Raw genomic sequence first — 54784 nt, 5'->3', positions numbered from 1 at the left:
GTTCAGGTAACCCTCCATGATCACTTGCCCGGCAATGGTGCCGGTAAAGGTCGAACTCTGGCCCGAAGCCAACAAGGCGATACCGAAAAGGATGCTGGCGAAAGCACCGCCGACCAAGGGGTCGAGCAGGTGATAGGCGTCCTGGATTTCCACCACATCGGTATGGCCGGTCTTGTAGAAAGCAGCTGCGGCCAGCACCAGAATCGCGGCGTTGACCAACAGCGCCAAGGCCAGGGAGCCGATGGTGTCGATACGCGCCAGCTTGACCGCGTCCTGCTTGCTCGCCAGGTCCTTGCCGATCAGGCGGGTCTGCACGATAGAGGTGTGCAGGTAGAGGTTATGGGGCATGACCGTAGCGCCGAGGATGCCGATGGCCAGGTACAACGGCGCCGCATCGCTGATGGCCGACAGTGACGGGGTAAACCCGCTGAGCACGTCGGGCCAGTAGGGTTTGATCAGCACCAGTTCGATGAAAAAGCACACGCCGATGGTGGAGACCAGCGCCAGCATGATCGCTTCAAGGCGGCGAAAACCACGATTTTGCAGGGCCAGGATCAACAGCGTGTCGAATGCCGTGATGACAATGCCGGTGGTCAGCGACACGCCGAGCAACAGGTGAAACGCCAGGGCGCAGCCGAGCACTTCGGCAAGGTCGGTGGCGATGATGGAGATTTCCGCCAACACCCACTGGGTGCGAGCAGAGCGCTGGCTGTAGCGCTCACGGCACAGTTGCGCCAGGTCCTTGCCAGTGGCGATGCCCAGCCGCGAACACAGGCACTGCACCGCCATCCCCGCCAGGCTGGCCAGCAGCACCACAAACAGCAGGCTGTAGCCGTAGCGTGAACCGGCTTCGATGGCCGTTGCCCAGTTGCCGGGGTCCATGTAGCCGATGGAGATCAACAGGCCGGGGCCAGCGAACATCAACACCCGTTTAAAAAACGAGGCCTTGGGATCAACAGCGACAGAGCCGGCCACTTCCGGCGGGCAAAACGGAGCGGTAGCGATTTTTGGCAGGCTGAATTTCACGCGGTATTCCAGGCAAATACACAAGACTTGGGCAGCAGCTTATCAGTCGGTGGCGACCGTGCGCATCACCGTCTCCCGTGGCAGGTCAAACGCTTCCACCACTTGCACCACCAGATCCAGCTCCTGGTTAAGCGCCTCGCGCTCCATGCGCTGACGAATCACGCCGATCACCAATACCGCCAAGGTGGTGATCGAATATGCCGGGCCGGAAAACGCCCGAACACCGCTGACCAGCAACATCGCCGCAGCCAGCGCCTGGCCCACCACCGGAATCGCCGTCGCCGCACCGCGCCGCAGGATAAACCCAGTGAGCCCGGCCAACGCCGTGCCGCTCAAAGCTGCGGTAGCCGAACGGCCCACATCCAAGCGGTTGAACAACCCCTGCTCTTTTTGTGCAGCGGCCTGGAGCTCGGCCTCGAACGCCTGACGATCAGCGCGGCTGAGTTTGTCCTTGTACTGCTCGATCAGTGTTTCTGCGACCTGCCCTTCGATCTCTGCCAGCGCCACATGCTCAAGTGGTTGGTCGAACTTGATGCCCAGGCGTTGCGCCACGTCTTCGGCAATCTGGCGATAGCCCACGCCATGGCCACGGGCCAGGTTCATGAAGCTGTCGCCGCCCATGCGCTGCAACTCAATGGCCAGTTTCAACGGTTCGCGCACACTGGCATCAATCGCGGCACTGCGCTTTTGCGCCATCAGTTCGGCAAGAAACTTCAGCTCCTCCGGCCGCGCTTGCACCAATGCCGGGTACAGGTCCACGTCTGCTTCGGCAAACCGCACGTCACTGCTGCGCGAGTCCACACGAATCATGCCACGCCGCTCCTGCAGCAAATCGGTGTACTGCACCACCGTCTTCAACTGCGGCCAATAGGCGGCATGATCGAAGCTGGCCAGGTGCACATTGGTCACCTTGGCCTTGAGCGCGGGCGTTACATCAATCGCATAGCGGCCAATGCAACGCTCGGTATCGGGCTTCATGGCCAGCGCCCAGTCCTTGCTCGAATGGCAATTGATCAACCGCCCCTTGAGCGGCGCCGACACCTTGTCCCAGGGGCTCGAGGTACAGATCGCGCCGCCCATCAACAACAGGTTATTCAACGGCAGTTCGCGAGCGATCTCGGGGCTGGCCAGCAGGCTCTTGACCAGAATGCGCGCGCCCAGGGAATGGCCGATCAGGTTGATGCGCCGTACCGGCAGCGACTGGTCGTGCAGGTAGCCGGCCAATTCTGGCAACAAGGTCTTGGCCACTTCATCCACCCGCGCCTCGACGCTTTTGTAATGGTCAAGAAAATAGGCAATGGCCTTGCCCACGCCCACCGTCGCCGCGCCCAGGCCGCCACCGCCGAGCAATGAGGCGAGCACGTCCTTGAACGGTGCAAACAGGTTTTCCAGAAAATGCCCTGCCGGCCAGAACAGCATCAGGTTGGTCGAGCCTTCGATACCCGCCAACTGCTGCTTGAAATTGCCCAGTTGCTGGCGGTTGAAGAACGCCGAGTAACCGTGAACATAGAGATTGAGCACATCCCCCTGGGGCTCGCCACACAGGATGAACGTGGGCTGGCGGGTGCGGTGCATTTCATCCCACTGGTGTTGCATAGAGCGGCGACTCCGGGTGACGGGCTGGCGATAGTAACAAACAGAGGCGATCAGAAAGGTGAATCCTGACCGACGTTTGCAGAAGGGCCTGGCCAAAACAGTATTCAACCAAGACCAAACACTGCGCGACTGCTTAAACTGACTGGCGGGACATGGTAAAACAGGGCCCAGCCCCTTCACCGGAGACCGCCACCATGACAGGCAAACTTGAACAACCCGAGCAATTGAGCGTGGTCATGGGCGCAAGCTTCTGCACCTTGAGCCAAATTGAGCAACTGACCAGCGCATGACCGCACTCTCCCCGCTTGGCCAACCCCGCACTCTGGTGTTCCTGACCTACCCGCACATGGGCCTGCTCGACCTGACCGGCGCGCAAACGGTGTTCTGGGCCGCGACCAAGGCCATGGCCGAGCGCGGTTTGCAAGGTTATGTGCTGCACAACGCCAGCCTGGCGGGCGGGCTGATGCCAACCGCCGAAGGCTTGAGCGTCGACACTGTGGCTTTGGCGCAGTTGGACCCAGCCGCCATCGACACTCTTGTGGTACCCGGCGCGCCCGCCATTGAGCAAGCCATGCTAGACAATACTGCGCTGGTGGACTGGCTGCGCAACGCCTCCGGTCAGGCGCGACGTACCGCCTCGGTGTGCAGCGGCACTTTTTTGCTGGCGCTGGCGGGCTTGCTGGAGGGGCGCCGCGCGGCAACGCATTGGGCCATGTGCGAGCTGCTCAAGCAACGCTTCCCGAGCATCGAGGTGGACGTGGACGCGATCTTCGTGCAGCAGGGCCAGGTGTGGACCTCGGCGGGCGTCAGTGCCGGGATCGACCTGGCGCTCGCGCTGGTGGAGGCCGACTGCGGGCGCGAAGTGGCGCTGCAAGTGGCACGCGAACTGGTGGTGTTCCTCAAGCGCCCCGGTGGCCAGGCGCAGTTCAGCCAGGTGCTGCAAGCGCAAACCGCCGACAGCGCCAGCTTTGATGCGCTGCATGCGTGGATCAGCGACAACCTGCGCGACAGCGACCTCAGCGTCGAGCGCCTGGCCGCGCAGAGCCATATGAGCCCACGCAACTTTGCCCGGGTCTATAAGCAAAAAACCGGTCGCACCCCGGCCAAGGCCATCGAACTGTTTCGCATGGAAGCGGCGCGCCGCATGCTCGAAGACTCCCAGCGCAGCATCGACCAGATCGCCGGGCTTTGCGGGTTTGGCGATGAGGAACGCATGCGCTGCACCTTCCACCGCCACCTGGCCATCTCACCCCGCGACTACCGCGAGCGCTTTTCCCGCTAGGCCGGCAGAGGTGGCAGTCATCCAGGGTTATATGTCCTTTCGGACAGGCCCTGCTGCTTTTACAGTGATCCGGCAATGCCTTGCGGCTTATCTGGTCTCTGGAGCAACCCCATGAAACAACATATTCTGATCATTGGCGCCGGGTTCGGTGGCGTGTGGAGCGCCTTGAGCGCGGCTCGGCTACTGGATAAACACGACCGCAACGATGTGCGCATCAGCCTGCTCGCACCCCAAGCGGAGCTGCGTATCCGCCCGCGGTTCTACGAGCCCGATGTACATACCATGCTGGCCCCGCTTGATGCGCTGTTCGACGCTGTGGGCGTGACCTTTGTGCAAGGCGCCGCCGACAGCATCGACACCCCTAATAAGCAAGTGACCTATCGCAACGCGGCCGGCATCCCGGCCACCCTCGCCTACGACCGCCTGGTAGTGGCTGCCGGCAGCCGCTTGAACCGCCCAGACATGGACGGCATCGCGCATGTGTTCGATGTGGATCAGATCGAAGACGCCGCGCGCCTTGAGGCCCATATCAAGGCCCTCAAAAATCTGCCCGACAGCCCGGCCCGCAATACCGTGGTGGTGGCCGGCGGCGGCTTTACCGGTATCGAGACCGCCACCGAAATGCCGGCGCGCCTGCGGGAGGCGCTGGGTGAAACGGCCAACATCCGTGTGATCGTGGTAGACCGCGGGCCACAGATTGCCGCGTCGATGGGCGATGGCATACGCCCCTCGATCATCGAAGCCAGCCGCGAGCTGGGGATTGAATGGGTACTGAACACCTCGGTCGCCTCGGTGGACGCCGGTGGCGTGACCCTGGCGGATGGGCAGCGGATTGAATCAAGCACCGTGATCTGGACCATCGGCTTTCGTGCCAACCCGCTGACCGAACAGGTGAGTGCCACCCGCGATCCCCAGGGCCGCCTGCACGTGGACGCCACCCTCAAGGTCAAGGGCCAGGCCGCCATCTTTGCCGCCGGCGACGTGGCCTACGCCGCCACAGACGAGCTGGGCAACTTCGCTGCCATGTCCTGCCAGCACGCCATCGCCTTGGGCCGCTACGCCGGCAACAACGTCGCCGCCGATCTGATCGGCGTAGCCCCCATGGCCTACAGCCAACCCAAATACGTGACCTGCCTCGACCTCGGCGCCTGGGGCGCGGTGTACACCGAAGGCTGGGACCGTCAGCTTAAGCTGGTGGGCCAGGAAGCCAAGGACCTCAAACAGCAGATCAATAGCGTGTGGATCTACCCACCGGCGGCGGATAGAAAGGTGGCGTTGGCGGCGGCGGATCCGTTGATCCCGGTGGCGTAGAACTTCGCGTTGCTCACTACAATGACAGGATGTGAACGATCCAATTTTTTGATGTCATCCACTTCCCGGTTGCGATGGAGCATCGCGCAGGCTACTCTTTCAACTCGCAGCAAGTGCTGCGATTGGACTTGGCGGTCCGACCAGATATAGGCGCAACGGCGCCCCCAACACGATTGCAGGCGCTTTTTTTGCGCCCGTGATTTCGTGCAATGGCGGGTTGCGCAGGGACTTCTTCGGAAGTGCCGGGTCCTATATCCCCGGTCCGCCAACCTTGCGTAATCCGCCACCCTAATTCTGCTTGGCGGCAGAAGGTGACGGCTCACTTAGATATAGGAGCAAGAACCATGACCTCATCTGATCGGTATATGCCCATAACGGGCCCCGATTGCACCATACCTACACTGCTAATCGATACTCAGGCGCCGCTTGATGCTTTGCATGACGCAGCAGTTTTTCGTATTCGGGCAGTCACTCAAGTTCTGGAAAACCTGGCACTTCGCGATGAAATCAGCAGCGATACCGTAGTGCTGCAGGACTTCGCGTTGCTGTTGAGTATTCCATTGCGGGACGGCTGCGATTTACTGGATGTGATCGGGCGTAGGCTAAGGGCAAGGATGTCGTAACCGAAAACAGGCGACCTTACGGTCGCCCTCTATAAACTCAGCAAATCAGCAAAGCCGCATTTATTCAGCGTACCTTGTGATAGTTGGCCAAAGCATTCATATAGGCTGCTTTAACTGTCAGGCCTACAGTATCCAATACCTGCGCGTTAAGGGCAGCAAGCTTGTCACCTATCAAGCTTTGCCCCGCCTGCTTCAACTTGAGCCGGGAATGCCCGGCATATTTCGTGCCGGCGATATCCACCGTCAGGCTAACCTCACAGGCGTAATAGTCAGGAGAGTTCCAAGTCTTGACGAAGACTCTGTCGATCTCGACGCTGGTTTTGAGTGCCGAAGAGGGAGAAACGCCCACCGCACGTTTGGTGAACTCGGTCCAGTCATCAACAGGAACGTTGGCGAACCCCTCGTAAAGGCCGACATTGTAATTAGCAGCATGCCAAACAAGCTTGCTCGACTCCTTGCAGCGCGTACACTTTTCAGCGCCAGTCACTTGCACGATGTCGGCCTGTACAACACTACTTTTGATTGCCGCCAACTCGGCCTCCGTCGAGTACGCCGCGAAGTGCAACTGGTTGGTAACGCAACCACTGAGCCCTAACAGAACACATGCAACGATCAAGTACTTCATCAATCACCAATCCCTGTGAAATTCATTTGTTAAGCGGCACACCCTGCCCAAACCGCCGAATCGCCAGGCAATACCCCACCAACGCCATCCCCGCCAGCAAACCGCCCGCCGCGCCGATCCAGGCGAAGCCGAAGTGGCTGCCCACCCAACTGCCCATCAACGCGCCACCGCCGATGCCGATGTTGTAGATCCCGGAAAACATCGCCATGGCCACATCGGTGGCGTCCGGTGCCAGCACCAGCACCTTGGACTGCATGGCCAGGCCAAAGCCCATGATCGCCATGCCCCAGAAAATGCTCAGCCCCACCAGGTAAGACTCGGCGCCGCTCAACGGCAGCATCAGCGCCAGGCACGCGGCCAGGATAGACACCGCGCCGATCACAAACAGGTGGGGGTTGAAGCGATGCACCAGGCTGAACAGCAACGAGCCGATGATGCCAGCACCACCGAACACCAGCAGGATCAGGGTCACAGCACTGCCGCCCAGGCCGGCGACGCCTTCGACGAAGGGTTCGATGTAGCTGTAGGCGGTGAATTGGGCAGTGACGGTCATCGCCGTCAGCACGTAGAGCGCCACCAGCGCCGGACGCTTGAACAACAGCGGCAGGCTGCGCAGGGAGCCGGAGTTCTGGCTGGGCAGCAGCGGCAAGGTGCGCGCCAGCCAGAACACCAGCGCGGCGGCGAACGCGGCGATCACCAAAAAGGTAGTGCGCCAACCCATGGCCTCGCCCAACAGGCGGCCCAAGGGAATGCCCAGCACCATCGCCAGGGATGTGCCGGTGGCCAGCAAGCCAAGGGCCTGCACCTGCTTGCCCTCTGGCGCCAGGCGTACAGCCAGGGAAGCCGTGATCGACCAGAACAACGCATGGGCCAGGGCGATGCCGACCCGACTGACCATCAGCAAGCCGAAACTGGTGGCGACGCTGGAGAGGATATGGCTGGCGATAAACAGACCGAACAGCACGATCAGCAATTTGCGCCGTTCGACGTTGCGGGTCAGCAGCATCACTGGCAGCGAGGTCAGCGACACGATCCACGCATAAATGGTGAGCATCAGGCCGACGCTGGCCACGGGCATGTCAAAGCTGGCGCCGATGGCGCTGAGCAGCCCGACGGGGACGAATTCGGTGGTATTGAACACAAACGCGGCCAGCGCGAGGGCGATGACCGGTTGCCAGTTGGCTTGGGGGGTTGCGGCTGAAAGGCTCATTGACGGGCGCGGTACTCTGACGATGATCAAGCGGCCACCCAGGACAAGCGCCGCCGCCGAGCATTCTATAGGTTTCTCGCACCGCTGTTGCTGCGGATCGTCGCCCGAAGGCCTACGGCGAAGTCATGGTAATGATGTAGTTGCCTGACTGGATGAGCTTGCCGGCGCGGTCTACCAACACGTAACGCTGATCGTAATAGCGCCCCTCGCCGCTGTCCGCCACCAGCCGCACATGGGGTGCGTCGACACTGACCACCGGCGCGACACTGCGCACCTCGATGCGGCTACCACGAGTGGATTGGGCACAGCCGCGCAGTTCCATCACCGAACCGCTGCGCGCATTTGTCGCACACCCTGACTCGACAATGGCGCCGCTGAACCTGATGGTGCCCTGCCCCACGGTTTGTGCGGCGCCGCAGGTACTTGCCCACAGCCCCAGAAGGCCAGTCATTACCGCTACACGATGAACGTTCATGCCGACACTCCTTCTTGGGTTAGTTAAGAAGTAAGTCGTCGGCACGCCGGTTAACTTGAGCTTATTTACCCGCGAATGAGAGGTGCGTCACGGATCCACCTGCCCCATCAACTCAGGAATGCTCTCCGGCCGCTGGGCATAGCGTTGGGCCAACGCCGCGCAGACCATCAACTGGATCTGGTGAAACAGCATCAACGGCAAAATCAACACGCCCATGCTCGCCCCGGCAAACAGCACCTGTGCCATCGGCACGCCGGTTGCCAGGCTTTTCTTCGAACCACAGAACAAGATGGTGATGCGGTCCTCCTGATTAAAGCCAAACGCCTTGCCCAGCACCGTGGATGCCACCAGCACCAGTGCCAGCAACACGCAGCAGGCCACCACCAACCCGCCCAATTCCCACAGCGGGATCTGGTGCCAGATACCTTCGTTGACCGCCTCGCTGAAAGCCCCGTAGACCACCAGCAGAATCGAACCTTGATCGACGAATTTGAGCCAGGCTTTGTTACGTCCGACCCAGCCACCGATCCAGCGGCTGGCGATCTGCCCGGCAATGAACGGCAACAACAACTGCACGCTGATTTTGACAATCGCATCCACTGTGGAGCCGCCATCTCCGTGCACGTTGAGCAGCAGCGCTACCAGCAGCGGCGTCAGGAAGATACCGAACAGGCTGGACGCCGCCGCGCTGCAGATAGCCGCAGGGATATTGCCGCGGGCCAGGGACGTAAAGGCAATCGCCGATTGCACGGTGGCCGGCAAGGCGCAGAGGTAGAGCATGCCCATGTACAGCTCGTTGCCGATCAACGGCGACAGCAGCGGCTTGAGCGCCAGGCCCAGCAGCGGGAACAGCACGAAGGTCAGGCTGAACACCAGCAAATGCAGGCGCCAGTGGCCGGCACCGGCGACGATGGCTTTGCGCGACAGCTTGGCGCCATGCAGGAAAAACAGCAGCGCGATGGCCAGGTTGGTGACCCAGCCGAACGCCACGGCAGTCTGGCCGCTGGCGGGCAGCAGTGAGGCGAGGATCACGGTGGCGATCAGGGTGAGGGTGAAGTTGTCGGGCAGAAACCGGGGCCGGGTCATAAGCAATTCTTCCAGGGGTTGCCAAGAGCGTCGCGACGACTCTAACGTAACCACCTGTTACCGACTAACGCCAATGAGCCAGTAAATGCCGCCTAAAGGACATGAAAAAGCCGTTCGCCGCAGTGTCCCTGGGCTTTCCAGCCTGCCTAGGCCGGTGTACGGACGCACTGAATCCTTGCCCAATCGGGCGCTGACGCGACGCCACAGCCACCCATGGGTGCAGTTGTCCTACGCGATTTCCGGGGTATTGGAGATCCAGACCAGCGTCGGACGTTTCGTCGCACCACCCCAGCGCGCGGTGTGGATCCCGGCCGGCATGCCCCATCGGGTGTTCAGTTCGCCCCATACGGAAATGCGCAGCTTGTACCTCGATTGCAGCGTCACCGCCTGGGCCGCCGAGCGTTGCCAAGTGCTGGAGGTGAGCAGTTTGTTGCGCGAGTTGATCCGCAACTTCAGCCAACTGCCGGTCGAATATACCGAGGACGGGCCAGACGGACGCCTGGCCCAGGTACTGCTCGATCAACTCGCCGCCGCGCCCCAGGTGGATTTGATGTTGCCGCTGCCTCACGACCCGCGGCTGCGGCAGATCTACCGCAGCCTGAACCTGCACCCCGAGCAACAGACCACGTTGGGCGAGTGGAGCCGCAAGCTGGGAGTCAGCGAAAAAACCCTCAGTCGGGTGTTCCTGAGTGACACCGGGCTGACGTTCCGCGCGTGGCGCCAGCGCCTGCGCCTGTTAAGCGCCCTGCCCGCCCTGGAACAAGGCGAGCGGGTGACGGATGTGGCATTGGGCTGTGGCTATGAATCGACCTCAGCCTTTATCAATGCGTTTCGTCAGCAGTTTGACTCCACCCCCGGTGAATTCTTCCGCTGACCCTTTCCCACGATGCAAATAATCCCCAAACCCACGCTCGGCTGGTATTGTGCCGCGCTTTGAAACACAGCAACCGACTGCGAGGAAATGGACGTTGAACACTGACGAAAAAATGACCGGGGACCTGTTCGAGGTTGATAAGCGCCTGTCACTCAAGCCCGTGGTGGACTTCAACGCCTACCTGCGCAGCGCCTTCGGCGACGGCCCTTGCACCTGCGTGCGCTGCACGGCCAGCGGTGGTGATGAAAGCGGCTATGGGTTCCAACACACCTTCACCTTCGAGGGTAAGCCCGTGCACCGCCGCTTCGCTTCGACGGCGGGCAGTGATGTACTGATGGCGTTGAAAAAGGCCTGGTTGTCGTACACCAAGGCCGAGCTGCCGCTCAGTGGTGTGTTGGCGCTGGATACGGTGAAGGAATTCGTCGAGCCGCAGTTGCACAAACGCCTGGCGCCGTTGTTTGTGGCCAGTGGGCTGGTCAAGGATGTGGACGGCGAACTGCGCATCCAGCCGCAGGCCATGGCCTGACACAGGCTAAGGTCAGGGGAACACAACTTTCGAAGCAAAGAAGATCCAATGTGGGAGCTGGCTTGCCTGCGATAGCGGTAGCGCAGTAACAGATGCAGTGACTGCCACACCGCCATCGCAACATAAAACTCTACGGGCTGTAGGCGCAGTCGGTAACCACGATGCGAAGCGAGCCGCTCTTGATCTTGCTTTTGATCTTAGGCGCCCCGTCAAACCACGCTGGCCGTAATTCGACAGGGATTTGGGGGGTAAACCGGCAGGGATGCCGGTTTAGCCGCCCCGCGCCATGGATGGCGCGTGGCGGCGGCCCCCCAAATCACTGGCGGATTACGGGCACACCGAGCCTAAGCGAGGTGCCGAGTGGTGGGGCAAGAGCGTTTTGCTTACTTTTGCGCTGTTCAAAAGTGAGCCGCCGTCAGGGCGGAACCCTAGGGAAACTCTGAAAAAGACTTTCTGATTTGGCAAAATACCGCGACCCCACCCACCGAGTTTCCCGATGAAGCAGATGACCTTCGCCGACGCCGAGTACGCTGGCAAGCGCAAGCAAACCCGCAAGGAGTTGTTCCTGATCGAGATGGATCGGGTGGTGCCGTGGAAGGGCTTGATTGCTTTGATCGAGCCACATTATCCGAAAGGTGAAGGTGGCCGTCCGGCCTACCCGTTGATGGCGATGCTGCGTGTGCATCTGCTGCAGAACTGGTTCGGCTACAGCGATCCAGCGATGGAGGAAGCGCTGTACGAAACCACGATCCTGCGCCAGTTTGCCGGGCTGAACCTGGAGCGCATCCCCGACGAAACCACCATTCTCAACTTCCGCCGCTTGCTGGAGAAACACGAGCTGGCGGCCGGCATCCTCGCTGTCATCAATGGCTATCTGGGCGACCGCGGCCTGTCGCTGCGCCAGGGCACCATCGTCGATGCAACGCTGATCAATGCGCCCAGTTCGACCAAGACAAGGACGGCAAGCGCGACCCGGAAATGCACCAGACCAAGAAGGGAAACCAGTATTATTTTGGCATGAAGGCCCACATCGGCGCCGATGACGAATCGGGTCTGGTGCACAGCGTAGTGGGCACGGCGGCCAATGTGGCGGATGTCACCCAGGTGGACAAATTGCTGCATGGCGACGAAAACGTGGTCTGCGCCGATGCAGGCTACACCGGTGTCGAAAAGCGGCCCGAGCATGAAGGACGTGAAGTTATCTGGCAGGTGGCGGCACGCCGCAGCACCTACAAAAAACTCGATAAGCGCAGCGTGCTGTACAAAGCCAAGCGCAAGATTGAAAAGGCCAAGGCTCAGGTGCGCGCCAAGGTCGAGCATCCGTTCCGGGTAATCAAGCGCCAGTTCGGTTACACCAAGGTGCGCTTTCGCGGCTTGGCCAAAAACACGGCGCAACTGGTGACACTGTTCGCTCTGTCGAACCTGTGGATGGCGCGCCGACATTTACTGACGAATGCAGGAGAGGTGCGCCTGTAATGCGGGAAATGGCCACCGGAGTGGGGTCCGGGTGGCGAAAACGTAAGAAATACTCGTCGAATTGATTGTTTTTTGATCATTTGGCGAGTTTAAAAGTTGCGCTAGGTGGTATGCCGGGGAAATACATGGCTACTTCAGACCATCCCTAGGTGGCCGTTACCGCAGGAATGGATATGTACACAATCCAACTGTGTTGGCTGTCAGGCCGTCTTCGCAGGCAAGCCAGCTCCCACAGTTTGATTGCTGGGTGTCAGGTAGATTGGCGCCGGCTGTCAGGCCGCCATCGCAGGCAAGCCAGCTCCCACAGTTTGATTGCTGGGTGTCAGGTAGATTGGCGCCGGCTGTCAGGCCGCCATCGCAGGCAAGCCAGCTCCCACATTGGTCAGGTATTGCCCACAGAATCAGCGCCTGGCACAGATCTCCTGTGGGAGCGGGCTTGCCCGCGAAGGCGGCGTGTCAGTCACTGAATATTCAACTGAACCACCGCTATCGCAGGCAAGCTCCCATATTTTCCCGGGTATTGGCCTAGAAACCAGGAACGCCTTGTACGCGCAACTCAGGCGTCAGTTCGTCCAGCGGTTCGGTCAGCGGCCGCTCGTTCCCACCCGGCAGCAGGATCACCTTGCGGCATTCCTCCTCGGCTTTATCAAACAGCTCATACCCCCGCGCCGCCTGCTCCAAGGGCAGCCTGTGAGTGATGATCGCCTCCGGGTGCAGATGCCCCAGCTCGATATGCTCCAACAACTCCGGTAAGAACCGCTGCACATGGGTCTGGCCCATCTTGAAGGTCAGGCCCTTGTCGAAAGCATCGCCAAACATAAAGCCATGGATAAACCCGGCATACACCCCTGCGACGCTGACCACGCCACCGCGGCGTACAGCGGCGATGCACTGGCGCAGGGCCTTGCCGCTGCTGCCCTCGATCTTGAGGGCCGTAAGCAGAGTTTCCGTGGTGCTGCCCTTGGCCTCGAAACCCACCGCGTCCACCACGCCATCGACGCCGCGCATGCCGGCGGTCTGGCGGATGATGGTGTCAGCTGGGTCCTCGTCTTCTTCGAAATTGATCGGGATCACACCGTACATTTTCTGCGCATAGGCCAAACGGTACGGATGGTCGTCGACCATGAAGATCTGCTCGGCGCCCAGCATCTGCGCGCACGCCGCACTGAGCAGGCCCACCGGCCCGGCGCCATAAATCGCCACGCTGGACCCTTTGCCAATGCCCGCATTGGTCACTGCCTGCCAAGCGGTAGGCAGGATATCGGAAAGGAACAGCACCTTCTCATCCGCCAAAGTGCCAGACACCTTGAACGGCCCGGTGTTGGCCTTGGGCACCCGCACCCACTCCGCCTGGCCGCCGGGAATGCCGCCATACAGACGGCTGTAGCCGAACAGCGCGGCCCCCGGTGGAATGGCTTTTTTATTCAGTATCGCACCGCGCCCATCGTTGGTGGTTTCGCAGGCAGCAAATTGCTGGAGCTGGCAGAAAAAGCAATCGCCACAGGCAATCACGAACGGAATCACCACACGGTCGCCAGCTTGCACAGCGGTGACGGCCGGGCCGGTTTCTTCGACGATGCCCATGAACTCATGGCCGAAGATATCGCCGTGCTCCACGGTCGGGATCTTGCCGCGATACAGGTGCAGGTCCGAGCCACAGATCGCGGTGGCGGTGACCCGCAGAATAATGTCGTCGGGTTGTTCAATGATCGGATCGGGCACGGTATCCACCTGCACCTTGTGTGCGCCCTGGTAAGTCATCGCTCGCATGCTCTGCGCTCCTGCCGTTGAGGGGTTACTAATTAAGGACAGAGCAGCCCCTCAGTGTTCCTTCGACGTAGAGCGACACCCGATCAATGGTCGCCGCGCGTCTGGGCCAACAGCAGGTCGACTACCTGGCGCAAGCTACCAAGCGCCTCGGCGCCGCTGGCCTGGGCCTGGGCGTGCCAACGCAACTGTTCGGTCGCGCTGTTGCCGCGTTGCAGCAAGGCATCCAAGGTATCGAACAACAGCGGCTCGCCGATGGCCTCTGCGGTGGCGGCAAAGGTCTGTCGGGCGTATTGCAGCCATTGCTCAGCGCTGCCCAGGGTGCCGGTGTCGTCCAACGCAAAGGTGCCAGCAGTCCCATACCGCTTGGCCTGCCAGCGATTCTCCTTGAGCAGCCAGCTCGCTTCGGTATTGAACCTGGCGCCAGGGCGCTGCATCGCGCAGGCGTGGGTGACCATCACCCGAAACAGCGTGGCGAGGGCCAAGGCGTCCGTCAGCCGTGGGCAGGCGTCGGTCATGCGCAGTTCCAGGGTGGGGTAACGCGCCGCGGGGCGGATGCCCCACCAGCCATTGCCATCGGCCTTGATCGCGCCAATGCGCTGCAACAGGGCCAGGTAGCGCAGGTACTCGGCCCAGTCGCTAAAGTGCTCCGGCACGCCCATGCGGGGCCACTCGTCGCACGCGGCCTGGCGGTAGCTCATAAAGCCGCTGGGCGCGCCGTCCCAGAAAGGCGACGAGCAACTGAGCAGCAGCAACAACGGCAACCACGGCGACACCTGGTTCATCACCGCGATGCGGTCCAACGCCTGCGGCACCTGCACATGCACATGCAGCCCGCACAACACACTGCGCCGCGCTACGTATTGAATATCGTCGAACAGTTGCCGGAAATGCGCCTGATCGGTCGGCCGTTGCCCACGCCAATCGGCCAGCGGGTGGCTGCCGGCGCACACCACACCGAGACCGAACTCAGCCAGGGATTGCGCCAGGTTGCCGCGCACAGTCGAGAAATAATCCGCCGCTTCGGCGCTGGAGGTAAACACCGGCGAGGCCGCCTCGATCTGACCTTGGAACATCTCAAAGGAGAAGCCCGCGCCAATCGCTTCGCGGCAGGCCGCCAGCACCGCCGCAGACGGCTCGCCGACCATCTGACGGCTGTGCAGGTCGGTGATGAAGTATTCCTCTTCAATACCAAAGGTGAGCATCGGCATTCAGCGCAATCGGGTGACAGTCAGCGCGACCACGGCGATGCGCTCCACCTGCTCATAGCCTGGCTTTTCCAGTTCCTCACCAAAAACGTCCGGGTCCAGTTCGCGGTAGGTCCAGCCGTAGGCGTCGCTGCCCAACAGTGGCTTGACCGCCTCCAGGAAAGGGTCGCTGCCGGCCACCATCGCCACCCCGGTATACAGCAGCAGGCTCCCGCCCAGGGCCAGCCGCCCGATGGACTCACTGACGATGCGCAGCGACAACTGCTCCCCCAGGGCGCCACCACCATGGCGATAGGCGCGCTGGCGGTCATCTTTCATGTATGGCGGGTTGGCGACAATCAGGTCGAATTCGCCCTCCACACTGGCCAGCACGTCACTGTGGTAAACGCTGAGGTTATTCAGCTCGGCGAGTTCGGCATTCACTGCCGTCATGCGCAGGGCACGGGGGTTGATATCCACCGCCAGCACCTGGGCGTCATGCCGGGCTTTGGCAATCACCAGCGCGCCGACACCGGCGCCACAGCCGATGTCCACGGCGCGTTTGAGCGGCTCGAAACGCTGCTGCAGGTAGGCTTCGATCACCTGGGCAAAACGGTAGCTGTCGGGGCCGAAAAACACCGCGTCCGCTTGGTCGGTGGGATAAGGCGAATGAGCGAACAACAGACCGTCGAGACTCGACCAGCGCACCGTGCTGCGCCATAGCGCGCCATGTTTTTCGATCACATCCGCTTGCTGCAACTCCTCACGCAAGGCCTCGGGCAACAGGCCTTGATCGAACGGCATAGACCACCCGAACACATCGCGCAGCGTCATTGCCAGGGGCGTCGCCAGCCGCCGATAGACACGCTCATGGGTCAAGGGTGTTGGCGTGATAAAGCGATAACCGCCCTCCTTCAACCCGCGGCCCAAATTCAACAAGGCACGATCAGCCAGTTGTTGCGCAGACATAGGCACATTCCTTAGCGCAGGCGCGCACGCAGTTGGATAAAACGGCGAGTGGCATACAGCCCGGCAGGCGTGCAATGACGGCGTGCCGACAGCCATGGGATCAGCGCATTGAGCTGTTGCACATCGGGCAAGTTGCACAACGACTCCGCCAGGGCCTGGGTATCCGGGTCCGCTGGTCGATGCTGCTCACGGGAAAACCGGCTGCCGCGTCCCGGCCGCACCGGCGGCACACGTTCGCTGGCCACCCATTCACCCGCAATCCAGTCATGGATCAGTTGTTTTTCATAACCGCTGAACACCCCGAACATCGCAGCGCCAGCGCCCTCGATCAATTGCCAGAAGCGGCTATTGGCAGGGTCCTGGTTGTGCTGGATCCAGCCCTTGTCTTCGAGGGCCTTGAGAAACGCGCCGATCTGCCCAGGCTGGGCCAGCCATTGGTTGACGGTCTGGCCTTCGAAGCGGCAATAGTCCGAATGCATGTGCTGGCCGAAGGCGCGCTTGCGCTCAAGCATCGCCACCACCTCGTCCTGCAAGTTGAAGTGTTTGATGATAGACGTGGTACCCAGGCCCAGATCATTCAGACGGTAGCCTGCGGCCACCCGGCGATAGAAGTCTGCCCTGCCCTCACCCAGCGGCAACAGGTTCAGCACCGACTGTGCGGCCTTGCAGGCATGGCCACTGCTGGCGTTGTCGATGGTGACATGCAGCGTGAAGTAATAAGGATCGATGCCCAACTCACTGAGTTCATAGGCGCTGATCAATAGGTGCAGTGGCAGCTGTTCGTAACCCAGGTTGAAGCCAATGACTTCCGGCAGGAACTCGTCAGCGCACATGCCCAGCGCCAGTTGCAGCGCGCCTTGCAGGTAATGGTCATCCTCAAGGCCGGCTTCGCTGTCGGCATCGTGTTCGCTGAGCAACTTGCGGTAGATCACCACATGGTTCTGCGCGGCTTCACCGTCGCCCAATTCTTCCAGGTAAGTGGTGAGCAGGCCGTCAAAGCGCTGGTCTTGCCAATAGCGCAGCAAGCCGTAGAGCCAGGCACCGTCGACCTGTTTGGTCGGCGCCACGCACTGCAGGAAATACAACGCATGGGCCTTGTTCTGGAAATACCGCCGCGGCCCACCGTTTCGGCGCTGTTCCAGATAGTCGGCATAGGCCTGGGCCACCTCGGCGCAGCGCTGCTCGACCCAGGCCAGCAGCTGTTCGGGCGCCTCTGGCAAGTCGCAATCGGTGGCGTCTACCAGGGCCAATTGATCCTGCAGGTATTCACGCGCCAATTCAGCGGCGTCTTGGGTTTCGCCGTGCAGTTGTTGGTACACCCGTTGATGGCGGCCCTGGGCCGAGTCGGTGAGAGAGGCCGGCTGGCCTGACAGCGCTGTAAGGAGTGTCATGATGGCAGTTTCCGCAAAGTCCGTTACAACGGGCCTCCCACAAGGTGGCCCCGCAAGAGCGCTCACAATCGCGCGCTTCTAAAATGCAGAACCTCGGGGGGTGCAGAAAATTCAAACGGGGTTGGGTGGGGAGGGATAAGCGGTCGTTTGTAAGGGCTCACAAAACCAAAATATCTGTAGGAGCGAGCTTGCTCGCGAAGAACTCACAGACGCCGCGTTTATTCAGGAAACACGCGTTATCGTTGACGTTTTTCGCGAGCAAGCTCGCTCCTACAGAGGTGGAAATGGCGCTATTACTTACGTGCAGCCTCCCACTGCTTGAGCAGGTCGTTGTAGTTCACGGTTTCGCCCTTGGGCTTCTCGTTGGCCAGTTTCGGCTTCGGCGCGCCCGGCTGGTCGAACCAGTATTGTGCGTCACGCTCGGGGTTCATTTTCGGGCCGCACACCGGTTGCACCTTGGAGCGTTCCAGGCGCGTCATGATCGCGTCCTGCTCCTTGGCCAGGTTGTCCAGCGCCTGTTGCGGGGTCTTCTCGCCGCTGGCCGCTGCGGCGATATTGCTCCACCACAGTTGCGCCAGGCGTGGGTAGTCCGGCACGTTGGTGCCCGTCGGGGACCACTCAGTGCGCGCCGGGCTGCGGTAGAACTCCACCAGCCCCCCAAGTTTGGGCGCCATGTCGGTCATGGCCTGGGAGTTGATATCGGACTCACGAATCGGAGTCAGGCCAACGATGGTCTTTTTCAGCGATACGGTTTTGGAGGTCACGAACTGCGCGTAGAGCCAGGCTGCGAGTTTCTGCTTCTCGGGTGTGGACTTGAGGAAGGTCCAGGAGCCTACGTCCTGATAGCCCTTCTTCATGCCTTTTTCCCAATACGGTCCGACTGGGGACGGCGCCATGCGCCATTTCGGCGTACCGTCGGCATTCACCACCGGTAAGCCCGGCTTGACCATGTCGGCGGTAAACGCGGTGTACCAGAAGATCTGCTGAGCAATGTTGCCCTGGGACGGCACCGGGCCGGATTCGGAGAAAGTCATGCCCGCCGCTTCCGGTGGCGCGTAGGCTTTCATCCAGTCCACGTATTTCTGCGTGGCGAATACGGCTGCCGGGCCGTTGGTGTCGCCGCCACGGGTGACGCTGGAGCCCACCGGGTGGCAGTCCTCCACACGAATGCCCCACTCGTCCACCGGCAAGCCGTTGGGCAAGCCCTTGTCGCCGCCGCCGGCCATGGAGAACCAGGCATCGGTGAAACGCCAGCCCAGGGACGGGTCTTTCTTGCCGTAGTCCATGTGCCCATAAATGCGCTTGCCGTCGATTTCCTTGACGTCTTCGCTGAAGAACTTGGCGATGTCTTCATACGCGGACCAATTCACCGGCACACCCAGGTCGTAGCCGTATTTCTCCTTGAACTTGGCCTTCAGCTCCGGCCGCTCGAACCAGTCGGCGCGGAACCAGTAGAGGTTGGCGAACTGCTGGTCGGGCAACTGGTAGATCTTGCCGTCCGGCGCGGTGGTGAACGACAGGCCGATAAAGTCTTTGAGGTCCAGGGTGGGCGAGGTGAAATCCTTGCCTTCGTTGGCCATCAGGTCGGTGATGGATTCGGTCTTGCCGTAGCGAAAGTGCGTACCGATCAAGTCGGAATCGTTGACCCAGCCGTCATAGATGTTCTTGTCGGACTGCATCTGGGTTTGCAGCTTCTCCACCACGTCGCCTTCCTGCAGCAGGTCGTGGGTCAGCTTGATGCCGGTGATTTCACTGAAGGCCTTGGCCAGCACCTTGGACTCGTACTCGTGGGTGGTGAGGGTTTCCGACACCACGTTGATCTTCATCCCACGGAACGGCTCCGACGCCTTGATAAACCACTTCAACTCCTCCAGCTGTTGGGCTTCGGTAAGGGTCGAGGGTTTGAACTCGCTGCCGATCCATTTTTTTGCGGCATCTTCATACGCATCGGCCCAGGCCGAAGCGCTCAAACCACTGAGGGCCAGTACGGCAGCCAATGAAATGCTATGTCGCAGCTTATTGTTTTTATTCAACATAGAGACCTCCAGGTTAATTTCAAACGGGGCTATCGGCAACCACCTCCCTTGTAGGAGCGAGCTTGCTCGCGAAGAACGCAAAGACACCGCGGGCTACCAGGAGCACTGCGTTATCGTTGACGATTTTCGCGAGCAAGCTCGCTCCTACAGAGGTGTGCACAGCTAGCCCCAACGCATCACACTCAACAGCCATACCAGGGAGAGCGCGGACGCCACCCAGATGCTCCAGTCGGTAACGCCAATGACCAGCAAATGCAGGTAGGCGCTGCCGAGCAGACCGATAAACAAGCGATCGCCACGGGTGGTGCTGATCGGCAGCAACCCGCGCCGGGGGATACTCGGCGAACGCAATTCCCAAGTGGTCATGCCCGCCAGAATCAGGGCAATACCGCCAAAGAACAGCGCTGTGGGGGTGGTCCAGGCCATCCATTCCATCATCGACTCCTCTAGACCCGGCCCAGGGCAAAGCCCTTGGCCACGTGGTTGCGAACAAACCAGATCACCAGCATGCCCGGCAGGATGGTCAACACCCCCGCCGCTGCCAGCACGCCCCAATCAATGCCGGAGGCCGACACCGTGCGGGTCATCACCGCTGCGATGGGCTTGGCGTTGACCGAGGTGAGCGTGCGCGCCAGCAGCAGCTCGACCCAGGAAAACATAAAGCAGAAAAACGCCGTAACGCCGATACCGGAGCCAATCAGCGGGATAAAAATCTTCACGAAAAACTTAGGAAAACTATAGCCGTCGATGTAGGCGGTTTCGTCGATTTCCTTGGGTACACCGGACATGAAGCCTTCCAGGATCCATACCGCCAACGGCACGTTGAACAGGCAATGGGCCAAGGCCACGGCGATGTGCGTATCGAACAGGCCAATGGATGAATACAGCTGGAAAAACGGCAGCAGGAACACTGCCGGCGGCGCCATACGGTTGGTGAGCAGCCAGAAGAACAGGTGCTTGTCACCCAGAAAACGATAGCGCGAGAACGCATAGGCTGCCGGTAGCGCCACGCTGAGCGAAATCACCGTATTCAGGCTCACGTAGTACAGCGAGTTGAGGTAGCCGGTGTACCAGCTCGGGTCGGTGAAGATCACCTTGTAGTTGGCCAGGGTGAAATCCTGCGGAAACAGGGTCAGGCCGCCGAGGATTTCGGTGTTGCTCTTGAAGGACATGTTCAGCAGCCAGTAAATCGGCACCAGCAGGAATAGGATGTAGATCAGTAACGGAATCAGCTTGCGCTTGCTCATGTTGGCGGCCTCAGCGGTTGGCGTCGGAATGGGTCATGGCGGTGTAGAACAGCCAGGACACCAACAGGATGATCAGGAAGTACACCAGGGAAAACGCCGCCGCCGGGCCCAGGTCGAATTGGCCGACGGCCATCTGGGTAAGCGTCTGACTCAGGAAGGTGGTGGCGTTACCCGGTCCGCCGCCAGTCAGCACGAAGGGTTCGGTGTAGATCATGAAGCTGTCCATGAAGCGCAGCATCACCGCGATCAGCAGCACGCTTTTCATCTTCGGCAACTGGATATGTCGGAACACCGCCCAGGCCGATGCACGATCAATCCGCGCAGCCTGGTAGTACACGTCCGGAATCGCGCGCAAGCCGGAGTAGCACAGCAGCGCCACCAATGAGGTCCAGTGCCACACATCCATGACCAGCACGGTGACCCAGGCGTCCATGGTGTTGGCAGCGTAGTTGTAGCTGATGCCCATGGCGTTGAGGGTCGAGCCCAGCAGGCCGATGTCGGCACGGCCAAAAATCTGCCAGATGGTGCCGACCACGTTCCACGGAATCAGCAACGGAATGGCGAGGATGATCAGCACCAGCGAGGACCAGCGGCCCTTGGTGGGCATGGTCAGGGCGATGGCGATGCCCAACGGGATCTCGATCAATAGCACGCAGGCCGAGTAGATGAACTGGCGCAGCAACGAATCGTGCAGGCGCGGGTCGAGCAGCACCTGCTTGTACCAGTCGGCCCCGACAAAATAGCGGCTGGACTGGTCGAAAATGTCCTGCACCGAATAGTTGACCACGGTCATCATCGGGATCACCGCACTGAACGCCACCAGCAGGAACACCGGCAATACCAGCCACCAGGCCTTGTTGTTCTGCACCTTGTTCATGGCGTCACCTCCAGCAGGTAATCGTCGGCGTAGAGCATCAGCCATTGCGCGGGGAAGCTGATGGAAGCCTTGCCTTCCGGCACCGGTTTGTCCTCGGCCAAACGCACCTTGAGTGTGGCGCCGTCGAGGTTGAGGGTCATGATCTTGTAGGTGCCAAGATCTTCCACATGGACGACGTCGGCTTGCAGGGCGTCAGGGTTGTACTCGTCCCACACGTGGATAAACTCCGGGCGGATACCAACCTGGAGCTTTTTGTAGTCGGTGGCGTTGAGACGTTGCTGCAACGCTTCGGACAGTGGCAACAGCGTATTGGCGAACCCTACACCGCCAGCCTTGGCCTGCACCTCGATCAGATTCATCCCAGGGCTACCGATGAAATAACCGACAAAGGTGTGGCTGGGCCGCTCGAACAATTCACGCGGCGTACCGAACTGCACGATCTGCCCGCCATACATCACCGCGATCTTGTCGGCGAAGGTGGAGGCTTCCAGTTGATCGTGGGTGACATAGACCATGGTGATATTGAACTGCTCATGGATCTGCTTGAGCTTGCGCCGCAGTTTCCACTTCAGGTGCGGGTCGATCACCGTCAGCGGCTCATCGAACAGAATGGCCGACACGTCATCGCGCACCAGGCCACGGCCCATGGAGACTTTCTGTTTTTCGTCGGCGGTGAGGTTGCGGGCTTTTTTGCTCAGCAGGTTTTGCAGGTCGAGGACTTCGGCGATCTCCTGCACCTTGCTGTGGATTTTCGCTTCGGCCATGCCCTGGTTGCGCAGCGGGAACGCCAGGTTGTCGAACACCGTCATGGTGTCGTACACCACCGGAAACTGGAACACCTGGGCGATATTGCGTTTCTCCGGGGTGAGCTCGTTGACCACTTGGGTATCGAACAGCACCTGGCCTTCGGACGGGCTGAGCAGCCCGGAAATGATATTGAGCAGCGTGGACTTGCCGCAGCCTGACGGCCCGAGCAAGGCGTAGGCACCGCCCTGCTCCCACACATGGTTCATTTCCCGAATGGCGTAGTCTTCTGGCCCTGTGGGCGTAGGGCTGTAGCTATGGGCCAGGTTGCGTAAATGGATCTCGGCCATCAGGCAACCCTCGCGACACGGCGCCCGGGGGCCTGGACCAAGCGGCCCTGACCATCGAACACAAACAGTTTATGGGTGGGGATATACACGCGGATCGGCGCGTCGACATCGTACTCATGCACCCCCGGCAGGTGCAGCACCAGCAAGAAGTGCTCACTGCGCACATGCAGGAAGGTTTCCGAGCCGCTGATTTCGGCGACTTCCACGGTCACCGCCAGCTCCAGGTCATCATCGTTGCTGGGCACCAGGCTGATATGGCTGGGGCGCACGCCAAAGCGGAAATCGCCTTCGCCGATGGGCCGCAGGTCAACATTGAGTGGGAAATGCACGAAATTGGCGAAGCTCACTTCGTTACCGCTGATGCGCCCTGGCATCAGGTTGATCGGCGGCTCGGAGAACAGCTCAGCGGCGAGCACGGTTTGCGGCTGGTGGTAGACCTCGGCGGCCTTGCCGCTCTGTATCACTCGCCCCTCGTGAAGAATGGTGGTGGTGCCACCCAAGGCCAGGGCTTCGTTGGGCTCGGTGGTGGCATAGATGGCGATGGTGTGGCGCGCCTTGAACAGTTCGCGCATTTCCTGGCGCAGCTCTTCGCGCAGTTTGTAGTCCAGGTTGACCAGCGGTTCATCGAACAGGATCAGTTCGGCATCTTTCACCAGGGCGCGGGCCATGGCGGTGCGTTGCTGCTGACCACCGGACAATTCCAGGGGGTGGCGCTGCAGGAATTTCTCGATGCGCAGCATCTTGGCGGTTTCCAGCACCTTGCTCTGGATCACCTCATTGGACACACCGGCCTGGCGCAACGGCGAGGCGATGTTCTCGAACACGGTCATGGTCGGGTAGTTGATGAACTGCTGGTAGACCATCGACACATTGCGCAGGCGTACCGGCTTTTGCGTGACATCCACGCCGTTCATCAGGATGCGGCCGCTGTCGGGCTTGTCCAGTCCGGCCATCAGGCGCATCAGGCTGGTCTTGCCGGACAGGGTGCGACCGAGCAGGACGTTGAAAGAACCGGCTTCGAACCGCAGGTTGGCGTCGTCGATCCAGGTTTGGCCGTCGACAACGCGGGAGACATGTTCCAGGGTCAATGACATGACACGACCTTTTTTATTATTGGAATGAATCTGGTCCGTTGTCAGAGCGAGTTTCGTGCCAAAACCGCAAGCGCTTGATGTGTAAGGAAATGGGTGAACCATGATGTTCAGGAGTGAACAATCCGGCTGAACAACTGAACACTGCCGGGGTTGACAATGAACAGTTGTGAACAACACTCTCATAACCAACACGGGGTAAATGTGGGAGCGGGCTTGCTCGCGAATGCAGTGGGTCAGTCAATCATCGGTCGACTGATACACCGCATTCGCGAGCAAGCCCGCTCCCACAGTTTGAATCGGTTTCTTCAGTTAGATATGCAAAAACAATAACAATAAAAATGAAGGTCGCACGATGGCCGAACCCTTGACCCACGACACCCTTATCCAGGAATCCTGGCGCCGTTGCCGCGCCTATGGCCTGGACCACCAGAGCGCCCCCAGCTTTGACCAACTGCCCGCCGAGGGCATTCGCCAACTGCTGGAAAGCCAACACTCACTGGTACAGACCACCCACCAGGAAGTATTGCCCTACTACGAAAACATCCTCAGCAATTCCAATTGCCTGATCATGCTGGCCGACAACCAGGGCCAGGTGCTGACCTCGTGGGGTACCCAGCGGTTTATCGAACCCACGCTGGCCCGTGGCTTCAGCCCCGGCGCCAGTTGGATGGAACGCGCCAGCGGCACCAATGCCATCGGCACCGCGCTGGCCTGTGCCCAGGCCGTGCATATTGAGCACGATGAACACTTCCTCAAGGCCAACCGCTTCATGACCGGCTCCGCAGCGCCGATTTTCGACGCCCAGCGCGAAATCATCGCCGTGCTGGATGTGTCCAGCGACAGTTACCTGCCACCCTCCCACACTCTGGGCATGGTCAAGATGATGAGCCAGACCGTGGAAAACCGGCTGATCCTCAACCTGTTTCGCGGCGAACACTTCCAACTGACCTTCAACACCGGCTTGAGCAACCTCGACAGCCAATGGGCCGGCCTGCTGATCTTTGATGAAAGCGGCCAGGTGCTGTCGGCCAACCGGCGTGCAGATAACCTGCTGGGCATCAGCCTCTCGCGGGTGATGATCGACAGCCTGTTCAAAGTGTCGCTGCTGGAGCTGCTCAACCAGCCGGAAGGGCTGCCCTTCGCCTTGCAGGCGGCGGGACGCAATCGGTTCCAGTGCCTGCTGAAGCGGCCCAAGCAGATGCCGGTGCAGGCGCGGGTGTTCAGCCAACCGCCGCCGCCAGCACCGACCTCGATCAACCTCCAGACCCTGCATTTTGGCGATGTGCGCGTGGAAAAAGCCGTGCGCCAGGCCGAGCGCCTGCTGGAAAAAGACATTCCGTTGTTGATTCACGGCGAGACCGGCGTGGGCAAAGAGGTGTTCGTCAAAGCCCTGCACCAGGCCAGTTCCCGCAGCCGGCAGGCGTTAATCGCAGTGAACTGTGCGGCGATTCCCGCAGAGCTGGTGGAATCGGAACTGTTCGGCTACGAAAAAGGCGCCTTCACCGGCGCCAACCAGAAAGGCAGCATCGGCCTGATCCGCAAGGCGGACAAGGGCACGCTGTTTCTCGACGAGATCGGCGATATGCCGCTGCCGACCCAGGCCCGCCTGTTACGGGTGCTGCAAGAACGCTGTGTGCAACCGGTGGGCAGCAGCGAAGTGTTCCCGGTGGATTTGCGCATCATCTCGGCGACCAACCGCGCCTTGCGCGAGCTGGTGCAGGCCGGACGCTTTCGCGAAGACCTGTACTACCGCATCGGCGGCCTGACCCTGGAATTGCCGCCGTTGCGCGAGCGTACCGACAAGCAGGCGCTGTTCCAGCAACTGTGGCAGCAACACCGCGAACCGACTCAATGGGCCGGGCTGAGTGCCGAGGTGCTGAAGTTATTCGAGCAACACCCGTGGCCAGGGAATTTACGCCAGGTGAGCAGCGTGTTGCAGGTGGCGTTGGCGATGGCCGAAGAGCAGCCGATCCGCGCAGAGCACCTGCCCGATGATTTTTTCGTGGATTTGCAGGCGACGGTGCCGCAGTCCAAACCCGAACACCTGGATGAACGCCTTGACCTGAACCAGCGCCTGGAAGCCGTGGGCGGAAATATTTCCCACCTGGCGCGGGAGCTGGGGGTGAGTCGCAACACCCTGTACAAGCGCCTGCGCCAGCACGAAGGCTGATTTAACGCCAACTCCAGGAAACGCCGGTGTAGATGCCCCGCCCATCCGCAGGGGTGTAGCGCGCCGCATCCATGCCTTTGTCGTCGTAGCCCGGCGTGACGGTGTTGGCGTAGCGGCGGTTGGTGAGGTTGCGCAGGTCGACCCAGGCTTGCCAGTCCTGCTTGGGCGCGTCGTAGCCGAAGGTGGCGCCGAGGGTGGTGTAGGCCGCCGCGTAATAGGAATTGGCGTAGTCCACCGCTACCCGTGAGGCGTGCTCGGTGTTGAGGCTGGTGTAGAAACCCGTCGGGTGGCTGTAGCGCAATTGCGCCTGGTAGTAGTGCTTGGGAATGCCGGGCAAGGTGTTGTCGCCGAAACGGTCGTCGTCGCGGTAATGGAAGTCGCTGAAGGTGTAGGCCTGGCGCAGGTCGAGCTTACCGCTGCGGCCGCCGTCCCACAGCGGGCTGAGCAGGCTCAGCTCCACACCCTGGTGCACGGTGGGGCTGGCGTTGGATTCGGCGATGATGGCGCTACTGTTGGCGGTTTGGGCCTGGGTTTCCACGGAGAGCAATTCGTGACGCACTTCGGAGCGGTAGAGGGCCAGGTCCCACTGGCCGAGCCATGCTTCACCGCGCCCGCCGATTTCCAGAGTGGTGGCGGTCTGATTACGCAGCTTCACGCCTTCGCGCTGTAACCCCGTGGCTGCCCCACTGCCCTTGCCGAAATATTTGTTCGACCCCCAGATCATCGACCATGCGTGCGGTGGCTCTACCGAGCGGCTCAGGTTGCCGTAAATCTGCAGCTGCGGGGTGAAGTCGTAACGCAGGCCAATGCGCGGCGCGTAATCCCAATCATGCTGACTGATCGGCGCCTGGCCGTCGGGATACGTGACCTGGGTTTCGCGGCGCGTGTAGATGGCGGCGAGGCCGGTGGTCAGCCACAGATCCTCCACCAGTTCCAGCTCATTGCCTACATGCAGCACGGTATCGGAGCCCAGATAGCTGTAGTCGCGGGTCTTGGTGCCCGGGGCATAAATGGCGGTGTTGCCCGCAGGGATGCGGACGTATTCCGACGCGCCATTGTTCGGCATCGCCTGGGTGGTACGCAGGCCCACGGTGGTGGTGCTGGCATGGCCGAACAGGCTGTCCTGGCGGATGTAATTCAGGGTGCCGCTGATATCGGTGTAGGCGACTTTGAGGCGGTTGGTGCCTTCGCGCAGGTCCATGGGGTAATCGTGATAGGCCAGCCCGACCTCGACCCGTGAATTATCGTCCAAGCGCAAGGTGGTTTTGTTGGCGATCCAGGTGGAGCCCGGTTGCAGGCGTTTTGAGTCGCGGGCGGCATTGAGGCTGTTGGCGGCACGCGGATCATGGCTGATCTGGTCACGCGTGAGCCTGCCGGGAGAATCGTTGGTGGTTTCGCGATAACGCAAATAGAAGCGCGTTTCCAGGTCCGGGTTAAAGCGGTAGCCGAAATTGGCAGCGATGCCCTTGCCGGTACCAGCGCTTTGGTGCTGATAACCGTCGGACTCCGAATCGGTGAGGCTGATGTAATAGTCGGCGTCCCCCAGCACTTGCCCCGAACTGACTTCACGCTGGGCATAGCCGCGACTGCCGACCTCATAGCGCACTTGCAGCTTGGGTGCGTCCAAGCCGGTGCGGGTGACGTAATTGACCGCACCGCCCAAGGCCAATGCACCCTGATCGAACCCGTTGGCGCCACGCAGCACCTCTACCCGGCTTTGCCACAGCGGGTCCTTCAGCTCATAAGGCGTACCACCTGGGCCGGTAAGCGGCAGACCGTCGAACATTTCATACAGGCCGGAGGCGTGGGCACCGGGGGCGCGGTTGAGGCCCGAGCCACGAATGGACACCTTCACCCCTTCGTTATTGGCCGCCTTGGCGTACACACCGGCCTGATATTTGAAAACGTCTTCGTTACTGCTGACCCGCCCCTGTTGCACGCTGTCCATATCGATGTAGTTGGTGCCGCCGGGCACGCTTTTGAGCTGCGCCTGGGCGATTTCTGCGGCGCTGGCCTCAGCCGTGGTGACCTCGACCGGTGCCAATTGCAGGCCTTCGGCTTGTACCAGCGAACTGAGGATCAAGGCGGCAAAAATAAACGGGGGGTGGCGCAGCAGCATTGGGGGTAGATCCTTGGAATTCGGGAACGTGCCGGGCCTTCCCATCACGCGAACAGTGATGGGAAGGCAGGCACGCCCCTCAGGTCACTCCTTAATGACGGACAAGGACGATTTAAAAAAGTGGCGAACCCGGTGGCAGGTTCAGCCATCGGGTGCCGACAATGCCCGTAGCAGATCATCTGCATCCGACCCCGGCGCAAAGCGAAAGCCATACATTTCGTCAGTGGCGAGAATCTCCCCCAAGGTGTCGCGCAACTGGGCTTCCGTGGGCGAGTCACGCAATAACTTATGCGCCGGCAGCAATAACTCGGCAGACACGCCCTGGGCCGTCGCGGCGTCGATCACCGCATAGAGGATAAACCGCAAGCGTATTTCGCGATCCGTGGGCCAAACCGTTTTTCGTTTACCCAAGGTAGGGCCTCGTGTTTAAGAAAAATCCGAGGCTATTGCCCGCAGGCAAGCGTTTCAAGCCGCGAGAGGCAAGATAGGCCGCTTCCTACAGCGGAAAGAGAAACACCGCACCGATGGGTCGATGCGATAGGCCTTACTGCACCGGCAGGAAATTCATCAGCAACAGACTTTGTGCGTAATTGAGGCCAATGCGCCGGTAGCGCTCATCGAGGATTTGGGTCAGCAGGTCCAACCGCGCGACGATCTTGCCGAACTCAACGGCGAAACTGAGGTTACTGCCCTCCTCCGATATTTCATTGGAAAACAACAGCAACACGCCATTGGCATCCTGACGCTGGCTGAGCAGCCAGGTGGCCTTTTCGATATTGCGCGCGGCGTTGCTGACAAACTGCGGGTTGATCGAGTCAGTCACATAAAACTGCGTGCGCCCACCGTGGGCGGTCACGAGCATGCTGCCAATCGCATAGATGAATGCGCCGACGCGGTCGCCGCGAAAGTCAGGGCTCAAGGAATAACTCAGGGCCGCCAGATCACGCCGGTCACCCAGTGCGGGCAAGGGTTGGCGATTTTCGATGGCCTGGCGGATTTGCCGGGCGGCGGTCACCGCATCCGGATAGCCCGATTGACGCCACTGGTTTGGGTTGCGCAGGTAGAGCTTGCTCATCAGCAAGTAGAGGCTTTGCAGGTTGTCACGCATGCCCAGGGTGGCCATGCGGTCGACGCTGGTCTGGAAGAACTCATCGGGCTTGCCATCGCTGAACTGCCTGGCGATATCGCGGCCCTGTTGTTGGCTGCAACCTGTTGCGCAGAGCGCAAAAACCGCAGCAAGCAGCAGCGGCCATCGGGAGGTGGAAACAGTTGACGTTCGATCCATCGGCACCGTGTCTGATCTGTGGGCCACGCGCAGGAGTCGGGTGGCTGGGACAGGGGTAGATCAGCAAAATGCAAAAAAGTGCAGCGGTGCGGGTCGGATCAGCATAGGACTACAGCAACGAGGTGAACGAGACCACGCTACCCGAGCCATCAAGCGCCCACTCTGTAGGAGCGAGCTTGCTCGCGAAAAACTCACAGGCGCCGCGTTCAATCAAGAAACACGCGTTATCGTTGACGTTTTTCGCGAGCAAGCTCGCTCCTACAACCGCATTACGGCACAGGGCCGGGCTCGTTTGCCTGAACGCCTTCAGGTGTCGGGATGTTCACTTGCTACGGAATCGGCCGCGTCTACATCCGACATGTCTTCCTCAAGCGGTGCCTCGTCGTCCGGCGGCAGCGGGACATTGTCCTCATCGCGCCGAGGGTCATGCCCTGTCTCGTTATCGGTGCCCCGGGTAACCGCTTGCTGGGAAATGTTGCCTGGGGCTTTTTCGTTGATTTCCATGCTGGCTCTCTCCGTTTATCGCTCGGGATATCCGTGCTTAAGATTGAGAGGTAGCAACGGATGAAGAGTGCCGGATGTTAGACGAATGGCGGTTCGTCTTTGAAAGGTATGAATGCGACAAACAGCATTTGTTTGATTATCAGCACACCCAGACCCCAGAAACGCAAAAGCCCCGCTTTCGCGAGGCTTTCGTGTAAATCTTGGCGGGAAACCAGGGATTCGAACCCTGGAGACGCTATTAACGTCCGCCGGTTTTCAAGACCGGTGCATTCAACCACTCTGCCAATTTCCCTTGTGCATCACAGGATTATAGTAGCCCATCCCGTGTCAGCGGGCGCCATAATACCCGAATGAAACACACTGTCAAACTCTCTGCATCGCTTGTTACAGGGCGTCTGTTATGATCTTTGCGACTGAACGTTTCAAAACTGAAGGAGTGTCGCCATGCGCGAACAGAATTACGCAGTGAATGGCAACGCGCAGGCTGAGCAGCTTGAAGTCAGCCGCGTGTTGCGCAACACCTACGGCTTGCTCGCCCTTACCCTCGCATTCAGCGGCGTGATGGCTTACGTGGCCCAGCAGATGCGCGTCGGTTACCCGAATATCTTTGTCGTGTTGATCGGCTTCTACGGTCTGTTCTTCCTGACCAACAAGCTGCGTGACTCGGCCTGGGGCCTGGTGTCGGCGTTTGCCTTGACCGGTTTCATGGGCTTTATCCTCGGCCCGATCCTTAACCGTTACCTGGGCATGGCCGGCGGTGCGGAAGTGGTCAGCTCGGCATTTGCCATGACCGCCTTGGTGTTTGGTGGTCTGTCAGCCTACGTGCTGATCAGCCGTAAAGACATGAGCTTCCTGGGTGGCTTCATCACCGCAGGTTTCTTCGTGTTGCTGGCGGCCGTGGTGGCCAGCATGTTCTTCCAGATCAGCGGCCTGCAACTGGCGATCAGCGCGGGTTTTGTGCTGTTTTCCTCGGTGTGCATCCTGTTCCAGACCAGCGCCATCATCCACGGCGGTGAGCGTAACTACATCATGGCGACCATTAGCCTGTATGTGTCGATCTACAACCTGTTCATCAGCCTGTTGCAGATCTTCGGCATCATGAGCCGCGATGACTGATCAGCCAGCGCCATAAAAAATGCCCCGTATCGCGAGATACGGGGCATTTTCATTTTCAGGCCCGATAAAGCTCAGTACTGATTGGGTTCCATCTCCAACTCGACCTTGAAGCGCTTGAAGATATCTTGCTGGATGCGTAGCGCCAGCTGGGCAATCTCCTGCCCGGTGGCAGTGCCGTAATTGACCAGCACCAGCGCTTGCAGCTTGTGCACGCCCGCATCGCCCTCCCGGAAGCCCTTCCAACCGGCCTTGTCGATCAGCCAGCCGGCGGCGAGTTTCATTTGGCCGTCGGCCTGAGGGTAGGCCACCAGGTCCGGGTACTGGCTTCGCAGCTCTACAGCCAGGGCTTGAGGTACCAGCGGATTCTTGAAGAAGCTGCCCGCATTGCCCAGTTCTGCCGGGTCTGGCAGTTTCTCGCGGCGAATGCTGCAGATCGCGCGGCTCACATCACTGGGGGTGGCGTGGGTGATGCCCTGCACGGTCAGGCGCTGTTGCACCGGGCCGTAGTCGAGTTTCAGGTGAGTGGTACGGCTTAGGGCAAAGCGCACCCGCAGGATCAGCCAACGCCCGACTTCGTGCTTGAACAGGCTGTCACGGTAGGCAAAGTTGCATTCGTCCAGGCTGAAATCCCGCAGTTCGCCCGTCTGGCGATCCAGGGCGGTGAGGCCGACGAAGACATCCTTGATCTCTACGCCATAGGCACCGATGTTCTGCATCGGCGCCGCACCGACCGTGCCGGGGATGAGGCTGAGGTTTTCCAGGCCGCAGAAGCCGTGTTCAAGGGTCCACAGTACAAACGGATGCCAGGCTTCGCCCGCTTCGGCTTCGACCACCACGTGCGTGCCATCGTCGCTCAGCACGCGAATGCCCTGGGTCGCCATACGCAACACCAGCGCCGGAATATCCTGGGTCAACAGTAAATTGCTGCCGCCACCGATCACCAGCAACGGCACCGCGTGCGCGGCGGCATAGGCGAGGGCCTCGCGCACGTCAGCATCACTGTAAGCCTCGGCGAACAATTGCGCGTTCACATCGATGCCAAAGCTGTTGAATGGCTTGAGCGATACCTGCGCAAGCACTTGCAAGGTCATAGCCGCCCCTTCAATTCGATCACCAATAAATCACAGGCGCGTTCAATCAGGTCCAGGACCCGTTCGAAACCTTGCTCACCTTCATAGTAAGGGTCTGGCACCTCGTCCACTTCGCCATCAAAGCGACGCAGGAATAAATCCAGCTCTGCCTTGCCCTGCCCCGGCTGCATGGCCTTGAGATTGCGCAGGTTGCTGTTGTCCATGGCCAGGATCAGGTCATAGCGGGCAAAGTCCGCGCGGGAAACCTGCTGGGCACGCTGGCTCGACAAATCATAACCTCGCGCCAGCGCCGCACGTTGGCTGCGCTGGTCCGGTGGGTTGCCGACATGCCATTCGCCGGTACCAGCAGACGCCACCTCAACCTGGCCCGCCAAGCCGGCTTCGCGCAATTTATGGCGCAAGATGCCTTCAGCGGTTGGCGAGCGGCAGATATTGCCCAGGCATACAAACAGAACTTCCATCAGGCGCCCAGCAGGCGACGGACGCGTTCGAGGTCTTCCTGGGTGTCGACACCGGCTGGCGGTGCTTCCAAGGCATCGCCCACGTGGATACGCACGCCGTGCCAGAGCGCACGCAGTTGCTCCAGGGACTCGGTGTTCTCCAGCCAGCACGGGCCCCAGCTGACGAAGTCATGCAGGAAACCGGCGCGGTAGGCGTAAATGCCGATGTGGCGGCGATACGGCACACCTTCCGGCAACACGTCAGGGTGCTTGGCGAAGGCATCCCGTGCCCAGGGCAGCACTGAGCGACTGAACGTCAAGGCCAGGCCGTTGATATCGCTGACCACCTTCACCACGCTCGGGTTGAACAGCGTCTCAAGGTCTTCGATCGGCTCAGCCAGGGTCGCCATGCGCGCTTCGGCGTCGGCAGCCAGGTTGGCCGCGACCTGGTCAATGATGCTCGGCGGGATCAACGGCTCGTCACCCTGCACGTTCACCACGATGGCGTCGGGTGCCAGGCCAAGCTTGGTCGCCACTTCGGCCAGGCGGTCAGTGCCGGAATTATGGTCTTCGCGGGTCAGTACCGCTTCGGCGCCAAAACCTTTGCACGCCTCGATAATACGTGGGTCATCGGTGGCTACCACCACGCGCTCGGCGCTGCTTTTGCACGCCTGCTCCCACACCAGCTGGACCATCGGCTTATCGCCGATCATTTGCAACGGTTTGCCCGGCAGGCGCGTCGAGGCATAGCGCGAGGGAATCACAACGGTAAAGGCGGTGGTCATTTATCCAGGCGCTCATCGGTGGTCAGGGTGCGGGCTTCGCTTTCGAGCATGACCGGGATGCCATCACGGATAGGGTAAGCCAGGCCGGCACCTTTGCTGATCAGCTCGGTTTTGTCGGCGCTGAGCTTGAGCGGGCCTTTGCAGATCGGGCAAGCGAGGATATCGAGCAGTTTGGTGTCCATGAGTGTTTCCTGGAAAGAAGCGTTTTAAGGCAAGAGACGGTTGGGCAGCAGACGCATCAGCTGCGTGTCGAACCAGGCGACGAACGCCGGCGACGGTACCGCATCCACCGCAAGGTACCACCAGTCGGGCTGGGCAAAGGCGCGGCACTTCACCGCGTCCTTTTCGGTCATGACCAGCGGCAATGACGGGGTAAAACTCAAGACCTCGGCGCTGTAGGGCGCGTGGTCGGCAAAAGCATGGGGCAGCGGCTGCCAGTGTAGCGTTTCAAGGGTATTGAAGAAACGTTGCGGGTTGCCTATGCCGGCCACCGCATGCACCTGCTGGCCCTGCGGGAAATAGGTGACCGGCTGGCGCTCGCCGCTGTGCAGGTTGACCAGCGCTGTGGGCTGCAGGCGGAAGGCAAAACCCTCTTCACGGTCCGAGGCGGCACCGTTATAGAGCACCGCATCCACACTGTGCAGGCGCTCCACTGGTTCGCGCAACGGCCCGGCAGGCAGGCAGCGGCGGTTGCCGAGGCCACGGGCGGCATCGATCAGCACCAGTTCAAGGTCGCGTGCCAGGCGGTAATGCTGCAGGCCGTCATCCGAGAGGATCAGGTCCAGGGGCTCACTGGCCAGCAGGGCCTTTACCGCGCGACTGCGATCGGGGTCGATCATCAAAGGGACGCCACTGCGCTGCACGATCAGCAAGGGTTCATCACCGGCCACCTCGGCACTGTGGTCGGCCTCGACCCGCCACGGCAACTGCGGCGGCTTGGCACCGTAGCCTCGACTGACCACGCCCACGCGTAAACCGCTGCGGCGGCAGTGCTCGATCAACCACAGGATCAACGGCGTCTTGCCGGTGCCGCCTACCGTGATATTGCCCACCACGACCACCGGCACCGGCGCTTGATAAATCTCGCCCTCGCCTGCCACAAAACGCGCACGCTTACGTTGCACCACGCGGCGATACAGCGATTCCAGCGGCCGCAACAATGCCAGTGCCGGGTGGCCCTCGTACCAGGCCTTGAGTAAGCGCTCGGACATGGCCATCAGGGCGGGCTCGCCGCCTCGACGGTGGTCATGCGCAAATGGCTGAAACCGAGCTTGCCGGCAGCGTCCATGGCGGTGATCACCGCTTGATGCGGGGTCTTGCCATCGGCGCTGATGGACAGCGGCAACTGGGTGTCGCCGCCGGACTCCTTCTGCAAGGCCTCCATCAGGCTGGCAAGGTCGTTTTTCTCCAGCAACTGGTTATTCACCGAAAACACCCCTTCGGCGCTGATGGCGATGTCCAGTTGCTTGACCTGCTGGTCTTCGGCAGGCGAGCCGCTTACCGCTTCAGGCAAGTCGACACGCAGCTGGGTCTCGCGGGTGAAGGTGGTGGTCACGACAAAAAACAGCAGCAGGATAAACACCACGTCGATCAACGACGCGAGGTTGATATCGACATTTTCCCGTTGCTTGCGGCGAAATTTCACGCTTTGCCCTCGACCAGGTCTACATCACGGTCGCCCTGCACCACCTCTACCAGCTTGATGGCTTCCTGTTCCATGCCGACCACCAGCTCATCAATGCGCCGCTGCAGGAAACGGTGGAAGAACACCGAAGGGATCCCCACCATCAAGCCCGCTGCGGTGGTGATCAAAGCCTTGGAAATGCCCCCGGCCAGCACCGACGCGTTGGTGGTCATACCCGAGCCCGTGAACGCACTGAAGATATCGATCATGCCCAGTACCGTGCCGAGCAAACCCAGCAACGGCGCCATGGCAGCGATAGTGCCAAGGGCGTTGATGTAGCGCTCCAGTTCATGGATAACCCGGGCGGCCGCTTCTTCAATGCACTCTTTCATGATCTCGCGACCATGCTTGGAATTGGCCAGGCCGGCGGCGAGGATTTCACCCAGTGGCGAATTGGCACGCAGCTCCTTGAGTTTTTGCTTGTCGAGCTGCTTGTTCTTGATCCAGCCCCAGACTTGCCCCAGCAAGTGCTCGGGGGTGACGCGACTGGCGCGCAGGGTCCACAGGCGTTCGGCGACGATGCCGAGTGCGACGATGGAGCTCAGAATGATCGGCAACATCATCCAGCCGCCGGATTTGACCAATTCCCACACAGTGAATGTCCCCTCGAAAAAGTGCGCCACTTTACCATATAGGGTCAACAGAGGGGTTCACCGGCTACAGGTCCGTCTGTCGCGGTTCGAGACCTTGGCAACGCCTGATTACGGTAACGGTTCGCGCCAGAAACGACGTTGGCTGCGCGCAACCGTCGCCGGCACAAACGCCCCCAGGCGCAGGCGCACGGCCCCCTGTTCTGCACTGTCATACACCCGGCTGCCCAGCGCTTGGTAGCGTTCCAGGACCTGCGGATGAGGATGGCCGAACGTATTGCTGCGCCCGCGGGAAATCAACACCGAGGTGGGCGCCAACCGCTGCACGAAAGGCCAGGACGAAGAACTGCGGCTGCCATGGTGCGGGGCTTGTAGCCAGTCGGTCGGAACGGCCAGCGGGGAAGCCAGAAATGCCTGCTCAGCGGCGCGATCAATGTCGCCGGTGAGCAGCAGGCGCTCGCCATTGGCCTCGACTTGCAGCACGCACGACCTCGGATTGCCCTCAAGCCCACCCGCCCACTGCCACAGTTCAAACCACACCCCGTCCCATTCCCATCGCTCGCCGCTGCTACAGGGCTGGGTGGCGAGAAAGGCTGGCAAACCCTCGGTTTCGCCGCCCACCACGCGTTTGACGGGCAGCCCCCGAGCCACTGCTGCCGCACCACCGGCGTGATCGGCGTCGGCATGGCTGAGCAGCATCATGTCCAACTGCCCTACCCCGAGTTTTTTCAACGACGGCAACACGACGCGCGCGCCGAGGTCGACAGGCCCCGAGCGCGGCCCGGCATCGTAGAGCAAGGTGTGGTGGCGGGTACGCAGGATCAGTGCTTGCCCCTGGCCGACATCCAGTTGCAGCACCTCGACCTGTCCGTGGGGCACCCACTCCCGGGGCGGAAAAACGGCCATCAACAGCATGGGCCAGCCCAACACCCGGAACGGCACCCCTTTGGGCAGCAGTAACACCACCGCGCCCATCAGGCTGACCAGCCAATACCCCAGCGGCACCTCGGGCGGCACCCAGGCCGGCAATTGCCCGGCCAGCAACGCCAGGCCCTTGAACAATCCGTCCAGCGCGCCGCCGGCCAGCCACAGCACAGCTTCCCCCGCCAGCGGCACCCACAACAACGCCGTGCCCAGCAGCGCCAGGGGCAGCACCACCAGGCTGATCCACGGCACGGCAAACAGATTGGCCACCGGTGCGCTGAGGCTGATGGGCAGACCCAGCACCAGCAACACCGGAAACAAGCCAATGGCAATCAACCACTGGGGCCGGGTCCACGCCTGCCAGACGCTCCACGGCCCCAAGCGCCCGCCGAACGCCAGCAGCAACACCGCGACCGCTGCAAACGACAGCCAGAACCCCACCTGCAGGCTGGCCAGGGGCTCCAGCACCAGCACGCCGTTCAGCGCCAGCAACAACGGCCACCACAGCCCCAAATGGCGAAAACGCAAACGCCACAGCAGCACCAGGCCGACCATCACACAGGCCCGCTGCACCGGCACACCAAACCCTGCCAGCAGGCCATAACCCAACGCTGCGCCAAATGCCAGGCCGCACGCCCACGGCAGCCACGGCCAGGTTCGGGGCCAGCAACCATAGCGCGCCAAAACCGCGACCAAGCCGTAGATCAAGCCCGCCAACAAGCCGATATGCTGCCCGGAAATCACCAGCAGATGCACCGTGCCCGTGTCCTGCAACACCTGCCAATCCTCAGGCGCCAGGCCGGAACCGTCGCCCAATACCAGCGCCGCCAAGCCTGCCTCGCGGCCTTGGGCATCCACCGCCATCAGGCGCTGGCGAACAGCATCGCGCCAGGCATTGCGGGCCGGTGCGAGGCGTTCACCGTCTTTTACCGTTGCAGTGGCACCGATACGCTGGGCCAGCAGCCAGGCTTCATGGTCAACCCCATGGAAATTGAGCAGGCCCGCAGGCCGCTTGAGCGACAACGCCAGGCGCCAGCGTTCGCCACTGTTGACCACTGGCCCGCCGTGCCAGGACACGCGAATACGTTTGGGCAGCCGCCCCTTGCGCAACCGGCCGTCGGCCAGTTCAAAGCGCACGCCCGTACCCGTCTGCTGGGGCAAGCCGACCACACGCCCCTCCACCCAGCGAGTCTGCCCGTCCAGGGCCGGCTGCAGTCGATCATCCAACGCCCGCTGCGCGCTGAAGCAAGCCCAGCTCAACCCCACCAGGAAGAAGGCCAAGGGATAGGACCGAAAAGGCAACAGCATCAAGGCCAGCACCAGCATGGCCAATAGCACGGCGCCGGGCGGCAGGGCCGGCAACCAACGCAACGTCAGCAACCCCAGCGCCAACGCCAACATCCCTGTCTTCATGGATCATCCTTTTCCCGTGATCCACTCAGTCTTAGCCGGCTGAACGACAGCGCCTATGATGTTTTGTCACAAAGTCTGAATTTTCTGTTTATAGAATCCGGGCATACTTGCCCCTCGAATTGACCTGGACCCCTTATGCCCCGGCGCTTATTCAAACGGTACATGCCCGATCCCAGCAGTATCAGGGAACACAAGTCATTACAGTTTCTTGGCACGCTGCTGCATGACCCTAACCTCTGGCACCTGAACCGGCACTCCGTGGCGCGCGCCATGGCGGTGGGTCTGTTTGCGGCGTTTATCCCGATTCCGTTGCAGATGTTGCTCGCCGCAGTGCTCGCGATCTCGGTGCGCGGCAATATGCCTATCGCCATCAGCCTGGTGTGGTTGACCAACCCCATCACCATGCCGGTGGTGTTCATCTGCACCTATATGACCGGCGCCTGGCTGATGAATGTACCGCCACGCAGCTTGCCCGATAACCTGACGTGGGAATGGATCAGCGGCCAGTTGAGCACACTGTGGCAGCCATTCTTGCTGGGTTCGGTGGTATTAGGGGTAGTTTTGGGCGCCCTGGCCTATTGCCTGACCATGGCGTACTGGCGCTGGTGGGTGGCGCACCAGTGGAAAAAACGCAAACTGCGCAGGCGCTGAGCGCTAACGGGCCAGCAAGTGCAAATGCACCCGCAGCCCCTGCCCGGTGTTTTCTGCCCATAAGCGACCGCCCTGGCGCTGCACGGCGTTGCGGGCAATGCTCAGGCCCAGGCCGAAACCTCCATCGCCGGGCCGCGAGCCGTCCAGGCGGGTAAAGGGCGCGAAGATGCGCTCCAGGTCACCCTCGGCAATCCCCGGGCCCTGATCCTGCAGCCAGATATGCCAATAGTCTCCTTCACGACAGCCGTCGAGTTGCACGCAGCCGCCCGTGGGCGAGTGGCGTATGGCGTTGCGCAGGATATTTTCCAGGGCCTGGGCCAGTGCATTCAGGTTGCCGCGCACCCAGCTGTCTGCCGGTAGCAGGCACGGCAAGCGCGAGGCCGGCCAACCGCTTTCAAAACACGCGTTCTCACGCAATATGTCCCATAACGCCTGGAGCTGAATATCTTCCTGGGGCAGCGGCGTGGTTTCGCTGTCGAGCCAGGCCAGTTGCAGGCTGTCTTCCACCAGGCGCTGCATCGCGTCGATTTCCCGACCCAGGCGTTCGCGCAGTTTGGCCAGGTCTTGCTCGCTGTCGCAGGCCACCCGCAGGCGGCTCAAGGGTGTGCGCAGTTCATGGGACATATCGCGCAGCAACTGCTGCTGCAAACGCACCGTGCCCTGCAAGCGTTCGGACATATGGTCAAAAGCCCGGCCCAGCTCGCCCAGTTCATCCTGACGGCTGGTGGCGTCACGGGACATCCGCGTGTTGAGTTGGTCGGCACGCCAGGCGTTGGCCTGCTCGCGCAATTGATTGAGGGGCATGATCAGCAGCCGATAGAGGCCGATGCACAGCAACAGGGTAAACAGACCGGGAATCACACCATTGGTGACCACTCGCCAGAACAGTTGATAGCGCCCTGGCATAAAGCGCTGCGGCAATTCGATCACCAGCGACCCCGCGCCAGGGTCGACCGGAAAAGGCACCTTCATCCAGGGCAAACCGATGACATGCCGGCTGACCGGCCAATCCAATCCGCGCAAGAACGTCAGGCGCTGGCTTTCCTTGTCACTCAAGGGCGTGCTGCCCAGGGACTGCAGGTCATTACCGATCACCCCGACCCAAGTGCTTTCACGTTCGGCCATCCGCTGCAGCCAGGCATCTACGCCCGCGCTGCCTTGTGTGCTCCACGCCAGTTCGGCGCCCGCGGCATAACCAGTGAGAATCTCCCGCGACTTGTCGGACAGGTACGCGCTCTGCTGCTCCATGTAGCGCCCCCACGACCAACTGAGCCAAATCATCAGCAAACAGAAGGCGATCAACAGGCAGGCCAGCTTCCAGAACAACGAGTGTTTGCCTGGCAGTCGCTCAAAGCCCTTCATCGTGACCGCTCAGCACGTAGCCCTTGCCCCACACGGTGCGCACTTCACGCTCGATGTAACCGATGGCCTTGAGCTTGCGGCGGATCTGGCTGACGTGCATGTCGAGGCTGCGGTCATGGGGCGCATAACCGCGCTGCAACACCTGCTGATACAGGAAAGCTTTGCTGAGGACTTCTTCGGTATTGCGGTGCAGGGTTTCCAGCAGGCGGTATTCGCTGCGCGTGAGCCCGGCCCACTGGGCCTGGCAGCACACATCGCAGCGCTCATCATCAAAGTGCAGCACCCGGGTATCTTCGGGGGCCGGGGCACGCGGCGGCTCGGGTCGGCGGTCCAGGGCAACGCGGCGCAGAATCGCTTCAATACGCACGCACAGTTCAACCATGCTGAACGGTTTGGGCAGATAGTCGTCCGCGCCCAGGCGAAAACCGCTGATACGATCGGCTTCAGCGCCCAGGGCCGACATCAGGATCACCGGTATGGCGTGGCTCTGGCGCAAATGGGTGAGGATCGACAAACCGTCCAGCCCCGGCAGCAGAATGTCCATCAGCACCAGGTCGAAGGCCTGGGCGCGGGCCAGTTGCAGGCCCTGCTGACCGTTCCGGCACCAGGTCACCTGGAAGCCACTGCGGCCAAGCTGCTCGTGCACATAGGCGCCCAACACCGGGTCGTCTTCGATGGTCAGGATACTGGGTAGGCCAACTGCTACGGGAGTCATTAGCGTCTGCAAGTCATTCTCAATCACTGATTATTCAAGATTAAACGTTCACAGGCAATCGCCACCCGGCGCCGAATGGCCCGAAGATTGCCGCATGTCATTAATTTGCAAGATTCCAGGCCGCGCAAATGGCTACACTGCGCAGGTGGCGCGGGCCGGATGCCGGCGTGGATGATTGATAATAACGTGGTAGCAGGAGAGTGGCGTGCTTAGAAGAATGGGGATAAAAGGCCGCGTACTGTTGCTGACCTTATTACCGACCAGCCTGATGGCGCTGTTGTTGGGCGGCTATTTCACCTGGATGCAGCTCTCGGAGTTGCAGACCCAGTTGCTGCAACGCGGCGAAATGATCGCCGAGCAATTGGCCCCCTTGGTGGCACCTGCCCTGGGCCACAACAACACCGACCTGCTGGAGCGCATCGCGACCCAGTCCCTGGAGCAGCCGGATGTGCGCGCCGTGTCGTTCCTGGCGCCAGACCGCTCCTCCCTGGCCCACGCCGGCCCGACCATGCTCAACCAGCCACCCACCGGCAACAGCTCGCACCTGTTGCAGCGCACCGGCAACGATGCCACTCGCTATCTATTGCCGGTGTTTGGCCGCCATCGCAACCTGGCGGGCGAGCTGATTCCGGATGAGGCCGACCGCCTGCTGGGTTGGGTCGAAGTGGAGCTGTCTCACAATGGCATGTTGCTGCGTGGCTATCGCAGCCTGTTCGCCAGCCTGCTGCTGATCGCCATCGGCCTGATGTGCACCGCCGCCCTCGCCCTGCGTATCAGCCGTACCATCAATTCGCCGATCGGCCAGATCAAGCAAGCAGTGGCCCAGCTCAAGGACGGTAACCTGGAGACACGCTTGCCACCCTTGGGCAGCCAGGAGCTGGACCAACTCGCGTCGGGCATCAACCGCATGGCCGAAACCCTGCAAAATGCCCAGGAAGAGCTGCAACACAGCATCGACCAGGCCACCGAAGACGTGCGCCAGAACCTGGAAACCATCGAGATCCAGAACATCGAGCTGGACCTGGCACGCAAGGAAGCCCTGGAAGCCAGCCGTATCAAGTCGGAGTTCCTGGCCAACATGAGCCATGAAATCCGCACGCCGCTCAACGGCATCCTCGGTTTTACTCACTTGCTGCAAAAAAGCGAGCTGTCGCCGCGTCAGTTGGACTACCTGGGCACTATCGAAAAGTCTGCGGATAACCTGCTGGGCATCATCAACGAAATCCTCGATTTCTCGAAGATTGAAGCCGGCAAACTGGTGCTCGACAGCGTGCCTTTCAACCTGCGCGACTTGCTGCAAGACACCTTGACCATCCTCGCTCCCGCCGCCCATGCCAAGCAGCTCGAACTGGTGAGCCTGGTGTACCGCGACACGCCGCTGGCGTTGGTGGGCGACCCGCTGCGGCTCAAGCAGATTCTGACCAACCTGATCAGCAATGCGATCAAGTTCACCCGCGAAGGCACCATTGTGGCCCGAGCGATGATTGAGGATGAACAAGAAGACAGCGTGCAATTGCGCATCAGCGTGCAAGACACCGGCATCGGCCTGTCCAACCAGGATGTGCGCGCCCTGTTCCAGGCATTCAGCCAGGCCGACAACTCACTGTCGCGCCAGCCCGGCGGCACCGGTTTGGGCCTGGTGATTTCCAAGCGGTTGATCGAGCAGATGGGCGGCGAAATTGGCGTCGACAGCACGCCGGGGGAAGGCTCCGAATTCTGGATCAGCCTGAATCTGCCCAAAACCCGCGACGACATCGAAGATTTGCCCGCCGCGCCGCTGCTGGGGCGGCGTGTGGCCGTGCTGGAAAACCACGAACTGGCGCGCCAGGCACTGCAACATCAGTTGGAAGACTGCGGCCTGGAAGTCACCCCTTTCAATACCCTGGAAAGCCTGACCAACGGCATCACCAGCGCGCACCAGACCGAACAGGCCATCAGCCTGGCGGTGCTCGGCGTCACGGCCAATGACATTCCGCCCGAGCGCCTCAACCAACACCTGTGGGACCTTGAACACCTGGGCTGCAAGGTGTTGGTGCTGTGCCCGACCACCGAGCAGATGCTGTTCAACCAATCGGTGCCCAACCCCAACAGCCAATTGCAGGCCAAGCCCGCCTGTACCCGCAAGCTGCGCCGCTCCCTGGCCGACCTGATCAGCCCGCGCCCTTCGCGCAGCGAACCTGGTGAGCCGTTGTCCAGCCGTGCGCCACGGGTGCTGTGCGTGGACGACAACCCGGCCAACCTGCTGCTGGTGCAAACCCTGTTGGAAGACATGGGCGCCAAGGTGCAGGCGGTGGAAAGCGGTTACGCGGCGGTCGACGCCGTGAAGCAGGAAACTTTCGATTTAGTGTTGATGGACGTGCAAATGCCCGGCATGGATGGCCGCCAGAGCACCGAGGCGATCCGCCAGTGGGAAAGCGAGCGCCACGGCACGCCGCTGCCGGTGGTGGCCCTCACGGCTCACGCCATGGCCAACGAAAAACGCGCCCTGCTGCAAAGCGGCATGGATGACTACCTGACCAAACCCATCAGCGAGCGGCAATTGGCCCAGGTGGTATTGAAATGGACCGGCCTGGCACTGCGTAACCAAGGCCCAGAGCGCACCCACGAAGGTGCGGCCCAGGGCGTGCAACTGTTGGTACTCGACCACGAAGAAGGCCTGCGCCTGGCCGCCAACAAGGCCGACCTGGCCGCCGATATGCTCGCCATGCTGCTGGCCTCCCTGGAGGCTGATCGCCTGGCGATTACCGTCGCCCGTGAAGCCAATGACAACCACGCCTTGATCGAACGCGTTCACCGCCTGCACGGCGCCACCCGCTACTGTGGCGTGCCGCAATTACGGGCAGCCTGCCAACGCGCCGAAACCCTGCTCAAGCAGGATGACGCCAAGGCCATGGCTGCGCTGGATGAACTGGACATGGCGATTGCACGGTTGGCCAGTGAAGCCAGAGTCAGCGCCTGACTACTGTAGGAGCGAGCTTGCTCGCGAAAAACCAGAGAACACCGCGTTAAACCAGAATGAACGCGTTATCGTTGACGTTTTTCGCGAGCAAGCTCGCTCCTACGGGTACGCATCTATTTTGTCATTGCAGGGAGCCTTTTTAATGCGCGTCATTCTCTTCAGCAGCCAAACCTACGACCGCGAGAGTTTCCTCGGCGAACCGCTGCCGGCCGGCCTGGAACTGCAATTCCAACCGGCACGCCTGAACCTCGATACCGTGGCCCTGGCCGAACACCACGAGGTGGTCTGCGCCTTTATCAACGACGACCTCAGCGCCCCCGTGCTGGAGCAACTTGCCAAGGGCGGCACGCGCCTGATTGCCCTGCGCTCGGCGGGCTACAACCATGTCGACTTGCCCGCCGCCCAGCGCCTGGGCCTGAGTATCGTGCGCGTGCCCGCCTATTCGCCCCATGCGGTGGCCGAGCACGCAGTCGCGCTGATTCTGGCCCTCAACCGCCGTCTGCACCGTGCCTACAACCGCACCCGCGACGGTGATTTCAGCCTGCACGGGCTCACCGGTTTCGATCTGGTCGGCAAAACAGTCGGCGTGGTCGGCACCGGGCAGATCGGCGCGACCTTCGCCAAGATCATGGCCGGGTTCGGCTGCCAGTTGCTGGCCTACGACCCCTTCCCCAACCCGCAGGTGCAAGACCTTGGCGCCCGCTACGTGAGCCTGCCTGAACTATTGGCCGAGGCGCAGATCATCAGCCTGCATTGCCCGTTGACCGCCGACAGCAAACACCTGATCAATGCCCGCTCGCTCGCGCAGATGCAACCCGGCGCGATGCTGATCAACACCGGGCGCGGTGGCCTGGTCGATACGCCGGCACTGATCGAAGCACTCAAGGTTGGCCAGTTGGGCTACCTGGGGCTGGACGTCTACGAAGAAGAAGCTCAATTGTTTTTCGAGGACCGCTCGGACCTGCCCCTGCAGGATGATGTGCTCGCCCGCCTGCTGACCTTCCCCAACGTGATCATCACCGCGCACCAGGCCTTCCTCACCCGTGAGGCCCTGGCGGCGATTGCCGGCACCACATTGGCCAACATTGCCGCGTGGGCCGATGGCCGGGCGCAGAACCTGGTCGAGGGATGATCAGTGGTCACATACCAGGCTCATGATAGGCCGGCACCCGTGATAGGATGCCGCGCCTATTTGGAGGATCCATGGCCGAACACGATTTCCGCTTCAGCTTGCTGAGCCCGCAACACACCCTGATCGAATGCCGCGCCCTGGTGCCGGGCCGTTACCAGGTCACCGGCAACGGTGGTTCGATCAAACATGGCGACGTCCTGATCGTCAGCCTGCGCGGCAGTAAAACCCTGTCGATGCGACTGACCGTCGAAGGTGACGCACGCTACTCCATCCGCCCGGCGGGCCAGTGGGTCGCCATGGCCCAAGGGCCGAAGTTCGGCGAACTGGAAATTCACACCTGGAAGGTCAACTGCGACAGCTGCGACGCCGTGCTGGAGTTTGAATTCGCGGTAGAAACCAAGCTGACCAAGGCACCCCTGCAACCGGCTGCCAACGCGCGTATCAAAGAACTGGGTTGGGCCAGCGAAGGCGATAAGCACCGTTGCCCGAAATGCCAGCAGGCCGCGCAATGAAAGGCCGGCTGCTGCTCGCCGCAATCGGCATGAGCCTGGCAGGCTGCGCCGCCGATGGCGCCAAGCTCGAGCGCGACCACAGCTACGTAGTGGAATGGATCGGTGAGCGGCCGTTGATGGACTACGCGCACCTGACCGTCACCCTGGGTGCCGATGGCCGGGCCTATGGCAATGGCGGCTGCAACCACTGGTTTGCACCGTACACCGTCGAAGGCAACAAGCTCAGCTTCGGCCCGGTCGGCAGCACCCGAAAAATGTGCGCCGAAGCCCTGATGGAGCAAGAGCATCGCTTCTTCCAGGCCCTGCAAAGCGTGCAGCGCTGGGACATCTCGCCGATCGAGCAGACGCGGTTCTGGCCGGCCGAAGGCAAGCCAATCCGCTTATGGCTCGAAGAAGGCTAATCTAGGCGCACGCTCCTGTATTAACGCGGTGTCCTCTGGTTCTGTGGGAGCTGGCTTGCCTGCGATGCGGACGACGCGGTGTATCAGGTACACCGCAGCGATGCCATCGCAGCATAGGTATCTACACAACTTCGAGGCGACGCTGGACCTGTGGCGAGGGAGCTTGCTCCCGTGACGGCCTGACAGCCGATGCCAATCTACCCTGACACCCCGCGATCAACCTGTGGGAGCGGGCTTGCTCGCGAAGGCGGCCTGGCAGTCAACACAGTTGTGTTGTGTACATATCCATTCCTGCGGTAACGGCCACTTAGGGTTCCGCCCTGACGGCGGCTCACTTTTGAACAGCGCAAAAGTAAGCAAAACGCTCTTGCCCCACCACTCGGCACCTCGCTTAGGCTCGGTGTGCCCGTAATCCGCCAGTGATTTGGGGGGCCGCCGCCACGCGCCATCCATGGCGCGGGGCGGCTAAACCGGCATCCCTGCCGGTTTACCCCCCAAATCCCTGTCGAATTCCGGCCAGCGTGGTTTAACGGGGCGCCTAAGATCAAAAGCAGATCAAGAGCGACTCGCTTCGCATCGTGGTTACCGTCTGCTGTTACAACTCACAAAGTTGTGTAGATACCTATGGCCATCGCAGGCAAGCCAGCTCCCACAGTTCTAGCCTTTGAGGGCCTTGAGCTTGGCCAACACCCCTTCCGCCGTCTGCTCCCCCATCAACTGCTCACGCACCTTGCCCTTGTCGTCGATGATGTAGGTCACCGGCAAAGCCTCGCTGCGCGGAATCTCGAAAATCCCGTCCGGGTTCTGGGCCAGTACCGTGAACTTGATCCCCAGCTTGTCGCTGGCGGCCTTGAGCTCTTCACCCTGCACATTGTCGAAGTTGACGCCGAACACCCCGACATTCTGGCCTTTCAGCTGTTCTGCCAGGGCATTGAGCTCGGGGATTTCCGTGCGGCACGGGCCACACCATTCGGCCCAGTAGTTGACCACCAGCCACTGTTTGTCCAAGCGTTCGGCCGCCACTTTCTGGCCATATTGGTCAACGCCGTAATCGTTACCGCAGCCGCTGAGCAGCAGGGTTGTGATGATCGCCAATGCACCGATCAGTCGCCTTGTCATGGGGTATTCCTTCGCAAAAATGAACGTTGGCTGCGGCCTATCGCCTCTTACGGTTTAAGGACAGGCGCCAGCGCAGGTAGAATACCCGCCACCTTACGCAAGATGCGACCCGCACATGACCGATCTGACGCTTTATCACAACCCGCGCTGCTCGAAATCGCGCGGTGCGCTGGAACTGCTGGAAGCCCGCGGCCTCACCCCGACCGTGGTGCGCTACCTGGAAACCCCGCTGAATGCCGCGCAAATCAAGGCCCTGCTGAAAAAGCTGGGCATCAGCGCACGCCAACTGCTGCGCACCGGCGAAGACGAATACAAAACCCTGAACCTGGCCGATGCCAGCGTGAACGAAGCACAGTTGATCGCCGCCATCGCCGCCCATCCCAAGCTGATGGAACGCCCGATCCTGGAAACCGCCGATAAAGCCATCATTGGCCGCCCGCCCGAGAACGTGCTGGAGATTCTGCCGTGAGTACGCCCTATGTGCTGGTGTTGTATTACAGCCGCAACGGCTCGGTGAGCGAGATGGCCCGGCAGATCGCCCGCGGTATCGAGCAAGGCGGCATGGAAGCGCGGTTGCGCACGGTGCCGGCGATTTCCACCGAGTGCGAAGCGGTGGCGCCGAGCATTCCCGACGAAGGCGCGCTGTATGCCAGCCTGGATGACCTGAAGCACTGCTCGGGCCTGGCCCTGGGCAGTCCGACCCGGTTCGGTAACATGGCCGCGCCGCTCAAGTACTTCCTCGATGGCACCAGCAACCTGTGGCTTACCGGCGCGTTGGTGGGCAAGCCAGCCGGCGTGTTCACCTCCACCGCCAGCCTGCATGGCGGCCAGGAAACCACGCTGATGTCGATGCTGCTGCCGCTGCTGCACCACGGCATGCTGATCACCGGCCTGCCCTACAGCGAACAGGCCCTGCTCGACACCCAGGGCGGCGGCACGCCTTATGGCGCCAGCCACCATTCCGGGCCAGACGGCAAGCGCATGCTCGACCAACATGAAATCACCCTGTGCCGGGCCCTGGGCCTGCGCCTGGCCAAGACCGCCACGCTGCTGGAGAACGGCCGTGGCCAGGAAGCCTAAGGTCCTGCCGCCACGGGAGTGGCTGGAGCCGCGGGTCAAGGTGGCACGCGCGCTGAGCCTGCTGGCGTTTTTAGGCCTGGTGGGCTTGTTGTGCGCGTATTACCTGTTTGTCGCCGACCTGCATGGGGCGCGCCCGTGGGTCATCCTGCTGATCGAGCTGGTGCCGCTGCTGATACTTGCGCCAGGCATGCTGATGGGCAGCGCACGCGGGCATTCGTGGATGTGCTTTGTGGTGAACCTGTATTTCATCAAGGGCGCGCTGGCCGCGTATGACCCGAACCGCCAGTGGTTTGGTGTGCTGGAAATGCTCGCGAGCCTGGCGGTGTTTTGCACGGCGTTGCTGTATGTGCGTTGGCGGCATCAACTGAACCGGCGACTGGCCGAAGCCCCGGGCGTCTGAACGCCAGCCTTCGCGAGCAAGCCCGCTCCCACAGGTGGAATGCGTTCCCCTGTGGGAGCGGGCTTGCTCGCGAAGGCATCACCGCGGTCTCAATGGTTGACGGTGTAGGCCAACATCATCGACAACTGACACATCGGCCGCCCACTCTCGGCATGCCACTGGTTGAAGGCACCCTGCACCGTCGCCAAATCGCGCAGGCTGGTCGGGGCCTTGTCGACGATCTTCTGCGCATTCAGCGCCGCCACCACGTCATCGCTCGGCACAAAAGTGTCCTTGCCGACCATGCGCAAAAAGCGCGGCGCCGACAGCCCACCCAGCTGGTGGCCATGCTTGCTCAGGTACTTCCACAGCCCGACGATATCAGTCACCGGCCAATCGGCGATAAACGCGCCGAAGCTGCCTTTTTCCTGTTCGATATCCAGGATCATCTGCGCATTGCGCGGCACACTCTTGAGCTTGCCCAGGTGACGGATGATGCGCGTGTCTTGCATCAGCCGTTCCAGGTGCTCGGCGCCCATCAGCACGACTTTTTCCGGATCGAAGCCGAAGAACACCTGCTCGAACGCCGGCCATTTAGCATCCACCACGCTGTGCTTCAAACCGGCGCGGAACACCCGCAGCGCCAAGGTCGACAGGTAACGGTCATCGGTGATCTTGCGCAATTGCGCCGGGGTCTTGGGCACCGGCAGATGGGCTTCCAGCTTGGCCGCCGAACCGAAGCGGTTCAGACAATATTCGTGCAGCCACTTGTAATCACGCATGCCCTCTCCTGTCAGTCGAATTGAAAACGGCGCCCGCAAGCGCCGTGTACTAGAGCCTTGGGAAGACTCAGAGGTTCACTACATTGACGAAACGCGATGCGGCGGTCTCATCGATTTTCAGGCTGGTGAAGTCGAACAGGTTGCGGTCGGCCAATTGCGACGGGATCACGTTTTGCAGGCTGCGGAAGATACTTTCGGTACGCCCTGGGGTCTTGCGCTCCCAGTCCACCAGCATCTCCTTGACCACCTGGCGCTGCAGGTTTTCCTGGGAGCCGCACAGGTTGCACGGGATGATCGGGAATTGCTTGAAGTCGGAGTAAGCCTGGATGTCCTTCTCGTTGCAATACGCCATCGGGCGGATCACTACGTTGCGCCCGTCATCGGCACGCAGCTTGGGCGGCATGGCCTTGAGCGAGCCGTTGAAGAACATGTTGAGGAAGAAGGTTTCGACGATGTCATCGCGGTGATGACCCAGGGCCATCTTGGTCGCGCCGATCTCATCGGCAAAGGTGTAGAGCGTGCCACGGCGCAGGCGCGAGCACAGCGAGCAGGTGGTCTTGCCTTCCGGGATCAGTTCCTTGACCACCGAGTAGGTGTCTTTCTCGACGATGTGGTACTCGACGCCCAGTTCTTTCAGGTAGGCCGGCAGCACATGCTCGGGGAAACCGGGTTGCTTCTGGTCCATGTTGACCGCCACGATCTCGAACTTGATCGGCGCGACCTTTTGCAGGTGCAGTAACACGTCGAGCATGGTGTAGCTGTCTTTGCCGCCGGAGAGGCAGACCATGACCTTGTCGCCGTCCTCGATCATGTTGAAATCGGCGACTGCTTCACCGGCCAGGCGACGCAGGCGTTTTTGCAGTTTGTTCTGGTTGACTGTAAGAGTGCCCATGGCGCTTGGATCCGCAAAGGTGTGTGACGAAAAGCGCAGCATTTTACCGGCAAGACTGGCCCAGTTCCAATGTGGGAGCTGGATGCCATGAATCCTGACAGACCGCACCGCGATTAGCGCCCGTGTTTACAGCGCAATTTGCTCTAAAGGCCCTACGGTTATTCCGGTCATCCCTTCCTATACTGCGACTTGAGGTCGCACATCTATCCAGACCTTTCAGGCCATTTGGCCCGTGGGCGCTCCGATGGGGGGCGATGGTAATAACGACAGGAGTGACTGGCATGATCCATCACGTCGTGGGGCTGTTTACCCATCCCGACCAGGAATGGCGGGAAATCCGTGGCGATAAAGAAGAAAGCATCGGCCACATGTACCTCACTCATACCTTGATTCTCGCGGCGATCCCCGCCATTTCCGCCTTTATCGGCACCACTCAGGTCGGCTGGGTCATCGGCAACCGCGCCCCGGTGATGCTGACCCAGGAAAGCGCGCTGTGGATGACTCTCATGTCTTACGCGGCCATGCTGTGCGGCGTGGCGGTGATGGGCGCGTTCATTCACTGGATGGCTCGCACCTACGACGCCAGCCCAAGCATGGCCCGCTGCGTGGCGTTTGCCACCTACACCGCCACGCCCTTGTTTATCGGCGGGCTGGCGGCGCTCTACCCGCATATGTGGCTGGGCATGGTGGTGGGCACGGCGGCGATCTGCTACACGGTGTACCTGTTGTATGTAGGGCTGCCGACCTTCATGAGTATCGACCCGGATGAAGGCTTCCTGTTTTCCAGTTCGGTATTGGCCGTGGGCCTGGTGGTGCTGGTGGCGATCATGGCCTTTACCGTGATCGTCTGGGGCCTGGGCGTCGGGCCGATCTACACCAGTTGACCGAAAAACCCCGCAGGCAAGGCCACCGCAAGGTGGCTTTGTGCGTTATGCATGACCATTCGGCGCCTGACAGATTCGGAAACACCCAGCTTTGCGGCATACTGGGCGTCTCTGGAGATATGTACAGCATGCCCGAGCAACTCAATACCCGCGTCGAAGATTGTTTCCTGCAAGCCGAATCCTTTTTCAAACGAAGCTTCAAACGCCCCCAGGTCAGCCTCAAGCTGCGGGGCCAGAAGGCCGGTGTCGCGCATTTGCACGAGAACCTGCTGCGCTTCAACCCTCAGTTGTACCGTGAAAACAGCCAACACTTTCTCAAGCAGACCGTAGCCCACGAAGTGGCGCACCTGATTGCCCACCAATTGTTTGGCGAGCGTATCCAGCCCCATGGCGAGGAATGGCAGTTGATCATGCGCGGGGTTTACGAACTGCCGCCCGACCGTTGCCACACCTACGAGGTCAAGCGCCGGCAGGTGACTCGCTATATTTACCGCTGCCCGTGTGCGGACAGTGATTTTCCGTTTTCACCGCAGCGCCATGGGCTGGTGGGCCAGGGGCGGCGGTATTTGTGTCGGCGGTGTCGGCAGACTCTGGTGTTCACTGGAGAAACTCGGGTGGAATGAGGGCCTCTTCGCAGCATAGGTATCTACACAACTTCGGTACGACGCTAAACCTGTGGCGAGGGAGCTTGCTCCCGTGACGGCCGGATAGCCGACGCCTATTTACCTGACGCCCCACGACCCAACTGCGGGCTTGCTCGCGAAGGCGGCCTGACAGTCGACACCGTTATACCGAGTGCATATCCATTGCTGCGGTAACGGCCGCCTAGGGTTCCGCCCTGACGGCGGCTCACTTTCGAAAAGCGCGAAAGTAAGCAAAGCGCTCTTGCCCCACCACTCGGCACCTCGCTTAGGCTCGGTGTGCCCGTAATCCGCCAGTGATTTGGGGGGCCGCCGCCACGCGCCATCCATGGCGCGGGGCGGCTAAACCGGCATCCCTGCCGGTTTACCCCCCAAATCCCTGTCGAATTCCGGCCAGCGTGGTTTAACGGGGCGCCTAAGATCAAAAGCAGATCAAGATCAAGAGCGACTCGCTTCGCATCGTGGTTACAGGAGGCTGCTGCGAACTACACAGTTGTGTAGATACCTATGCTCATCGCAGGCAAGCCAGCTCCCACATTTGGATCTGTGAACGCAATCAAAATGTGGGAGCTGGCTTGCCTGCGATAGCGCCCTTTCAGTCAACCCACAACCTTGGCCTGGCGCAATTGCTCTATCCGCTCAACACCGAACCCCAACGCCACCAACACCTCATCACTGTGCGCCCCCACCGCCACCCCAATATGCCTGGGCGCCGGCAACCCCTCGGAGAACTTCAGCGGGCAGGCCAATTGCGCTTGTGTCGAGCCATCCCCCCGGGGCACCTGGCTGACCAACTCCCGCGCCTTCAACTGTGGATGCTCCACCGCCTCACTCAGACTCAACACCGGCTCCACACACGCATCCACCCCGGCAAACAACTCACACAACTGGTCAAAACTGCGCTTCTCGAACTCCACCTGCAACGCCTGCTTGAGCACGGCCTGGCGTTCGGGCGTCACACTGTGTGCCGCCAGTTCCGGGCGCCCCAAGGCCGCGCACAGCTGCTGCATAAACCCCGGCTCCAAACTGCCCACCGACATCCAGCGCCCATCGCGTGTGCGGTAATAGTCATAGAAACTCCCGCCATTGAGCACATGGTTCTCCCACCCAGGCTCGACCCCGCAAGCCAGGTAACCGGCCCCAGCCATGGCGTTCAGGCTGAACGAGCAATCAGTCATGCTCACATCCAGGTATTGCCCCACCCCGCTTTGCTGCCTGGCAATTACCGCCGCCAGCAAGCCCACCACGGCATGCAGCGAACCGCCCGCCACATCCGCCAGTTGTACGCCCAGGGGCAACGGGCCCGTGTCCTGGCGCCCGGTATGGCTGGCCACGCCGGCCAACGCCAGGTAGTTGATATCGTGCCCGGCGCGGTCCTTATAGGGGCCGGTCTGGCCGTAGCCGGTGATCGACACATAGATCAACCGCGGGTTGATCGCCTTCAGCGCCTCATAGCCCAGCCCCAGTCGCTCCATGACGCCGGGGCGGAACTGTTCGAGCAGGATGTCATAGCCCTTGACCAACTCACGCACGATCTCGATCGCCTCGGCCTGCTTAAGGTCCAGGGCCAGGCTGCGCTTGTTGCGGTTGAGGTAGGCGTGGCTGGCCGACGTGCCACGATCATGGGGCGGCAATACCCGCAACAGGTCCATGCGCGTGGGCGATTCGATACGCAGCACTTCGGCGCCCATGTCCGCCAGCATCAAGGAGGCAAACGGGCCGGGCAGCAAGGTGGAAAAATCCAACACTTTAAGGGACGCCAAGGGACCTGACATAGGGACTCCAGTTGGGTTGCGAATACCCACAGACTAGGCAGCCGGGCACCTGTCGGCAATCGTCAGAACGATCAACCACAGTGACCGTTTTGATCACGGCGGGCTTTTTCGCGGCGGCGGCTTTATCATTGGCCGACGTTTGTTGGCAGAGTCTTCCATGAAGTTCGCGATTGCACTGTATAGCGCCGCCCACGCGCCCTCCTCGCGCCGCGCCCTGTTGTTCGCCCAGGCGGCGCTGGCCGGCGGGCATGAGATTGTGCGGCTGTTTTTCTACCAGGACGGCGTGTACAGCGCGTCCAATAACATCGTCGCGCCCCAGGATGAGCAAGACATTGCGCGCCAATGGCGCGAGTTTGTCAGCCAGCACCAACTCGACGGCGTGGTGTGCATCGCCGCCGCCCTGCGCCGGGGTGTGCTGAATGCCGAGGAAGCTGCGCGCTATCAACGCAGCGCAGTCAACCTGGAGGCTCCCTGGGCGTTGTCGGGCCTGGGCCAATTGCATGACGCGATCCAGGACGCCGACCGCCTGATCTGTTTTGGAGGGCCGTGACATGTCCAAATCCTTGTTGGTGATCAGCCGTCAGGCGCCGTGGTCCGGGCCGAGTGCGCGGGAAGCACTGGATATCGTGCTGGCCGGTGGCGCGTTCGATCTGCCCATTGGCCTGCTGTTCCTGGATGACGGCGTGTTCCAACTGGCGCCGAACCAAGCCGCGAAAGCCGTGCAACAGAAAGACCTGAGTGCCAACCTGCAGGCCCTGGGCTTGTTCGGCATTGACGACGTGTTCGCGTGCAGCCATAGCCTGTCCGCACGCGGGCTGCCGCCACCCGCCAACGCGCAGTCGCTAGACAGCCAAGCCATTTCCCAACTGATTGACCGTTACGACCAGGTGATTACCCTCTGATGTCGACTCTACATGTGGTGTCTCATTCCCCGTTTACCGACAGCCGCCTCGACAGCTGCCTGCGCCTCTGTGGCGCCGAGGACGCCATCCTGCTGTGTGGTGACGGTGCCTACGGCCTGCACACGCCCGCCCTGCAAACCAAAGGCGTCAAGGTGTTTGTATTGGCCGAAGACATGCAGGCGCGCAACCTGCCGCTGCCCGACTGGGCTGACAGCGTCGATTACCCAGGCTTCGTGCAACTGTCCATCGACTACGACAAGGTCAACACCTGGCTATGAACACCCTGACCGTCGGCGCACGCACCCTGGAACTGGACAAAGACGGCTACCTTGTCGACCTCAACGATTGGTCCGATGAAGTGGCGAATGCCCTGGCCGCTGCCGAAGCCTTGGAGCTGACCCCGGATCACTGGGAAATCCTCACCCTGCTGCGCCAGTTCTACACCGAATTCCAGCTGTCCCCCGCCACGCGACCGCTGATCAAGTACACCGCCTTGAAGCTGGGCCCGGATAAGGGCAACAGCCTGCACCTCAACAAACTGTTCAACGGCACTCCCGCCAAACTCGCCGCCAAGCTGGCGGGCCTGCCCAGGCCGACGAATTGCTTATGACCGACTTTGCCCCCCTGACTCTCGTAACGCCCCAAGAGCATCCCTTTGCGCAGTTCGTGCGCATCCTTGGCAAAGGCAAGCGCGGCGCGCGCAAC

The 54784-nt window shown here is 61.2% G+C and carries 56 protein-coding genes, 1 tRNA gene and 1 pseudogene (2 of these 58 cut by a window edge); 23 read left to right on the top strand and 35 right to left on the bottom strand.

Features of this window, described 5'->3' with window-relative positions; genetic code table 11:
* Both PSH76_RS11375 and PSH76_RS11370 read right to left on the bottom strand, forming a co-directional pair.
* On the bottom strand, positions 1–1026 hold the 5' portion of the coding sequence (locus PSH76_RS11375; RefSeq protein WP_305494093.1) for an Nramp family divalent metal transporter. The gene continues 294 nt to the left of window position 1, outside the view; the window shows 1026 of its 1320 coding nt (coding positions 1–1026); it begins with the start codon at positions 1024–1026; its stop codon lies beyond the left edge, outside the window.
* Between the two features lie 42 nt (positions 1027–1068).
* Positions 1069–2622 (bottom strand): DUF726 domain-containing protein, encoded by a 1554-nt coding sequence (locus tag PSH76_RS11370; RefSeq protein WP_305494092.1) that lies wholly within the window; start codon positions 2620–2622, stop codon positions 1069–1071.
* Between the two features lie 286 nt (positions 2623–2908).
* Here PSH76_RS11370 and PSH76_RS11365 point away from each other — a divergent pair, with 286 nt between their 5' ends.
* The 3 genes from PSH76_RS11365 (at position 2909) to PSH76_RS11355 (ending at position 5838) form a co-directional block, all read left to right on the top strand.
* Positions 2909–3904, top strand: a complete 996-nt coding sequence (locus PSH76_RS11365) for a GlxA family transcriptional regulator (RefSeq protein ID WP_138761583.1) — start codon at positions 2909–2911, stop codon at positions 3902–3904.
* Between the two features lie 111 nt (positions 3905–4015).
* Positions 4016–5215 (top strand): NAD(P)/FAD-dependent oxidoreductase, encoded by a 1200-nt coding sequence (locus tag PSH76_RS11360; RefSeq protein WP_138761584.1) that lies wholly within the window; start codon positions 4016–4018, stop codon positions 5213–5215.
* Positions 5216–5580: 365 nt separating this feature from the next.
* Complete coding sequence (locus PSH76_RS11355) at positions 5581–5838, top strand: hypothetical protein (protein ID WP_032897892.1); 258 nt, start codon at positions 5581–5583, stop codon at positions 5836–5838.
* Positions 5839–5902: 64 nt separating this feature from the next.
* Here the strand turns inward: PSH76_RS11355 and PSH76_RS11350 are convergent, their stop codons facing one another.
* The 4 genes from PSH76_RS11350 to PSH76_RS11335 all read right to left on the bottom strand — a co-directional run bounded on the left by PSH76_RS11350 (position 5903) and on the right by PSH76_RS11335 (position 9234).
* Positions 5903–6463, bottom strand: coding sequence for a hypothetical protein (locus tag PSH76_RS11350; RefSeq protein ID WP_032896741.1), 561 nt, complete (start codon positions 6461–6463; stop codon positions 5903–5905).
* Between the two features lie 22 nt (positions 6464–6485).
* Positions 6486–7673, bottom strand: coding sequence for a sugar transporter (locus PSH76_RS11345; RefSeq protein WP_032896740.1), 1188 nt, complete (start codon positions 7671–7673; stop codon positions 6486–6488).
* Positions 7674–7785: 112 nt separating this feature from the next.
* Complete coding sequence (locus PSH76_RS11340) at positions 7786–8148, bottom strand: type 1 fimbrial protein (protein ID WP_032896739.1); 363 nt, start codon at positions 8146–8148, stop codon at positions 7786–7788.
* Positions 8149–8235: 87 nt separating this feature from the next.
* On the bottom strand, positions 8236–9234 hold the full coding sequence (locus tag PSH76_RS11335; protein ID WP_098951063.1) for a bile acid:sodium symporter family protein: 999 nt from the start codon (positions 9232–9234) through the stop codon (positions 8236–8238).
* Positions 9235–9319: 85 nt separating this feature from the next.
* Between PSH76_RS11335 and PSH76_RS11330 the strand changes: the two genes are divergently transcribed.
* The 3 genes and pseudogenes from PSH76_RS11330 to PSH76_RS11320 all read left to right on the top strand — a co-directional run bounded on the left by PSH76_RS11330 (position 9320) and on the right by PSH76_RS11320 (position 12110).
* Entirely contained in the window at positions 9320–10108 is a 789-nt protein-coding gene (locus PSH76_RS11330; protein WP_032896737.1) for a helix-turn-helix domain-containing protein, read from the top strand.
* 94 nt (positions 10109–10202) lie between these two features.
* Positions 10203–10634: a hypothetical protein gene (locus PSH76_RS11325; RefSeq protein ID WP_305494091.1), complete on the top strand. Its 432-nt coding sequence runs from the start codon at positions 10203–10205 to the stop codon at positions 10632–10634.
* 496 nt (positions 10635–11130) lie between these two features.
* Positions 11131–12110, top strand: a pseudogene (locus PSH76_RS11320) (IS5-like element IS1384 family transposase).
* 525 nt (positions 12111–12635) lie between these two features.
* On the opposite strand, the gene PSH76_RS11315 reads toward PSH76_RS11320, so the two are convergent.
* The 10 genes from PSH76_RS11315 to PSH76_RS11270 form a co-directional block, all read right to left on the bottom strand.
* Positions 12636–13880, bottom strand: a complete 1245-nt coding sequence (locus tag PSH76_RS11315) for a zinc-dependent alcohol dehydrogenase (RefSeq protein WP_305494090.1) — start codon at positions 13878–13880, stop codon at positions 12636–12638.
* 83 nt (positions 13881–13963) lie between these two features.
* Positions 13964–15082: a carboxylate-amine ligase gene (locus PSH76_RS11310; RefSeq protein ID WP_138761690.1), complete on the bottom strand. Its 1119-nt coding sequence runs from the start codon at positions 15080–15082 to the stop codon at positions 13964–13966.
* Between the two features lie 6 nt (positions 15083–15088).
* A complete protein-coding gene (locus tag PSH76_RS11305; protein ID WP_305494089.1) occupies positions 15089–16033 on the bottom strand; it encodes a class I SAM-dependent methyltransferase in 945 nt (314 codons plus the stop codon).
* An 11-nt stretch (positions 16034–16044) separates the two neighbouring features.
* On the bottom strand, positions 16045–17424 hold the full coding sequence (locus PSH76_RS11300) for an iron-containing redox enzyme family protein (RefSeq protein ID WP_305494088.1): 1380 nt from the start codon (positions 17422–17424) through the stop codon (positions 16045–16047).
* 293 nt (positions 17425–17717) lie between these two features.
* Positions 17718–19460: an ABC transporter substrate-binding protein gene (locus tag PSH76_RS11295; protein ID WP_003192009.1), complete on the bottom strand. Its 1743-nt coding sequence runs from the start codon at positions 19458–19460 to the stop codon at positions 17718–17720.
* A gap of 162 nt (positions 19461–19622) precedes the next feature.
* Positions 19623–19895 (bottom strand): DUF2160 domain-containing protein, encoded by a 273-nt coding sequence (locus tag PSH76_RS11290; RefSeq protein ID WP_014718862.1) that lies wholly within the window; start codon positions 19893–19895, stop codon positions 19623–19625.
* An 11-nt stretch (positions 19896–19906) separates the two neighbouring features.
* Positions 19907–20707: a carbohydrate ABC transporter permease gene (locus PSH76_RS11285; protein WP_003232361.1), complete on the bottom strand. Its 801-nt coding sequence runs from the start codon at positions 20705–20707 to the stop codon at positions 19907–19909.
* Positions 20708–20717: 10 nt separating this feature from the next.
* Positions 20718–21584, bottom strand: a complete 867-nt coding sequence (locus tag PSH76_RS11280) for a carbohydrate ABC transporter permease (RefSeq protein ID WP_005789024.1) — start codon at positions 21582–21584, stop codon at positions 20718–20720.
* Positions 21581–22678, bottom strand: a complete 1098-nt coding sequence (locus PSH76_RS11275; protein WP_305494087.1) for an ABC transporter ATP-binding protein — start codon at positions 22676–22678, stop codon at positions 21581–21583. Before PSH76_RS11275 ends, PSH76_RS11280 begins: the two co-directional genes overlap by 4 nt.
* Entirely contained in the window at positions 22678–23772 is a 1095-nt protein-coding gene (locus PSH76_RS11270; protein WP_003192018.1) for an ABC transporter ATP-binding protein, read from the bottom strand. The genes PSH76_RS11275 and PSH76_RS11270 overlap by 1 nt, the downstream gene beginning before the upstream one ends.
* Positions 23773–24124: 352 nt before the next feature.
* On the opposite strand from PSH76_RS11270, the gene PSH76_RS11265 reads away from it, so the two are divergent.
* Complete coding sequence (locus tag PSH76_RS11265) at positions 24125–25942, top strand: sigma-54-dependent Fis family transcriptional regulator (RefSeq protein WP_078467618.1); 1818 nt, start codon at positions 24125–24127, stop codon at positions 25940–25942.
* Position 25943: 1 nt separating this feature from the next.
* Here PSH76_RS11265 and PSH76_RS11260 read toward each other — a convergent pair whose 3' ends face one another.
* The 5 genes from PSH76_RS11260 to PSH76_RS11240 form a co-directional block, all read right to left on the bottom strand.
* Positions 25944–28061, bottom strand: coding sequence for a TonB-dependent receptor domain-containing protein (locus tag PSH76_RS11260; protein ID WP_305494086.1), 2118 nt, complete (start codon positions 28059–28061; stop codon positions 25944–25946).
* 141 nt (positions 28062–28202) lie between these two features.
* Positions 28203–28472, bottom strand: a complete 270-nt coding sequence (locus PSH76_RS11255) for a hypothetical protein (protein ID WP_044273968.1) — start codon at positions 28470–28472, stop codon at positions 28203–28205.
* A 133-nt stretch (positions 28473–28605) separates the two neighbouring features.
* Entirely contained in the window at positions 28606–29346 is a 741-nt protein-coding gene (locus PSH76_RS11250; RefSeq protein WP_069558231.1) for a hypothetical protein, read from the bottom strand.
* A 306-nt stretch (positions 29347–29652) separates the two neighbouring features.
* Entirely contained in the window at positions 29653–29850 is a 198-nt protein-coding gene (locus tag PSH76_RS11245) for a hypothetical protein (protein ID WP_032896718.1), read from the bottom strand.
* Between the two features lie 201 nt (positions 29851–30051).
* Positions 30052–30142: transfer RNA gene (locus tag PSH76_RS11240), tRNA-Ser, on the bottom strand.
* Between the two features lie 152 nt (positions 30143–30294).
* Between PSH76_RS11240 and PSH76_RS11235 the strand changes: the two genes are divergently transcribed.
* Positions 30295–30966, top strand: coding sequence for a Bax inhibitor-1/YccA family protein (locus PSH76_RS11235; RefSeq protein ID WP_003192030.1), 672 nt, complete (start codon positions 30295–30297; stop codon positions 30964–30966).
* Positions 30967–31037: 71 nt separating this feature from the next.
* Here the strand turns inward: PSH76_RS11235 and murB are convergent, their stop codons facing one another.
* The 8 genes from murB to PSH76_RS11195 form a co-directional block, all read right to left on the bottom strand.
* A complete protein-coding gene (murB, locus tag PSH76_RS11230; protein WP_305494085.1) occupies positions 31038–32057 on the bottom strand; it encodes a UDP-N-acetylmuramate dehydrogenase in 1020 nt (339 codons plus the stop codon).
* Entirely contained in the window at positions 32054–32518 is a 465-nt protein-coding gene (locus PSH76_RS11225; RefSeq protein WP_044273962.1) for a low molecular weight protein-tyrosine-phosphatase, read from the bottom strand. Before PSH76_RS11225 ends, murB begins: the two co-directional genes overlap by 4 nt.
* Positions 32518–33282: a 3-deoxy-manno-octulosonate cytidylyltransferase gene (gene kdsB / locus PSH76_RS11220; protein WP_056783729.1), complete on the bottom strand. Its 765-nt coding sequence runs from the start codon at positions 33280–33282 to the stop codon at positions 32518–32520. Before kdsB ends, PSH76_RS11225 begins: the two co-directional genes overlap by 1 nt.
* Positions 33279–33464 (bottom strand): Trm112 family protein, encoded by a 186-nt coding sequence (locus PSH76_RS11215; protein ID WP_003174668.1) that lies wholly within the window; start codon positions 33462–33464, stop codon positions 33279–33281. The genes kdsB and PSH76_RS11215 overlap by 4 nt, the downstream gene beginning before the upstream one ends.
* A gap of 24 nt (positions 33465–33488) precedes the next feature.
* Positions 33489–34499: a tetraacyldisaccharide 4'-kinase gene (gene lpxK / locus PSH76_RS11210; protein WP_138761645.1), complete on the bottom strand. Its 1011-nt coding sequence runs from the start codon at positions 34497–34499 to the stop codon at positions 33489–33491.
* Positions 34499–34927, bottom strand: a complete 429-nt coding sequence (locus PSH76_RS11205) for a biopolymer transporter ExbD (RefSeq protein WP_014718877.1) — start codon at positions 34925–34927, stop codon at positions 34499–34501. Before PSH76_RS11205 ends, lpxK begins: the two co-directional genes overlap by 1 nt.
* Positions 34924–35559, bottom strand: coding sequence for a MotA/TolQ/ExbB proton channel family protein (locus tag PSH76_RS11200; protein ID WP_003192043.1), 636 nt, complete (start codon positions 35557–35559; stop codon positions 34924–34926). The genes PSH76_RS11205 and PSH76_RS11200 overlap by 4 nt, the downstream gene beginning before the upstream one ends.
* 108 nt (positions 35560–35667) lie before the next feature.
* A complete protein-coding gene (locus PSH76_RS11195; protein ID WP_305494084.1) occupies positions 35668–37893 on the bottom strand; it encodes a DNA internalization-related competence protein ComEC/Rec2 in 2226 nt (741 codons plus the stop codon).
* A 135-nt stretch (positions 37894–38028) separates the two neighbouring features.
* Here PSH76_RS11195 and PSH76_RS11190 point away from each other — a divergent pair, with 135 nt between their 5' ends.
* The gene (locus PSH76_RS11190) at positions 38029–38544 is read left to right on the top strand and encodes a DUF2062 domain-containing protein (protein ID WP_003192045.1); all 516 of its coding nucleotides are present in this window, start codon (positions 38029–38031) and stop codon (positions 38542–38544) included.
* A gap of 3 nt (positions 38545–38547) precedes the next feature.
* On the opposite strand, the gene PSH76_RS11185 is transcribed toward PSH76_RS11190, so the two are convergent.
* Both PSH76_RS11185 and PSH76_RS11180 read right to left on the bottom strand, forming a co-directional pair.
* On the bottom strand, positions 38548–39906 hold the full coding sequence (locus PSH76_RS11185) for a sensor histidine kinase (protein WP_305494083.1): 1359 nt from the start codon (positions 39904–39906) through the stop codon (positions 38548–38550).
* Positions 39893–40621: a response regulator transcription factor gene (locus PSH76_RS11180; RefSeq protein WP_305494082.1), complete on the bottom strand. Its 729-nt coding sequence runs from the start codon at positions 40619–40621 to the stop codon at positions 39893–39895. The genes PSH76_RS11185 and PSH76_RS11180 overlap by 14 nt, the downstream gene beginning before the upstream one ends.
* A 205-nt stretch (positions 40622–40826) precedes the next feature.
* Here PSH76_RS11180 and PSH76_RS11175 point away from each other — a divergent pair, with 205 nt between their 5' ends.
* From PSH76_RS11175 to PSH76_RS11160, 4 genes are all read left to right on the top strand, one after another.
* Positions 40827–43580 carry a response regulator gene (locus tag PSH76_RS11175; protein WP_305494081.1) on the top strand — a complete coding sequence of 918 codons (2754 nt, stop codon included), beginning with the start codon at positions 40827–40829 and terminating at the stop codon, positions 43578–43580.
* Between the two features lie 142 nt (positions 43581–43722).
* Positions 43723–44712 carry a 2-hydroxyacid dehydrogenase gene (locus PSH76_RS11170; protein WP_305494080.1) on the top strand — a complete coding sequence of 330 codons (990 nt, stop codon included), beginning with the start codon at positions 43723–43725 and terminating at the stop codon, positions 44710–44712.
* Positions 44713–44783: 71 nt separating this feature from the next.
* The gene (locus PSH76_RS11165) at positions 44784–45224 is read left to right on the top strand and encodes a hypothetical protein (RefSeq protein WP_003192054.1); all 441 of its coding nucleotides are present in this window, start codon (positions 44784–44786) and stop codon (positions 45222–45224) included.
* Complete coding sequence (locus tag PSH76_RS11160; protein WP_032896704.1) at positions 45221–45625, top strand: META domain-containing protein; 405 nt, start codon at positions 45221–45223, stop codon at positions 45623–45625. The genes PSH76_RS11165 and PSH76_RS11160 overlap by 4 nt, the downstream gene beginning before the upstream one ends.
* Positions 45626–46282: 657 nt before the next feature.
* On the opposite strand, the gene PSH76_RS11155 is transcribed toward PSH76_RS11160, so the two are convergent.
* Positions 46283–46744 carry a TlpA disulfide reductase family protein gene (locus tag PSH76_RS11155; RefSeq protein ID WP_003192057.1) on the bottom strand — a complete coding sequence of 154 codons (462 nt, stop codon included), beginning with the start codon at positions 46742–46744 and terminating at the stop codon, positions 46283–46285.
* 115 nt (positions 46745–46859) lie between these two features.
* On the opposite strand from PSH76_RS11155, the gene arsC reads away from it, so the two are divergent.
* Genes arsC through PSH76_RS11140 form a run of 3 tightly spaced genes read left to right on the top strand, consistent with a single transcriptional unit; the run spans position 46860 to position 48224 of the window.
* On the top strand, positions 46860–47213 hold the full coding sequence (arsC, locus tag PSH76_RS11150; RefSeq protein WP_032896703.1) for an arsenate reductase (glutaredoxin): 354 nt from the start codon (positions 46860–46862) through the stop codon (positions 47211–47213).
* On the top strand, positions 47210–47824 hold the full coding sequence (gene wrbA / locus PSH76_RS11145) for an NAD(P)H:quinone oxidoreductase (RefSeq protein ID WP_003192060.1): 615 nt from the start codon (positions 47210–47212) through the stop codon (positions 47822–47824). The genes arsC and wrbA overlap by 4 nt, the downstream gene beginning before the upstream one ends.
* A complete protein-coding gene (locus tag PSH76_RS11140; protein ID WP_305494079.1) occupies positions 47808–48224 on the top strand; it encodes a DUF2069 domain-containing protein in 417 nt (138 codons plus the stop codon). The genes wrbA and PSH76_RS11140 overlap by 17 nt, the downstream gene beginning before the upstream one ends.
* Before the next feature lie 89 nt (positions 48225–48313).
* Here the strand turns inward: PSH76_RS11140 and PSH76_RS11135 are convergent, their stop codons facing one another.
* Complete coding sequence (locus PSH76_RS11135) at positions 48314–48985, bottom strand: DNA-3-methyladenine glycosylase I (protein ID WP_034127867.1); 672 nt, start codon at positions 48983–48985, stop codon at positions 48314–48316.
* A gap of 67 nt (positions 48986–49052) precedes the next feature.
* The gene (gene ttcA, locus PSH76_RS11130) at positions 49053–49877 is read right to left on the bottom strand and encodes a tRNA 2-thiocytidine(32) synthetase TtcA (RefSeq protein ID WP_138761648.1); all 825 of its coding nucleotides are present in this window, start codon (positions 49875–49877) and stop codon (positions 49053–49055) included.
* Positions 49878–50158: 281 nt separating this feature from the next.
* Here ttcA and PSH76_RS11125 point away from each other — a divergent pair, with 281 nt between their 5' ends.
* Both PSH76_RS11125 and PSH76_RS11120 read left to right on the top strand, forming a co-directional pair.
* A complete protein-coding gene (locus PSH76_RS11125; RefSeq protein WP_003192065.1) occupies positions 50159–50761 on the top strand; it encodes a Yip1 family protein in 603 nt (200 codons plus the stop codon).
* 128 nt (positions 50762–50889) lie between these two features.
* The gene (locus PSH76_RS11120; protein ID WP_032897884.1) at positions 50890–51384 is read left to right on the top strand and encodes a SprT family zinc-dependent metalloprotease; all 495 of its coding nucleotides are present in this window, start codon (positions 50890–50892) and stop codon (positions 51382–51384) included.
* Positions 51385–52001: 617 nt separating this feature from the next.
* On the opposite strand, the gene PSH76_RS11115 is transcribed toward PSH76_RS11120, so the two are convergent.
* Positions 52002–53177: a CaiB/BaiF CoA-transferase family protein gene (locus PSH76_RS11115; protein WP_186607990.1), complete on the bottom strand. Its 1176-nt coding sequence runs from the start codon at positions 53175–53177 to the stop codon at positions 52002–52004.
* 157 nt (positions 53178–53334) lie between these two features.
* Between PSH76_RS11115 and tusD the strand changes: the two genes are divergently transcribed.
* The 5 genes in view from tusD to PSH76_RS11090 are tightly spaced (at most 1 nt apart) and all read left to right on the top strand, a layout consistent with a single transcriptional unit that may run on beyond the window.
* Positions 53335–53727 (top strand): sulfurtransferase complex subunit TusD, encoded by a 393-nt coding sequence (gene tusD / locus PSH76_RS11110; protein ID WP_003192069.1) that lies wholly within the window; start codon positions 53335–53337, stop codon positions 53725–53727.
* A 1-nt stretch (position 53728) separates the two neighbouring features.
* Positions 53729–54079 (top strand): sulfurtransferase complex subunit TusC, encoded by a 351-nt coding sequence (gene tusC, locus PSH76_RS11105; RefSeq protein WP_078803341.1) that lies wholly within the window; start codon positions 53729–53731, stop codon positions 54077–54079.
* A complete protein-coding gene (tusB, locus tag PSH76_RS11100; RefSeq protein ID WP_044274586.1) occupies positions 54079–54357 on the top strand; it encodes a sulfurtransferase complex subunit TusB in 279 nt (92 codons plus the stop codon). The genes tusC and tusB overlap by 1 nt, the downstream gene beginning before the upstream one ends.
* Positions 54354–54689 (top strand): TusE/DsrC/DsvC family sulfur relay protein, encoded by a 336-nt coding sequence (locus PSH76_RS11095; protein ID WP_138761650.1) that lies wholly within the window; start codon positions 54354–54356, stop codon positions 54687–54689. The genes tusB and PSH76_RS11095 overlap by 4 nt, the downstream gene beginning before the upstream one ends.
* Positions 54686–54784 carry the start of a glycosyl transferase family protein gene (locus PSH76_RS11090; protein WP_138761651.1) on the top strand. 903 nt of this gene lie beyond the right edge of the window, so 99 of the gene's 1002 nt are visible here — the first part of the coding sequence; its start codon is at positions 54686–54688; its stop codon lies beyond the right edge, outside the window. The genes PSH76_RS11095 and PSH76_RS11090 overlap by 4 nt, the downstream gene beginning before the upstream one ends.

This window comes from Pseudomonas sp. FP215 (genome assembly GCF_030687795.1).
In the GTDB taxonomy this organism is placed as follows: Bacteria; Pseudomonadota; Gammaproteobacteria; order Pseudomonadales; family Pseudomonadaceae; genus Aquipseudomonas; species Aquipseudomonas salmasensis.
This window is presented reverse-complemented; position numbering and strand designations above follow the sequence as displayed.

What these genes read in the sequence shown, in the direction of transcription:
- PSH76_RS11370 (WP_305494092.1), bottom strand. Translation starts at nt 2,622, where the DNA reads ATGCAACACCAGTGGGATGAAATGCACCGCACCCGCCAGCCCACGTTC.
- PSH76_RS11365 (WP_138761583.1), top strand. Translation starts at nt 2,909, where the DNA reads ATGACCGCACTCTCCCCGCTTGGCCAACCCCGCACTCTGGTGTTCCTG.
- PSH76_RS11360 (WP_138761584.1), top strand. Translation starts at nt 4,016, where the DNA reads ATGAAACAACATATTCTGATCATTGGCGCCGGGTTCGGTGGCGTGTGG.
- PSH76_RS11355 (WP_032897892.1), top strand. Translation starts at nt 5,581, where the DNA reads ATGCCCATAACGGGCCCCGATTGCACCATACCTACACTGCTAATCGAT.
- PSH76_RS11350 (WP_032896741.1), bottom strand. Translation starts at nt 6,463, where the DNA reads ATGAAGTACTTGATCGTTGCATGTGTTCTGTTAGGGCTCAGTGGTTGC.
- PSH76_RS11345 (WP_032896740.1), bottom strand. Translation starts at nt 7,673, where the DNA reads ATGAGCCTTTCAGCCGCAACCCCCCAAGCCAACTGGCAACCGGTCATC.
- PSH76_RS11340 (WP_032896739.1), bottom strand. Translation starts at nt 8,148, where the DNA reads ATGAACGTTCATCGTGTAGCGGTAATGACTGGCCTTCTGGGGCTGTGG.
- PSH76_RS11335 (WP_098951063.1), bottom strand. Translation starts at nt 9,234, where the DNA reads ATGACCCGGCCCCGGTTTCTGCCCGACAACTTCACCCTCACCCTGATC.
- PSH76_RS11330 (WP_032896737.1), top strand. Translation starts at nt 9,320, where the DNA reads ATGCCGCCTAAAGGACATGAAAAAGCCGTTCGCCGCAGTGTCCCTGGG.
- PSH76_RS11315 (WP_305494090.1), bottom strand. Translation starts at nt 13,880, where the DNA reads ATGCGAGCGATGACTTACCAGGGCGCACACAAGGTGCAGGTGGATACC.
- PSH76_RS11310 (WP_138761690.1), bottom strand. Translation starts at nt 15,082, where the DNA reads ATGCTCACCTTTGGTATTGAAGAGGAATACTTCATCACCGACCTGCAC.
- PSH76_RS11305 (WP_305494089.1), bottom strand. Translation starts at nt 16,033, where the DNA reads ATGTCTGCGCAACAACTGGCTGATCGTGCCTTGTTGAATTTGGGCCGC.
- PSH76_RS11300 (WP_305494088.1), bottom strand. Translation starts at nt 17,424, where the DNA reads ATGACACTCCTTACAGCGCTGTCAGGCCAGCCGGCCTCTCTCACCGAC.
- PSH76_RS11295 (WP_003192009.1), bottom strand. Translation starts at nt 19,460, where the DNA reads ATGTTGAATAAAAACAATAAGCTGCGACATAGCATTTCATTGGCTGCC.
- PSH76_RS11290 (WP_014718862.1), bottom strand. Translation starts at nt 19,895, where the DNA reads ATGGAATGGATGGCCTGGACCACCCCCACAGCGCTGTTCTTTGGCGGT.
- PSH76_RS11285 (WP_003232361.1), bottom strand. Translation starts at nt 20,707, where the DNA reads ATGAGCAAGCGCAAGCTGATTCCGTTACTGATCTACATCCTATTCCTG.
- PSH76_RS11280 (WP_005789024.1), bottom strand. Translation starts at nt 21,584, where the DNA reads ATGAACAAGGTGCAGAACAACAAGGCCTGGTGGCTGGTATTGCCGGTG.
- PSH76_RS11275 (WP_305494087.1), bottom strand. Translation starts at nt 22,678, where the DNA reads ATGGCCGAGATCCATTTACGCAACCTGGCCCATAGCTACAGCCCTACG.
- PSH76_RS11270 (WP_003192018.1), bottom strand. Translation starts at nt 23,772, where the DNA reads ATGTCATTGACCCTGGAACATGTCTCCCGCGTTGTCGACGGCCAAACC.
- PSH76_RS11265 (WP_078467618.1), top strand. Translation starts at nt 24,125, where the DNA reads ATGGCCGAACCCTTGACCCACGACACCCTTATCCAGGAATCCTGGCGC.
- PSH76_RS11260 (WP_305494086.1), bottom strand. Translation starts at nt 28,061, where the DNA reads ATGCTGCTGCGCCACCCCCCGTTTATTTTTGCCGCCTTGATCCTCAGT.
- PSH76_RS11250 (WP_069558231.1), bottom strand. Translation starts at nt 29,346, where the DNA reads ATGGATCGAACGTCAACTGTTTCCACCTCCCGATGGCCGCTGCTGCTT.
- PSH76_RS11245 (WP_032896718.1), bottom strand. Translation starts at nt 29,850, where the DNA reads ATGGAAATCAACGAAAAAGCCCCAGGCAACATTTCCCAGCAAGCGGTT.
- PSH76_RS11235 (WP_003192030.1), top strand. Translation starts at nt 30,295, where the DNA reads ATGCGCGAACAGAATTACGCAGTGAATGGCAACGCGCAGGCTGAGCAG.
- murB (WP_305494085.1), bottom strand. Translation starts at nt 32,057, where the DNA reads ATGACCTTGCAAGTGCTTGCGCAGGTATCGCTCAAGCCATTCAACAGC.
- PSH76_RS11225 (WP_044273962.1), bottom strand. Translation starts at nt 32,518, where the DNA reads ATGGAAGTTCTGTTTGTATGCCTGGGCAATATCTGCCGCTCGCCAACC.
- kdsB (WP_056783729.1), bottom strand. Translation starts at nt 33,282, where the DNA reads ATGACCACCGCCTTTACCGTTGTGATTCCCTCGCGCTATGCCTCGACG.
- PSH76_RS11215 (WP_003174668.1), bottom strand. Translation starts at nt 33,464, where the DNA reads ATGGACACCAAACTGCTCGATATCCTCGCTTGCCCGATCTGCAAAGGC.
- lpxK (WP_138761645.1), bottom strand. Translation starts at nt 34,499, where the DNA reads ATGGCCATGTCCGAGCGCTTACTCAAGGCCTGGTACGAGGGCCACCCG.
- PSH76_RS11195 (WP_305494084.1), bottom strand. Translation starts at nt 37,893, where the DNA reads ATGAAGACAGGGATGTTGGCGTTGGCGCTGGGGTTGCTGACGTTGCGT.
- PSH76_RS11190 (WP_003192045.1), top strand. Translation starts at nt 38,029, where the DNA reads ATGCCCCGGCGCTTATTCAAACGGTACATGCCCGATCCCAGCAGTATC.
- PSH76_RS11185 (WP_305494083.1), bottom strand. Translation starts at nt 39,906, where the DNA reads ATGAAGGGCTTTGAGCGACTGCCAGGCAAACACTCGTTGTTCTGGAAG.
- PSH76_RS11180 (WP_305494082.1), bottom strand. Translation starts at nt 40,621, where the DNA reads ATGACTCCCGTAGCAGTTGGCCTACCCAGTATCCTGACCATCGAAGAC.
- PSH76_RS11170 (WP_305494080.1), top strand. Translation starts at nt 43,723, where the DNA reads ATGCGCGTCATTCTCTTCAGCAGCCAAACCTACGACCGCGAGAGTTTC.
- PSH76_RS11165 (WP_003192054.1), top strand. Translation starts at nt 44,784, where the DNA reads ATGGCCGAACACGATTTCCGCTTCAGCTTGCTGAGCCCGCAACACACC.
- PSH76_RS11160 (WP_032896704.1), top strand. Translation starts at nt 45,221, where the DNA reads ATGAAAGGCCGGCTGCTGCTCGCCGCAATCGGCATGAGCCTGGCAGGC.
- PSH76_RS11155 (WP_003192057.1), bottom strand. Translation starts at nt 46,744, where the DNA reads ATGACAAGGCGACTGATCGGTGCATTGGCGATCATCACAACCCTGCTG.
- arsC (WP_032896703.1), top strand. Translation starts at nt 46,860, where the DNA reads ATGACCGATCTGACGCTTTATCACAACCCGCGCTGCTCGAAATCGCGC.
- PSH76_RS11135 (WP_034127867.1), bottom strand. Translation starts at nt 48,985, where the DNA reads ATGCGTGATTACAAGTGGCTGCACGAATATTGTCTGAACCGCTTCGGT.
- ttcA (WP_138761648.1), bottom strand. Translation starts at nt 49,877, where the DNA reads ATGGGCACTCTTACAGTCAACCAGAACAAACTGCAAAAACGCCTGCGT.
- PSH76_RS11125 (WP_003192065.1), top strand. Translation starts at nt 50,159, where the DNA reads ATGATCCATCACGTCGTGGGGCTGTTTACCCATCCCGACCAGGAATGG.
- PSH76_RS11120 (WP_032897884.1), top strand. Translation starts at nt 50,890, where the DNA reads ATGCCCGAGCAACTCAATACCCGCGTCGAAGATTGTTTCCTGCAAGCC.
- PSH76_RS11115 (WP_186607990.1), bottom strand. Translation starts at nt 53,177, where the DNA reads ATGTCAGGTCCCTTGGCGTCCCTTAAAGTGTTGGATTTTTCCACCTTG.
- tusD (WP_003192069.1), top strand. Translation starts at nt 53,335, where the DNA reads ATGAAGTTCGCGATTGCACTGTATAGCGCCGCCCACGCGCCCTCCTCG.
- tusC (WP_078803341.1), top strand. Translation starts at nt 53,729, where the DNA reads ATGTCCAAATCCTTGTTGGTGATCAGCCGTCAGGCGCCGTGGTCCGGG.
- tusB (WP_044274586.1), top strand. Translation starts at nt 54,079, where the DNA reads ATGTCGACTCTACATGTGGTGTCTCATTCCCCGTTTACCGACAGCCGC.
- PSH76_RS11095 (WP_138761650.1), top strand. Translation starts at nt 54,354, where the DNA reads ATGAACACCCTGACCGTCGGCGCACGCACCCTGGAACTGGACAAAGAC.